Genomic DNA, 57,671 nt, shown 5'->3' on the forward strand with positions numbered 1-57,671 from the left:
CTGGTTTAGGTGGTGCAACTGTAACTTTAGATCCAGGAACTCCTGGTGATGCTAGTGATGATGTAACTACAATTACAGATGCAAATGGTAATTATTTATTCGATAATTTACCAGCTGGAACTTACACTGTTTCTGTTGATGTTAGTACTGTAACTTCTGGTATCCCTGCAGGTAAAACTCCAGCTGATTTAGTACAAACTTATGATGATGATAGTGTTGGTACTCCAAACAATAGTACCATTAACTTAGCACAAGGTGAAGATAACTTAGATCAAGATTTTGCATATATCGTGCCAACAGGTGGAACTTCTGGAGGAAACTCTGGTGGTGTTGAATCTGAATCTTTAGGTGATGCAATCTCTAAAATCTACGTAGGTAGAAAAAAGAATTCTGTACCAACTCAATTTGTAAAATCAAGTGAAAACTTATTTAACAAAGCAAAATTAAAATCAAAACAACCTTACCAAGGTAAAGGACAAACAATGTTAGATATGTTCCCAGCGCAATTATATGCTGGTAATGTAGCAAACGTTACTTCGCCTACAGATATCTTAGATTACACAATTGCTGATGAAGTATTGTCTGTAGATTTCTCTTTAAATGGTGAAACAAAAGGTGTTGTTTTAGGAATTAAAACTTCTGATAAAATTTATAATCACACTAAAGCGTCTTGTGATCGTTTAAGAGGTGCTGAGATTTTAAACATTCAGAAAGTACAAATTCAAGGGTATAATTTCTTAATGCAAGGTATCAAACAAAGAAGTGGTGAGATAGAATATGCAATCTCTTTTGCAACTGCTAAGAATAATAACGATGCAAATTATACCATTCAAACGAACTGGTATGTTAACAATTATACTAAGTTTAATGATGTGTATAACTTCCAAGTATGGTCTACAAGACCAGCTGATACTCAGAAGTTAGTTGCTGATATTTTAAACAACTTAAAAACTTATATTCCTGTTGCACAAACAGAAGTACAGAAGTTTCCAGAAACGTATGCTTCTAAAATTTACAGAGATAAAGGAGAATTAGTTGTAGCATTAAGAAGTACAGAAGAAGGTAATACTGCAGATATTTCTATGGTTGAATTGTATTCTGAAACTGCAAATAACATCAAACACAGATATAATACTGTAAGTACAGAAATTCAACAGAGTTTAAGAGTTGATATTGCAGATGGTTATGAGTATGATGCTTTAATTAAAGTTGAAGATGAAGTTGAAGATGCATTCTATCACGCAGATGGTAACTGGGGATTAGATTATGATTCTAGATACACAGAAATCAAGAACTACTTTGTTTGGAATGATTTTGATAGAGAATATCAAGATGATGAATATACAATCAACAGAAGTGTAGAGTTACAAGCAACAAGTGATTATGATTACTTAACAGTATACAAATCATTATTACCTGGTACTTTATCAGCAGATTATTCTGAGTACAATTATGTAGCCTTTACAGCTAAAGGATCTGGATTAATGGAATTAGGTTTACTAAAATCATCAATCGAAGATTGGACAGCTCAATATAAAGTAATGGTAGATTTATCTGAAGAAGAGCAAACATACTATGTTCCTTTTGATGTATTTACATCAAGCGCAACTCAAGAAAAATTAACTGCAGAAGATTTAACAATGTTAACCTTTACTTTTTTACCTGTTGAAGCAAACACAACTGAATTAGATTTAGAAATCTCTGATGTGAAGTTTACGAAGATTGCAAACGAAGATCAAATCATCGAAAAAATCGAAACTTTTGAAAATGAGTTTATGGCTTACCCTAACCCATCAAAAGGAAATGTAAACTTATTGTTATTCAGTGAAACTGATACAGAAGCTACAGTAACTTTATCTGATGTAACAGGTAAAGTAATTTACAAAGGTAAAACTCAGTTAAACGCTGGTAAAAACGAATTAGAGTATAACTTTAAAGTAAAAACAGGCGTTATGTTATTACAAGTAACATCACCAGAAACTGATTATGGAACATCTAAAATTATTTTTAGATAGATATAAATAAGTGTAAATAAGTTGGGGGATTTATTTATTAAAAGACACCTTAAGACTTTAACCTTTTAAGGTGTCTACAAAAAATCAATAGTTTGAATAATTTTTAGGGGTATTAATTTGAAACTATTGACTCCAAGAGAGCTGATTTATCAGCTCTCTTTTTTGTTTACCACAACTCCCTCTCCTTTAAAAAAAGAAAATCAATATTTGACATTTCACTTTTTCATTTTATAAATAAGTTTTTGATTCAATTAACATTCGTATTTTTGTATCAACAACAAACGGAAGATGTCACAAGATTTAAGCAACTATAGAAAATCATACGAAAAACAAGAACTCTTAGAAAATAATTGTCCAGAAAATCCTATAGAACTATTTCAAACCTGGTTTAGAAATGCAGACGAATCAGAAAGTGTAGAAGAAACAAATGCAATGCATATTTCTACAATTGGTTTAGATGGTTTTCCTAAAAATAGAGTTGTATTATTAAAAAAAATAACTTGGGAAGGGTTTATATTTTACAGTAATTATACTTCAGAAAAAGGAAAAGCAATAGAAAAGAATAGCAATATCTGTTTATCTTTTTTTTGGCCAAGTTTAGAACAACAAATCATAATTAAAGGACAGGCAGAAAAATTAGCAGAAAATCTATCTGATGGTTATTTTGAATCTAGACCAGATGGTAGCAAACTAGGTGCTTGGGCATCTAACCAAAGTACGGTAGTTTCGTCGAGAGAAGAATTAGACAAGAACCTAAAAATGTTCGAAAGAAACTTTGAAGGTAAAGAAATTTTAAGACCAGATCATTGGGGAGGATATTTAGTAAAACCTATTTCTATAGAATTTTGGCAAGGCAGGCCAAATAGAATGCATGATAGATTAAGATATTCTTTACAAAAAGATTTCTCTTGGAAATTAGAGCGATTAGCACCTTAATTTTTATATTTACAATTCATTAACCAAATTAAATGAAAACACTTTATATAGTTCGTCATGCAAAATCTTCTTGGGAATATTCAGGAATTGATGATATAGATAGACCTCTAAAAAAAAGAGGAATTAAGGATGCCCATTTAATGTCTAAGTATTTGGCAAAAAATATTGAAAGACCAGATGTTTTTGTATCTAGTAGTGCAAATAGAGCCTTACATACATCTATTATATTTTGCGAAAACATGGGATACCCTTTAGCTAACCTTCAAATAAATAGACAGTTGTATAGCTTTAGTGATGGTTATTTGGTAAAAACAGTATGCGCTTTAGATGATGCTTTTAACTCCGCAATTATTTTTAGTCATGATCATGGTATCAATACTTTTGTAAATAAATTTGGTAATAAACCTATTGCACATGTAACTACTTGTGGAATTATTGGTATTCAATTCGAAGAAAAACATTGGAAAAACATCAAAAAAGGTAAAACTTTTATGGTAGAATTCCCTAAAAATCTAAAATAATTTCGGCTTGTTAGAAATAAAAAAATATGGTGCCATAGATATTGGTTCAAATGCAATAAGACTTCTAGTTTCTAATATTGTTATTAAAAAAGGGAATGATATTCAGTTTAAAAAATCATCTTTAGTTCGTGTTCCAATAAGATTGGGTGCAGATTCTTTTGTAAAAGGCATTATCAGTGATGAAAATATTACTCGAATGATCGATGCTATGGAGGCTTTTAAACTTTTAATGAAAGTACATAACGTAGAAAAGTACAAAGCCTGTGCTACTTCTGCAATGAGAGAAGCAAAAAACGGAGCAGAAGTAGTAGCACAAATTTTAAATAAAACTGGTGTACAAATAGATATTATTGGTGGTAAAGAAGAAGCTGCAATTATATCTTCTACAGATTTAAGCAAACTTATTAGCGGAGACAATTCTTATTTATATGTTGATGTTGGTGGTGGAAGTACAGAATTTACTATTTTTTCGGCAGGGAAGATTACAACATCAAAATCCTTTAAAATGGGTACAGTTCGTTTATTAAACAACAAAAAATCGGTTAACAAAGCGATTTTTGCTGATGTTGAAAAATGGATTAAAAAAAATACTAAAGATTTAAAAAATTTAGCTTTAATTGGTTCAGGAGGTAACATCAATAAGCTCTTTAAAATGTCTGGTAGAACAGAAGGAAAACCAATTTCTTACATCTACTTAAATGCACAATATCAGTTCTTAAAAAAGATGAGTTATCAAGAGCGAGTTTCTGAATTAAGTTTAAACCCAGATAGAGCCGATGTTATAATTCCTGCTACTAAAATTTATCTTTCTGCCATGAAATGGAGTGGAGCTAGTAAAATATACGTTCCAAAAATTGGTCTTTCAGACGGAATTATAAAAAGTTTATTCTACAATAAGATATAAATTCTCATTTTTACACTCGGTTTTTAAATGTTTTTAGTACATTTGGCTTAATGTTAATCACTGAATTCAAAGTATTTGTTAATGTTAAAAATCATGAAAAAAAAATTACTTAGTATTGTTTTGTTACTGGTAGCTGCTTTTGTTTATGGGCAAGATTTACCAGAAAACCCTGAGCCGGGAAAGTGTTATGTTCGTTGTAAAACTCCAGATATATGGAAAAATGAAACAGTTCAAGTAGCTGTAGCTCCAGAATATAAAAAAATCATCACTTATCCTGCTGAGTATAAAACAATTCAAGAAAAAGTTCTTATTAAAGAAGCAGGTCAAGAAATTTTAATTGTGCCAGCTGTTTGGGGTTCTCAAGAAGTTACTTACTTTGAAAAAGAAGATGCTTCTAAATTAGAAGCACAAAAAGCTGTTTTTGTACAAGGTTTTGAAACTGTAGAAATTAAAGCTGCATCTGCTAGCTGGCAAATGAGCGAAAAATTACCAAACTGTAATTCAGATAATCCAGATGATTGTAGATATTGGTGTTATAAACCATTACCTGCAGAATTTAAAACAATGCCAGTAGAAAAACTTCAAAGTGATGCAAGTGTTGTAGAAATTCCTATTCCAGGAATTAGAAAAACTTACCAAAGAAAAGTAATGGTAAAACCACCAACAACTTCTATCGTAAAAACTGAACCAGTTTATAAAACAATTGAAAAAACAGTTTTAGTTAGTGATGCTAGAAAAGAAGAAATTATAGTACCAGCTGTATACAGATCAATTACAAAAGAAATCTTAGTTAAAAAAGGAGGTTTAACTTCTTGGAAAGCTGTAGACTGTGAGTTAGTCGATAATACTCCATTACCAATTAATTGGGATTTTTCTAGTGCTGTGTTAAACGAGGGCGCTAAAAGAATTATCGATGCAAGGTTATTACCTATTTTAAAACAAGGTATGGCAGTATTTATTGAATCTCACACAGATATGAGAGGTACTAAAAGTGATAATCAAGCTTTATCTGATAGAAGAGCAAAAGCAGTAACTGATTATTTAATCTCTAAAGGAATTAACTTAAGCCAATTATATGCTAAAGGTTTTGGAGAATCTAGATTACTAAACAAATGTTCTGATGGTGTTGTTTGTTCAGAAAATGAGCATGCTGTTAATAGAAGAACAACTTTTAGAGTTGTGAATCAAAACTAATCAAATAAAAAACTTATTAATAAAAAACGAAGCACATTTGCTTCGTTTTTTTTATATAACTATATGTTAAATATTTCTTAAAATTAATTTTCATTTTTTTTTGTGACTTCCTGAAAATTTTGTGTCAAAACTATAACAATTAAAGTTTTACTAACAAAAAAAACAAAAACCAGTTTAAATCATGAAAAAATTTTTATTAAGCAGCGCATTTTTGCTTTTAACAGCAAGTGCATTTTCACAAGTGTTAACATTACCTCAAAATCCAGAACCAGGTAAATGTTACGTAATGTGTAAAACTCCAGAAGTATGGAAAAACGAGCAAGTAACAATAGAAATATCTCCTGCATACAAGAAAATCGTTACTCATCCAGCAGAATACAAAACTGTAACCGAAAAAGTATTAATTAAAGAAGCTACCGAAAAATTAGAGATTGTACCTGCAGTTTGGGAAACTAAAGCAATTAGCTATATTGCAAAAGAAGATGCTAACAAATTAAATGTTATAAAAGCAGTTTTTTCACAAGATTCTAAAACTATAGAAACAAAAGCTACATCTGCTAGTTGGCAAATGAGTGGTAGAAAACCAGGTTGTGAATCTAGCGACCCAAATGATTGTAGATATTGGTGTTATAAACCAGTACCGGCAACTTATGTTACTATACCATTAACAAAATTAGCTTCAGATGCTAAAACAGAAACTACAAAAGTAGCAGGTTTCGAAAAATCTTATAACAGAAAAGTTATTGTACAAAAAGAAACTACAAAAACGGTTACAATTCCGGCTGTTTATGGTACTGTTCAAAAAACAGTTTTAGTTAAAGATGCTTGGCAAGAAGAAGTTACTGTACCTGCAGAATTTAAAAGCGTTCAAAAAGAAGTTTTAGTAAACAAAGGTGGATTAACATCATGGAAAGAAGTTGAATGTGAATTAGTAGATAATACTCCATTACCAATAAACTGGAACTTAAACAGCGCTACATTAACGCCTGCTGCAAAAAGAATTATCGATTCTAGATTATTACCAATCTTAGAAGAAGGTGTTGCAATTGCGCTAGAATCTCATACAGACTCAAGAGGAACAAAAGCTAACAACCAAAATTTATCTGATAGAAGAGCAAAAGCTGTACGAGCTTACTTAATTTCTAAAGGAATTAACTCAAGTCAATTATCAGGTACTGGTTTTGGTGAGTCTAAATTATTAAACAGATGTGCTGATGGAGTTGTTTGTTCAGAATCTGAACACGCAGAGAATAGAAGAACTACATTTAGAGTAGTTAATCAACAATAAAAGTTCTTATACCCTATATAAAACGAAAAACGAAGCAATAATTTGCTTCGTTTTTTTTGTTTTTAATACTTTTTTATTACAGATTCAAAATAAGGATAATAATACTCTGTCATTACATATCCCTTTTTCTCTGCTAATTTTTTCCCTCTAGAATTAACCATCATTAAATTAGGAAAAGATTTTACTTTATATTTTTTCTGTAAATATAAATTTTCTTTCATTTTAGCTGGTGCAACCAAATCTCTTCTTCTTGGTATATCAACTTCTAAAAGCACCAATTCTTTGTCAGATAAATTTTTAAACTTTTCTGTACTAAATAAATCTTTATCTAGAATTTTACAAGGACCACACCAATCTGACCCCGTAAAATAAATTAAAACAACTTTTCTTTCCTTTTTAGCTTTCTTTAAAGCTTCCTTATAAGTAGGAATCCAATTTAAGTTATCTTTACTAAACTCATTAACCTCTAGCGTATTTACAGCTATTTCTTGAGAGAATGAGCTTTGTATGGTTAACAAACCAATAATAAAAATTCCTATTAATTTATTCATAATACATTTAGTTTCTTCAAAAATATCAAAAATAATACCATTATTAAAATTTAAACCGTGACATGCTAAATAATATTGTGTCATATAATTGTTAAGTAATCATTTTAAGAAAACTTTTAACAAAAATTCAAAAAGCAAAAACCGGTGTTTATAACATCGGTTTTATTGTATATGGTTGATAATTTTTTGATTAAAATCTTCTTTTTGATTGTCTAAAAAACGAGTTTCTATTTCTATGTAAAAAAGTTTTTCTAGTACATCTGATAATCGAGTGTAATCTTTTTCGGTGGTTAAAATTATTTTTTTATCTGATGTAAAAACATTAAACTTTTCTTTTATTTCTTTTATTTCTTCGAATGAAAAATGATGATGATCTGCATATTTTAAATGATTATAATTAATTTTATTATCATCTAAATAATTTAAAAGCGGATTTGGATTTGCAATACCAGTAATCAACAGAACTTGATAATTCTTTAGATCATCAACCGAAATTAAATTTTGTTTCGACTTAATTTCACCATAAGAAATTGTTGTAAAAAAAACTTCTTTTTGATATTTCTTTAACTTCCTTTTTATAGATTCTTGTTGATTAAAATCTAAATTATTTGGACATTTCGTAACAATAATTACATCTGCTCTTTTTGCTCCACTCCTACTTTCTCGTAAATTCCCTGTTGGTAGCAAAAAATCTTTCGTAAATAAATCATTGTATTTAGTTAGTAAAATATAAAAACTCCCTTTTATTTTTCTATGCTGATATGCATCATCTAACAAAATAACATCTGGTGATTTTTGTTGAATTAAATTTTGAACTCCTTCTACCCTATTTGCATCAACAGCAACAGTAATATTTGTAAACTTTTTAAAGTATTGTAAAGGTTCATCACCAACATCTAAAGCATTATGAAAGTTATTTAACAACACAAAACCTTTAGTTTTACGCTTATAACCTCTACTTAAAACCGATACTTTAAAAACGTCTTTTAATAGTCTTATTAAATATTCTATTTGAGGCGTTTTACCTGTACCCCCAACACTTAAATTACCAACAACAATAACTGGAGTTTTAAAGGAAGTTTGTTTAAAAACACCAACATCAAAAAATAAATTTCTGATGGTTGTTACAGCATCATAAATAATTGCAAACGGAAATAATAAAAATCTAAGAAATTTCATTCATACGAAAATAAGTCATTTTTATGGATTGATGAATTGAAAATAGTAACTTTGAAGTTAGAATCAATTTTGTTTTATGATAATAAAAGACATCGCAAATTACATAGAAAAACTTGCACCTTTAAACTACGCCGAAAGCTTTGATAATGTTGGTTTATTAATTGGTAGTTACAACACAAAAGTTACTGGAGTGCTTGTAACCTTAGATACTTTAGAAGAAACAGTTGATGAGGCTATTGCAAAAAATTGTAATTTAATTGTTAGCTTTCATCCTATAATTTTTAGTGGATTAAAAAAACTGAATGGTAATTCTTATGTAGAACGTGTTGTTTTAAAAGCGATTCAAAACAACATTGCAATTTATGCCACTCACACTGCTTTAGACAATTCTAAAAACGGAGTTTCTGCAAAAATGTGCGAAGTTTTAGGCTTAACAAACACTAAGGTTTTAATTCCTAAAAAAGGGATTATCAAAAAGCTGACGACTTATGTACCAAACAAAAGTGCTAACGATTTAAGAACTGCTCTTTTTGATGCTGGTGCAGGAAATATTGGTAATTATGATAATTGCTCTTTTAATGTTTCTGGTGATGGAACTTTTAAAGGAAATGAAAACTCTAATCCTGTTTTAGGAGAAAAAGGAAAATTACATACAGAACCTGAAACCAAAATATCTGTAATTTTTGAAAGCAAAAATGAAAAATCCATTTTAAAAGCGCTACAAGAAAATCATCCTTATGAAGAAGTTGCTTACGAAATTATAACCACAGAAAATGTACATCAAGATATTGGAATGGGAATGATTGGTGAATTACAAAAAGAAATGGATGAACAAGATTTTTTACAATATCTTAAAAAAACTATGAAAACAGATTGTGTAAGGCACTCTGCTTTTATCAACAAAAAAATAAAGAAAGTAGCTGTTTTAGGTGGTTCTGGAAGTTTTGCGATTTCTGATGCAAAAAAAGCTGGAGCTGATGCTTACGTAAGTGCAGATTTTAAATATCACGAGTTTTTTAAAGCAGAAAATAGTATTCTTTTGGCAGATATTGGGCATTATGAAAGCGAACAGTTTACAAAAAACCTTTTGGTTGACTATCTTACGAAAAAATTTAGTAATTTTGCAATCATTTTATCAGAAAAAAGTACAAATCCTATATATTATATATAAACATGGCAAAGAAGAAAGAAATTTCGGTTGAAGCAAAATTAAGAGCTTTATATGACTTACAATTAATAGACTCTAGAATTGACGAAATTAGAAATGTTAGAGGTGAATTACCTTTAGAAGTTGAAGATTTAGAAGATGAAGTTGCTGGGTTAAATACTCGTATTGCGAACTTAAACAAAGACGTTACAAGTTTAGAAACAGATATAAATAACAAAAAGTTAGCTATTGATGAATCTAAATCGTTAATGAAAAAGTACGACGAACAACAGAAAAAAGTAAGAAATAATAGAGAGTTTGATTCTTTATCTAAAGAAATTGAATATCAAGATTTAGAGATTCAATTAGCAGAAAAAAGAATTAACGAGTACAAAGCAAAAATTGCTCAGAAAAATGAAGTAATTGATGCTACTAAAGAAAAATTAGCAAGACAAGAAAAACATTTAGGTCATAAAAAATCTGAATTAGATGCTATTTTACAAGAAACTCAAAAAGAAGAAGAGCTTTTAATTAAAAAATCGCAAGAATTTGGTGAATCTTTAGACAGCCATTTATTTGCAGCTTATAACAGAATTAGAACCAAAGTAAAAAATGGTTTAGCTGTTGTTGCCATAGAACGTGGAGCTTCTGGAGGTTCTTATTTTACAATTCCACCACAAGTACAACTAGAAATTGCTAATAGAAAAAAAATTACTATAGACGAGCACAGTGGTCGTATTTTAGTTGATGCAGCTTTGGCAGAAGAAGAAAAAGAAAAAATGGATAAGTTATTCGCTTAATTCTTTTTTAAAATATAAAGTATAAAAAAACTCGAAGCATTTGCTTCGAGTTTTTTGTTTATAAGAATAATATTGTATTAATAATCTAACTTTTTTAGATAGCTTAGTTTCTGTTTCCAGATAGCTTGTTGTTCTTTAAAACCGTCAATTTGGTTTCTAACATTAATTACTAAAGGATTATCTGCTTTTGCATTCGAGAAAAAGCCTAAATTGTTTTCTAATTGCTGAATTTCTCTTACTGATTCATCAATCTTTTTTCTAACAAATAACTGCTCAGAATCTAGCTTTCTATAATCTTCTTCAGCTAAATAACCATCAACTAAAGTAGTAAACTTAAGCATTTCTACTTCTGATTTATCCATAGATAAACTAGCTAATAACTTATCTATTTGTTTATTAAATTTACCTTCTAAATGACGTGCATTTCTAGGTAATCTTCCTAAACTTCTCCAAGTTGTAATTGCGTCTAAAACAGATTCTTTAGTAACTTTTTCGGTTTCTTTTAAAGTATCTAAAAATTCTTTTTTAGCTACTACAGTTGCTTGATCTTCTTTGCTTGCTGCATTTTTTTCTTCATGATATCTATCAAAATAATGATTACATGCGGCTTTAAAGCGTTTCCAGATATCATCAGAAAATTTACGAGGTACATGTCCAATTTTTTTCCAATCAGATTGTACTTTTTTCATAGCATTTGTAGCCATTTCCCAATCTGTGCTTTCTTTTAAAGATTCTGCTAATTCTATTAAAGCAATCTTTTTCTGCAAATTCTCTTGCTGGCCACTCTTTTCTTGTTTGTAAAATACATTTTTAGCACTATTAAATTTTTTAGTTGCTGCTTTAAATTTTTGCCAAACTTCTTCGCTTTTATTGTAAGGTAGTTTTCCTACATTAAAATATTGTTGTCTAATTTTCTCGAATTCAACAATACTTTTTTGCCAATCGTTATGCGTTTTATTATTAGAGGTATCGTAAGCATTAATTAACTCAATAACCGCTAATTTTTTATCTATTATTTCTTGATGTTTAGAGCGCATTTCTTTGAAATAATTATGCCTCTTATCGTGAATTTTCTTGGTAGCTTCACTAAATTTATGCCAAACTTCTTCACGCATTTCTTTAGCTACCGGGCCAATATCTTCTTTCCACTTTTTGTGTAAATCTTGCAATTCTTTAGAAGCATAATTTATATCATTTTCATTAGCTAATGCTTCTGCTTGCTGAATAATTTTAAGTTTTTCTTCTAAATTATGTCTAAAATCTAAATCTCTTAAATCGTTATTTATGTGCAATAAATCATAAAAACGTTCTACGTGATGATGATAAATTTTCCAAGTATCATTGTAGTAAGACTTTGGTACTGGACCTATGGTTTGCCATTTTTCCTGAATCTGTTTAAAGCTTTTATACATTGTAGAAGCATCTGCATCTTCAATTAAGTCTTTTAAACTTTCAATAACAGATACTCGCTTTTCTAAATTCTCTTTTAGCTCTTTTTCTAAATTTTTATAATAAGCATCTCTTTGCTTTTTATATTCTGATAGTAAGCTATTGTATTCTGATTTTATAGGGCTAGAAAACTGAAAATCTATAGAATTACCACCTTCTGCTAAGAAAGCAGCTTTTTTTTCTGCAAGTAAAGCGCCAAATTTTTGGTTAAAAGCACTTTTAATTGCTTCTACTTGAGATTTAATTTTCTGAACAGAATTGTTGTTTAAAGCACTTTTTAAACTCGCTGCTAACTCTTCTAAAGAAAGGGAAGTATAATCAACTTCAGGTATTTCAGCTTCTTTAGAATCGTCTTTTTCTGCACTTTCTGCTACAGAATTCTCAACTTCTTCTACAGCTTTCGTAGTTTCTTCATTTACTTCATGAACTACTTCTTCCCTAGTTTCTTGAGCACTAGCTTCAGTGTTATTTACTTCTTCTGGTTTTGAATCGTTTTTATTAACGTCTTCATCTTTATTTTCTAACATATCTACAATGTTTAAACGTCTGTATATAACACCAATGTTATAATCTCTTCAAAAATACTGACAACTTACATTAATTCCAAGTTTAATTGACAATGATATTCATAAATCTTACTCATTCCAAATTCGCCAAGATTCTTCTGCTTGTAGTTTTAGCATTTCTAGGCCGTTTTTTATGGTTGCTCCTTTTTCTTTTCCTTTAGATAAAAAAGTAGTTTCTGCAGGGTTATAGATTAAATCGTAAAGAATATGATTTGATGTAATAAATTGATAAGGAATATTTGGGTATTTTTCTATTTCTGGTGATGTACCAACTGGAGTAGAATTTACAATTATTGTATATTTTTCCATAATTTCTTGGGTTAAATCATCATAAGAAATTTCTTTTTTACCTTTTGGTTTTCTAGATACAAATTTAAATTTGATATCATTTCTTTTAAAAGCGTAAGCAATCGCTTTAGATGCGCCTCCAGTTCCTAAAATTAAAGCTCTTTTATGATGCTTTTTTAACAACGGAAATATCGAGTTTTCAAAACCAACAACATCAGAATTATAACCTTTTAAATCACCTCTTTTTGTAAATTTTATGGTATTTACAGCTCCAATTTCTTCGGCAGTTTTATCTAATTTATTCAAAAACGGAATTACATCTTCTTTGTATGGAATTGTTACATTAATTCCTTTTAAGTGCTCGTTTTCATCAATAATAGATGGAAAATTTTGGATTTCTTGTAAATCGAAATTTACATACTTGTGTTTGTTTAAATTTAATTCTTTAAACTTTTCTGTAAAATATCCTCTAGAAAATGAGTAGGATATATTTTTACCTAATAACCCAAATAATTTATCTTTTTCTTCTTCTCTCATAATAATCTATAGCTAAAATTAATCCTATACCTAAAAAAATAAAAAAGACAGCTAAAACTGTTTCTAAATTAAAAACTTCTGGTAAAAAACGTTCGTAATTTTCTATTACCTTATGTCCTTCTTTATCATATAAAAAGGTACCATTTTCTTGTGTATAAATTGCTTTTTTCCAAGGCCATACTATACCTAAAGAACCTGTTATAAAACCAAGAATTATGGCATTTACCATTTTATTCCATCGTTTTAAAACATAACCTAGAATATGAGATATAGAAACTAAACCAAAAACAGAACCACCTGTAAAAACAGCAATAATTTTTAAATACTTTATCTTTATTGGATCTGATAATACTTGAAAATTACCCGTTAATAAATTAGTTATTACATTTAATAAAACATTTACAGAATCTACCAAAAGTAATACATAATTACCCAATAATAATAAGATAAAAGAGCCTGAAAGCCCTGGCAACGTCATACCAGAAACGCCAATTATACCACAAACAAAAACAAACCAAAGGTTGTCGTTTTCTTTTGCCGGAGTTAAAAAACTTATAGCCAAACCAAATATTACACCAAGAAATATGTAGACTAAGTTCTTTCTATACCAATCTTCAAATCCTTTGCTTATGTATATTATAGATCCAATAATCATCCCAAAAAACCAACTCCAAACAAACAATTCGTAGAGTTGTAAGAAGAAATCTAAAATTAAAGAAACACTAAAATAACTGAATATGCTACCTCCCATAATCAGTAATAAAAATTGAGCGTTTATATATTGATAAAAACTCTTGTATTTACGTCTAATTAATAAATTAAGTGCCTTTAAATTAAATCTTTGAAAAGAAAAAATTAACTCCTCATAATACCCCAAAACAAAAGAAACAGTTCCTCCAGAAACACCTGGAACTTTGTTCGCAGCTCCCATTGCTAAACCTTTTAAAAACAAGGTTAACTTTTGTGAAAATGTTCTTTGTTGATGCATTTAGTGTTTTTTTACTGCCAATTTTTCCATTATTAAAATTAGAGCAAAACCAATTATTGCTAAAATAATAGCAAAAGTAAGTTGTGGGTTTCCTTCAAAAGAAAATGGAGAAACACTTTGTTGATTAAAAGGAACTTTAATTCCGTGAGAATTTGTACGCCAAGTTAAAGTTTCTTTCCAAGGCCAAATTTTATTTAAAGAACCAATAATAAAACCGGTTAAAGCTGCTAACGTGTAATTTTTATAATTGGCAAACAACCATTTTAATACCTTCGAAAAAGACAATAAACCGATAACTGCACCAACCATAAAAATTAAAATTGTTTTAAAATCTCTATCATTTACAGCATCTAAAACAGGTTTATAAGCCCCTAACAAAACTAAAATAAAAGAACCAGAAATACCTGGTAAAATCATTGCACAAATGGCTATTGCACCTGCAAATAAAATATATAAAGAGGATGAACTCTCAGAAACTAAAGGATTTAAAGTAGTAATATAATAAGCTAAAAAAGCACCCAAAACCAAAGCTACTATTGAAACAACATTCCATTTAGAAATTTGTTTAGCAATGTAAATAATACTCGCTAAAACCAACCCAAAAAAGAAAGACCATAGTAATATTGGCTCATTCTCTAAAAGGTATTTAATAGCTTTTGCTAAAGAAATAATACTTATGAAAATTCCGATAAAAAGAGCCAACAAGAAATTACCATTCAATTGTTTCCAAGCTTCTTTAAAACCTTCTTTTTTTAAAGTTTTAAACAAACCTAAATTCACATTACTAATAGAACCTAATAATTCTTCGTAAATTCCAGAAATAAAAGCAATTGTACCTCCAGAAACTCCAGGGACAACATCTGCAGCTCCCATAGCCATTCCTTTTAAACTAATTACAACATAATCTTTAACCTTTCTACTCATTTTTCAGTATTATTTTTAAAAAACGAAGATAAAGGAATTTAAAGAAATGTTTACAACAACTTTTTTGATTATTCTTATATTTGAAAGAACCAATATTTTTTATGATGAAAAGACACTTTTTAACATTATCAATTCTATTTTTAACGCTGTTATCTTGCAAAAATGAGCAGAAGAAAGAAGTTGCTGTATCTAAAAAAGCGACAACAGAAACAAAAAATGCAATATCTGAAACAAAAATAATACCTGTAAGTCATGCAACAGCGGTTATCGAATTTGATAACTCTACTATTTATTTAGATCCTACAGGTACTGCTGATGATTTCGCTAGTTTTAAAAAAGCCGATTATGTTTTAATTACAGATATTCATGGAGACCACATGAATCTGAATACTTTAAAAGCTTTAGAATTAAGCAATTCAACTGTTATTGCTCCAGAAGCTGTAGCCAAAAATTTATCAGAATTAAAAGTAAAAGAAATTATTACAATAAATAATGATGAAACCAAAAGCTTCTCAAATTTTAAAATTGAAGCAATACCAATGTACAATTTAAGAAAAGAGGCATTAAAATTTCATAGTAAAGGAAGAGGAAATGGATATGTTTTAACAATTGCTAATGAACGTATTTACTTTTCTGGAGATACCGAAGACATACCAGAAATGAGAAATTTAAAAAATATAGATAAAGCTTTTGTTTGTATGAACTTGCCTTATACTATGAACGTTGAAAGTGCTGCTGATGGAGTTTTGGCTTTTAAACCAAAAAAAGTGTATCCTTATCATTATAGAGGTACAAATGGTTTAAGTGATGTTACCAAGTTTAAAGAAATAATTAAAGAAAAGGATAAAGAAATCGAGGTTATTCAATGGAATTGGTATCCGAATAGAAAAAAAGAATAGTTACTTTTTAGCTTTTGTTCTTTTTATTTTACTTAAAAACTCGTGAGTAATTCCTAAGTAACTAGATACTTGTCTATCCGTGAGTTTAGAAACCATTTTTGGATATTTTTCTATAAAGTGATAATAACGTTCTTTAGCGGTTAACGTATGATTTTGAATAAGCCTTTTTTGCCAAGCAATTAAGGCTTTTTGACTCATAACTCTAAAAAGTTTTTCTACAATAGGTTTTGTTTTGTAAAGTTGTTCTTTATCAATTTTAGTAATACTAAGTATTTCACTATCTTCTAATGCTTGAATATTTAAAGCAGAAGGAGTTTGATTCATAAAACTATCTACATCCATAAGCCACCAACCTTTTACTGCAAAATACAAAGTATTTTCATTTCCTTTTTGATCGATCGTAAAAATTCTAAAACAACCTTCATTAACAAAACCTTCGAACTTGCAAACTTTACCTTGAGTAACTAAAAAATCGCCTTTTTTAACAATAGAATGTTTAAAATTTTGGCAAATAGATTCTAAATCTGATTTAGAAATTTCTACAGATTTTTGAATATTTTGTTTTAGTTGATCGTGAAGCATTTAAAAGAAACTATTCTAAAGCCTTTTTATAATTGGTTAAAAGTTTTTGTACTTTTTTATCATCATAAACTGTAGGAAATAATTCGTTTAAAATGGTATGATATTCGTAATCTATTTTCATTGCAACAATTAAATGATTAAATCCGTGTTTTTCTTTATCTAAAACAAAAAACAAACCAGCCAATCTATATTCTACTTCTGCAAAATCTTTATACGTTTTTTGAGATCTAAACAGCAAATCGATAGCTTCATTAAATTCACCAACAAAAGATAAAAGATCTGTTAATGCAATATAAATTTCTAAAGCATCATAATTTAATGCTAAACATTGTTTATAGCCAATTATTGCCTCTTTATTAAAACCTAACTTTAATTTAATTTCTGCATATCGTCTCCAATAAACAGCGTTACTTTCATCAATTTTTATAGCTTTAGAAATGTAATAAGAAGCTTTTTCATAATTCTCTGAATTATAATAAAGATTGGTTAACAAAATCCAACCTCTATCTAACAATGGGTCTTCATGAACTGCTTTTTTATAAAAAGAAATAGCATCATCGAATTTATTCAATTTTTCGTAACACTCGCCTATTCTTACATAAGCAAACGCAGTTGGGTCATCTAATTCTAAAGTAATTAAATAATTTTCAATTGCTTTTTCATAGTCTTCTAATTCTTCTAAAGTTTTGGCTTTTTCTAAATATCCACCAATAAAATGTTCATCAATTAAAACAGCATAATCAAAAGCAGTTAAAGCTTTATCAAACTTATCTAACATAAAATATTGCCTCCCTAATTGATGCCAAGCAACTTCGCAATACGGATTTATATCAATATAATTATTTAAATAATTTATAGCTTGTTCATGCTCTTTTTCCATATCAAAACAATACACAATATTATAAAGTGCAGAATAATCTTCAAAATCCACATCAATACATTTGGCAAAATTTAAACGTGCATTTTCAAAATCGTCTAAATACAGATACTCCATCCCCATCAAAGACCAAACGTCTAATTTATCTTCTGTAAAAGTAAGCGCTTTTTGTAGGTTGATGATAGCTTCTTGATGATTGCCTAACTTCGATTTTATGGTTGCCTTTTGTATAAAAAGCTCATCGTTGTTTGGGTCTATTAATTCAATTCTTTTTAATAAAGTAGAAGCTTTATCTAATTCATTTTCAAAAATATACAATTCGACTCTTAAAAATTTTAAATCTATAGATTCTGGGTGTTGTTCTAAACCTAATTGAACAGCTTTTTTAGCTAAAGAGTGCTTACCAACATCTAAATAATGGATTATAATTTCCTCAAACTCAACCAAATCAAAAAAATATATTGCATTGGTTTTAAGCATGGATTCAAATTTTGTCAAAGACATAGCTATAGTATTTGAATTATACACATTAAAAATAATACAAGTCTTTAAGTACTTTAGGCAAATTTGTTTTTGTTTTCAACAATTTAATTAACAAAGCATAATTTGCAATTAGTATCTATAAATTTTTGCATATACATTTATTTACATTAATTTTGATTTTCAATAACTATCAACTTAAATTTGATAGGTTTCTTATGAGCAAAAAAACTTTACTTAACTCAAAAGATATTGAAATCATTCTTCATAGATTGGCTTGCCAATTAATTGAAAATCATAACGATTTTTCTAATACAGTCTTAATTGGTTTACAACCAAGAGGCTCTTATTTGGCCAATAGATTAGCGAATTTATTAAAAACTGAATATCAAATCAAAGACTTACAATTAGGGCTTTTAGACATTACCTTTTATAGAGACGATTTTAGAAGAAGAGATGAACCTTTAGCTGCAACATCGACCAAAATTAATTTTTTAGTAGAAGATAAAAAAGTAGTTATTATAGATGATGTGTTGTTTTCTGGAAGAAGTATTAGAGCAGCATTAACAGCAATTCAATCTTATGGAAGACCAAAAAATATAGAATTGTTGGTTTTAATTGATAGACGATTTAGTAGACATTTACCAATTCAGCCCAACTATAGGGGCAGACAAGTAGATGCTATAAATGAAGAAAAGGTGTTGGTTTCTTGGAAAGAAAACAATAAAAAAGACGCAGTTTATATTGAGCAAACATAGTATGGATAAATTAAGTGTAGAACATTTATTAGGTATAAAATACCTAAACCCAAATGATATTGATTTAATATTTAAAACTGCAGATCATTTTAAAGAAGTAATTAACAGACCTATTAAAAAAGTACCTTCTTTAAGAGATATAACCATTGCCAATTTATTTTTCGAAAATAGCACAAGAACTAAACTTTCTTTTGAATTGGCAGAAAAAAGACTTTCTGCGGATGTCATTAATTTCTCTGCAGGACAATCTTCTGTTAAAAAAGGAGAAACATTAATAGACACAGTTAACAATATTTTATCTATGAAAGTAGATATTGTTGTTATGCGTCATGGAAATGTTGGTGCAGGTGTCTTTTTATCGAAACACGTAGATGCAAAAATTATAAATGCTGGAGATGGAACTCATGAACACCCAACACAGGCATTATTAGATTCTTACTCAATAAGAGAAAAATTAGGAACTGTAAAAGGTAAAAAAATTGTTATTGTTGGCGATATTTTACACTCTAGAGTTGCTTTATCTAACATATTTGCATTGCAATTACAAGGTGCTCAAGTAAAAGTTTGCGGTCCCACAACTTTAATACCTAAATATATTTCTAGTTTAGGTGTAGAAGTAGAAACTAACCTTAAAAAAGCTTTAGAATGGTGTGATGTTGCCAACGTTTTACGTGTACAACACGAAAGAATGGATATTAAATATTTTCCATCAACCAGAGAATATACACAGCTTTTTGGTATAAATAATGAGATTTTAGATAATCTTGGCAAGAAAATTGTAATAATGCATCCAGGACCAATAAACAGAGGAGTAGAAATAACAAGTAGTGTTGCAGATTCTGACCAATCTATTATTTTAAACCAAGTAGAAAATGGTGTTGCTGTAAGAATGGCAGTTATTTATTTGTTAGCGCAACAGATTAAGAGGTAGAAGTTGGAAGTTAAATCTTTAAAAATTTAGTAATGAAAATAGAAAAAAAAGAAAAATACACGCTTGTTTCTTCGGATGACAATTCGTTTTCTAGTTTCTATGAATCGTTTTTAGAAAACCTAACCAGTTTAAAAAAAGAGCATTTAGTTTTACAAATTTCTGAAAATCTTAACGTTAAAACAGAAGAAATTTTACTATTTTTGAGTATAACCGAAGAAAAAAAGGAAAATGGCACTTCTTTTGTTATTGTAAAAAGCAATATTAATATGGACGATTTTCCAGAGAATTTTAACATTGCTCCTACTCTAATTGAAGCAGAAGACATTCTAGAAATGGAAGCTATGGAAAGAGAACTAGGATTTTAACTCCCCCAACTATGAAGAAAAAATTACTTTTTACATTTTTTTTATTGATTTCTTGCCTTGCGTTTTCGCAAGAAAAATCGATATATAAAGTTTCTGCTGTACCAAATCCATTTACAAATTCTACAAAAATTATTTTTAATGCTGTAAATAGTTCTCCAACAACTTTTACAGTTAAAAATGTTTTAGGGAAAACTGTATATTCTAAAAAAATAAATACCGTAAAAGGTAAAAATTCGGTTCCTTTTTACAAAGGAGATTTATCAAAAGGAATTTACATTTATTCTCTACAAAACAAAAAACAGATTACATCTAAACGTTTTGTTATTCAATGAGCATAAACCTTACTATTTTAGGCTGTCACTCTGCAACACCCAGAGCAAATGCTTTTCCTACTGCCCAATATTTAGAAATTAACAATAGGCATTTTTTAATAGATTGTGGTGAGGGCACACAGCGTCAAATGCGAAAATACAAAGTTGGTTTTACTAAAATAAATCACATCTTTATCTCTCATTTACATGGAGATCATTTTTACGGCTTAATAGGTTTATTATCTACTTATGGTATTTTAAGTAGAGAAAAAGAACTGCATATTTTTGGCCCAAAAGGCATTAAAGAAGTTACACTTTTGCAACTAAAAATATCTCAATCTCACGCAAAATATCCTTTAATTTTTCACGAATTAACATCCAAAGAAAGTGAACTTATTTTTGAAGATGATAAAGTTACTGTAAGAACAATACCTTTAAAACATCGTGTTTACACAAATGGTTATTTATTTACAGAAAAAGAAAAACCTAAGAAACTACACATAGACAATATCAATCATTATGAAGAGATTGATAGAGCAGATTATAATAATATAAAAGCAGGTAAAGATATTGTTTTATCTACAGGAGAAATTGTACCAAATTCAGAATTAACATTACCGCCTAAAAAACCTTTAAGTTATGCTTTTTGTAGTGATACTTGCTACAAGCCAGACATAATACCAATTATAAAAAACGCAGATTTACTGTATCACGAAGCAACTTTTTTAGCAGATAAAACAGATTTAGCAAAAAAAACAAAACACGCTACAACTAAAGAAGCTGCACTAATTGCAAAAGAAGCTACTGTAAATAAGCTTATTATAGGCCATTATTCTGGCAGATATAAAGACATCACTTTATTTAAAGATGAAGCCCAAGAAATTTTTAAAAACACTAAATTAGCTGAGCCTGGAAAAGTTTTTAAAATAATCTAAAAAATGAAGTCTATCAAAATCAATTCAATATATAATGAAATCTTCGATACCTACCCAAAAGTAGAAATTGAGGAACATATTAAAAAATTAATAGAATTAGATTATTTCTATCCATACAACTCTACTTTTTATTGCATTACAAATACAGTTCATCAAAATTTTGAATACGTCAGTAAAAACTTTACCTCATGCACAGGTTTATCTAAAGAAAAAATGATGGCTGGTGGTATGGATTATTTTTGGTCGCTTTTTCATCCAGAAGATATTAATCTTTGGTTAAAAAGTTTAACCAATTTAATGACTTTTACAATGACTGAGTTAAATGATAAGCAACGTAAAAGAATGAGTTATACCTGGAATTACAGAATAAAAAATGCGAAAGGTAATTACATAAATATAATTCAGAATACTACTCCACTTCAGTTTGATGAAGCCAACAAACCTATAATTGGTATGGCGCATTACACCGTTTTAGATTGTGATACTCAGATGGATATTTGCGCTACTGCAAAATATTTAAATCATAAAAACGAGTATGAAACACTATACTATCAAAATATTTCTAGCTCTAAATTATTAAATTTAATAAGCAACAGAGAAAGAGATATTATACGTTTAATTATTACTAAAAATACTAGCGAAGCTATTGCTAATAAATTAAATATTAGCATTCATACAGTAAATACGCACAGAAGAAATATTTTAAAGAAAATAAATATCGATTCTACTTTTGAGTTGATTAGTTATTTTAAAAATAATCCGAAATTGATATAAATACTCATTATGAGTATTGTATTTTTTACCTACTAAATATATTTTTGTTGTTGAAAATATAACAACAAAATGGATTGGTATCATTTATTAAATATTCAAAATTTAATAAATAGCACAATATTTTGAAAAAGAATGTAGAAGTTACCACACAAAACCAATCCGTTTTGTTTTTTTAATATTGATTTGTAGACAATAAAACTAAAGTGCATGAAATTTCAGATTCAATATTATTTTCTTTTAGCAACTTTATAAATTCCATATTTTCTGTTCCCGGATTAAAAATTACTCTTCTTGGTTTTAAGCTAATAATGTAATTATAATATTCTTCTTGCCTTTTTGGGTTTAAATACAAAGTAACTGTATCAATAGTAGTGTAAGGGACTTTTTCATCATCAATATCTACATCTAAAACCTTTCCTTTTCTTAAACCTATAGCGCTTGTAGACAACCCTTTACCTCTTAATCTCTTAATTGCAATATTAGAGTATCTATTTGGGTTTGTAGATGCGCCGATTACTAAAGTTACGTTTTTCATATTGTTAATTATAAGTTAAAGAAAGTTAATCCCAGTAACAAAGATAAACTTTTGTTCGTCTAAAAAACATCAACCAAAATATATAAATCAATCAAAATGAAAAAAATAATACTAATGTTTTTGCTGATTAGTGCTGCAAATTCTTCTGCCCAAATGGCAAAAAATGAACTACCCAAACCCGGTAAGATATCAGGAAAGGTAATTGAAAACAACACAAAACAAGCTTTACCTTATGTAAATATTGTAGTTAGAGATATAGCTAAAAAAATTATTACTGGTGGTATTACTGATGAAAACGGACTTTTTAAAATAAAAGATATACCAAAAGGAAAAAGCATTGTTGAAGTACAATTTATAGGATATAAAACATTTTCTAAAAATATTGAAATCACTAATAAAAATAAAGAAATAAACTTAGGCACAATTGCTCTAAATGAAGATAGTGCATCTTTAGATGAAGTTGTAGTAAGAGCAGAAACATCTACAGTAGTACAAAAAGTAGATCGTAAAGTAATAAATGTTGGTAAAGATTTAACTTCTGCAGGTGCAACAGCTTCTGAACTTTTAAACAATGTACAATCTGTAAGTGTAGATAGCCAAACAGGTAATATAAGTTTACGTGGTAATGAAAATGTTAGAGTTTTAGTAGACGGTAAACCAACCAACATTTCTGCTGCTCAATTGTTAAAACAAATACCTTCTACTTCTATAAAAAGCGTTGAGTTAATTACAAATCCATCAGCAAAATACAACCCAGAAGGTATGAGTGGTATTATTAATATCATCTTAAATAAAAATGCAAATATGGGTTTTAATGGTTCTATAAATTCTGGTATAGAAGCTGGTCATTATGTTCGTTATAATGCATCTACAAATATGAATTATAAAACTGGTAAAGTTAATTTCTTTGGTAATTATGGTTTTAATGGTGGCGATCAATTAAACCAAGGTTATGTAAACAGACCTGGAGTTAATAATCAAGATTTTATTTTTGTAAATGAAAATGAATCTCACTTACTTAAACTTGGTGCAGATATTTATTTAAATGATAAAAACACATTATCATTTTACACCACTCAAAACTGGTTTGACAGAAACGCCGTTGGTGGTGCAAAAATAAATTTAAGTGATGGTACTCTTTATGAAAACTCACCAAACTCATCATTTTCTGATAGCAAAAACGCAACCTATAATGTAAATTATAAGCACGATTTCGATAAAAAAGGACATAATATAGAGTTTGAAGCTACATATTCTGAAAATGACAATCCGAACTTTTTAGAAAATACATTCGATTTAAATACGCAACCAGATTATATAAATGATATTAATAACCTTGGTAAAAACACGTTAATTAATTTAGACTACACAAAACCAGTTGCAAAAGATGGTAAATTAGAATTAGGGTTAGAATATAGATTAAATAAAACTGACAACACCAATTTAACTACTCAGCAAGATTTTGATAATTCTTCTTTTAGTTATGATAGAGATATTATGTCTGGATATGTAAACTATGCTCAAAAAATTGGTAAAGTGAGTATGCAATTGGGTGCAAGATTAGAAAATTACGAAATAGAAGGTGTTTTTAATCAAGAAAACCAAGCTACAGAAACGGTTACAGATAAAATATTTACAGTTTATCCATCAGCATTTTTTACGTATAATCCTTCTGATAAAAACCAATTTCAATTTAGTTATAGTAGAAGAGTTGATAGACCAAGCATACAGCAAGTAAACCCAATTAGAGAGTGGAGTACTCCTTTAATTACCTCTTTAGGTAATGCTGAACTTGTGCCACAGTTCACAAATTCTTTCGAGGTAAATTATACAAGACAAATAAAAGGAGGCTCTATAACTTTAGGTACTTTTTACAGAAGTATAAACGATGTAATTAATAGAGTTACGTACAAAGACCCTTCTGATGCGAATGAAGTAAGACAAATTTTAACTTTTGCTAATTTTGATGACACAAACGCATTTGGTTTTGAGTTTTCTACAAACTATAAAATTACAAAGTGGTGGAGAGCAAATGCTAGTTTAGACTTTTATTCTCAAAAACAATTTGGTGTTACAGATTTAAGCAATGCAAATGCTACAACTTTAGAAGTACAAAACGAAGTTTTTAATGCAAGATTAAGCAATAGTTTTACTGTTACTAAAAAATTACGCTTACAATTATTCTCTATGTACAGAGGTGCAAACCAAGACATTCAATGGAAAGTTAAACCAATGTGGATGATAAACTTAGGTGCAAATTATTCTGTATTTAAAGGCAAAGGAAACATAACTTTTAGAGTAAATGATATTTTTAGAGGAATGAAATTCGCATTCGATTCTACAAATCCATACGTTCAAAACGGTCGTTTTCAGTGGGAAAGCAGAAATACCTATTTAGGTTTTAACTACAGATTTGGTAATGGAAAAAACAAAGCAAAAAGCAGAAGACAAAGAGATAATAATATAAAACAAAGTGGAGCAGGTTTTTAAAAAATAGAGCTCTAAAATTATAATTATTTGAAGCTAAAACCTCAAATTTTGCAACGCAAATTTGGGGTTTTTTATTGTGAAAAATTTAACTACTTTTATAAAACTTTTTAACAACACATATTGCTATGTTATTAAAAAGTTAAAAAAAGTATATGAAAAAGATTTTGCCTTTACTGGTATTCATTATTTATTATCCATTACATTCTCAAAACAATAGAGAATCTTTCAACGAAAATGGAATTATTACAGGAAATGTTATCGATTTTAAATCCAAAAAAAGTTTATCTTACGTAAACATTATTTGTAAAGATAAAACTTCAAAAATTATTTCTGGCGGAATTACAGATCAAAAAGGGATTTTTAAAATACAGAAATTACCCTTAGATTCAATTTATATAGACATACAATTTATGGGCTATAAAACCATAAAAAAAATAATTGTACTTTCTAAAAACCTGCCGAATTTTAATCTTAAAAATATCTATTTAGAAGAAGATATCAATCTAATAAATAATGTTATTGTTGATACTGAAGTTTCAACTTATGTAAAAAAAATTGATAGACTAGTTGTAAATATTGGTAAAGACTTAGCTTCTACTGGCACAAATTCTTTACAGATGCTAGAAAACATCCCTTCTGTTTATGTAGATTATCAATCTGGAAATATCAGTTTAAAAGGGAACAATAATGTTCGGGTTTTAGTTGATGGTAAACCTTCTAATTTATCACCCTCTAATTTACTAAAGCAGATTCCATCATCATCAGTAAAAAGTGTAGAGCTAATTACAAACCCATCTGCCAAATACAACCCAGAAGGTATGAGTGGAATTATAAACATAATTCTTAAAAAAAATACTACAATTGGCTTTAATGGTTCTGTAAACTTTGGTGCAGAACACAGTATAAATACAAGACCTTCTGGATCATTTGATTTTAACTACAGAGTTGGTAAAATTAATATTTACGGTAACTATGGCTTAGATTTAGGTAAATTCGAAACTTTTACGTTCTTTAACAGAAATGATAAAAACTTGAATCAAGACCTCAATTTTTTAGACAATTCTACCAATCATTTTGCTAAGTTGGGTGTTGATTATTATATAAATGATAAAAATACATTCTCCTTTTTTACAATTCAAAATATAGCGAATACTGATTTTTATGTAGATTCTAGAACAACTTTAAACAATAACTTAATTTTTGATGCAGAAAACATTTTCTATTTCAATACAAAAGAAATCACTTACAATTTAGATTATAAATTAGATTTATCTAAAGAAGGTGAATACTTAGAGTTCGAATTAAATTACTCAAAAAGCACTGATCCAGAAGAAGATATAATTACTGAAAACTTAGACACAAACAATCAAGAATATAATTACAATAATAGTATTTCTGATAATAGTTCTATTCTAATGGCCAATTTAGATTATTCTAAACCGCTAAAAAATGGTCTTCTAGACATAGGTTTGGAGTCTAGAATTCTAAAGACTGATAACTCAATAATTACAAATCAAGAATTAAATTTTAATTCAACAACAATACCTGTAGGCAATTCTGAATTAAATTATAATAGAGACATTTATTCAGCTTATATTAATGTTTCTAAAGAGTATAAAAAAATTAGTTTTCAAACAGGTTTACGTTTTGAACAATTCAATTTAAATGGAGTATTCTCTAACACAGAACAATTAGATTTAGAACCTATTTCTGATAAAATTTTCAGCGTTTATCCTTCTGCATTTATTACCTATGATACATCAGAAAAAAATCAATTTCAATGGAGTTATAGTAAAAGAGTTGATAGACCAAGTATTGATCAAGTTACACCAATACAAGAATGGAATTCACCTCTTTCAATTTCTGTTGGTAACAGAAAATTAGTACCCCAATTCACCAACTCTTTCGAGTTTAATTATAGAAAAAAAATTAAAAACGGATATCTAAGTTTAAGTACATTTTACAGAAAAACAGATAATAAAATTGGTAAAATTATATCTATTGATGCTACAAATACAGACAGACAAATACTTTCTTACACCAATTACGATGCTGCAGAAAGTTATGGTGTAGAATTTTCATCTCGCTTTAAACCTTTTAACTGGTGGATTTTAAGACCAAGTGCAAATGTTTATTTTCAAGACAATCAAGGCTTTATAAATAATAATTTAGAAGTCGCCAACAATACTTTTGTTACAGCCAGAATTAGCAATAGTTTTAGAGCATCTAAAAAACTACGTTTTAGTTTGTCTGCTTCTTACAGAGGTAATAATGAAAATGTAATCTCTAAAATTGATGATTATTTTTTGGTAAATGTTGCTGCAAGATATTCTTTGTTTGATGGTAATGGAGCAATTTCAATAAGAGGTAGAGATATTTTTGATGGTTATAAACTAAATTTTACAACTACAAATCCTTTTCCGCAAACTGGTCAATTCTCATTAGAGTATAGTGCTATTTATATTGGTTTTTCTTACAATTTTGGTAAAGGTAAAAACAGAGAAAGAGACAGAAAATATAGAGAAGAAAATGAAACTGAAGGAAGTATGGGCGTTTTTTAATACTCCTTTATAATTGAATAAATAAAAAAGGTTTTACATTTTGTAAAACCTTTTTTATTTTATAATTAAGAATGTAAATTACCAACGAATTATAACAGAACCCCAAGTAAAACCACTACCAAAAGCAGCTAAAACAACTAAATCATTATCCTTTATTTTACCTTTTTCCCAAGCCTCTGTTAAGGCAATAATTACAGATGCAGCTGTAGTATTACCATAATTCATAATGTTGTTATAAACATTATCATCTGATAACCTGAACTTTTTTTGTATAAATTGTGCAATTCTTAAATTAGCTTGATGAGGAATTAACATATCTATATCTTCTTTCTGTAAATTGTTAGCTTGTAAACCTTCTACAATTGCTTCAGAGAAACGAGTTACAGCATGTTTAAATACAAACTGCCCATTCATATAAGGAAAATAAGAAACATCATCAGGATCATTGGCTTCCATAATTTCTGGCACCCATCTTCCTGTACTTGGTCCTTCTAACATTAATTCTCTAGCGTGTTTACCTTCTGAGTGTAAATGAGATGATAGAATTCCTTTTCCTTCTTCTTCAGATCTTGATAAAATTGCAGCTCCTGCTCCATCACCAAAAATTACAGAAACATTTCTTCCTCTTGTAGATTTTTCTAATCCTCCAGAATGATTTTCAGAACCTATTACCAAAATGTTTTTATACATTCCTGTTTTTATAAATTGATCTGCCACAGACATAGCATAAATAAAACCAGAACATTGGTTACGAACATCTAAAGCACCAATAGTTGGCATATCTAACATATCTTGTACACGAACTCCACCTCCTGGAAAATACATATCTGGACTCAATGTAGCAAACACAATAAAATCGATATCATCTTTTGTTAAACCTGCTCTTTCAATGGCAATCTTAGCAGCTTTAACCCCCATTGTTGATGTATTTTCACCAGTTTTTGGGCCTATCCATCTTCGTTCTTTGATACCTGTTCTTTCTTGTATCCATTCATCAGAAGTATCCATAAATTCTTTCAAATCGTTGTTCGTAACAACATTTTCTGGAACAAAATACCCTAAGCCAGTGATTTTTGAATTATACATATTTTATTGGTCTGTTTTTTTGTTATTTGTTTTTTTGTAATAAGCTAAAATAGTAAAAATTCAATATAAAAGTCTTTTATGCCAATTTTTAATTATTATGTCATCTTGTCAGAAATAAATCTTTGGTATTTTTTTTGACTATTGTATCCACAGAAATAAAAACGTTCTGTCAGTTCGAGTGAATTTTGAGATTATCGAAATCAAAATATATTTTGATTGAAGATAACTAGCGAAGCTAAAAAATTTGTATCGAGAACATTTAAACTTCTCGATACGATTTTCAAAAAAGAAAATCACTCGAAGTGACAGTCTTAAACTAAAATAAACATAAATTATGAGCAAAGGAAACATTAATGTATCAGTAGAAAATATTTTTCCGCTGATTAAAAAATTCTTGTATTCTGATCACGAAATCTTTTTACGAGAATTAATTTCAAACGGAACTGATGCAACTACAAAACTAAAACACTTAATTTCTATTGGTGAAGCAAAAACAGAATTAGGTGATGCTAAAATAGAAATTAGTATTAATGAAGAAGCTAAAACCCTAACTATTAAAGATCAAGGTTTAGGTATGACAATGGATGAAGTTGAAAAATACATCAACCAAATTGCATTTTCTGGTGCTGAAGAATTTTTAGATAAATATAAAGATGATAAAAACGAAACTGGTGTTATTGGGCACTTTGGTTTAGGTTTTTATTCTGCTTTTATGGTAGCCGATAAAGTTGAAATCTTTACAAAATCATTTAAAGATGCACCTGCTGCTCACTGGACTTGTGATGGTTCTCCTGAATATACTTTAGTAGAAAATGATAAAGCTGATAGAGGTACAGAAATCGTTTTACACATTGCAGAAGATTCTACAGAGTTTTTAGAAGAAGGTAAAATTAGAGAATTACTAACTAAGTACAATCGTTTTAACCAAGTGCCAATTAAATTTGGAACTAAGAAAGTAAACGACCCAACTCACGAACCACAAACTACAAAAGATGCTGAAGGTAAAGAAACTACTGAACCTCACAGACAAATTGAAGTTGATGATATTATCAATAATACAGACCCAGCTTGGACAAAAAAACCAGCTGATTTAGAAAAAGAAGATTATGATAATTTCTATAGAGAATTGTATCCAATGCAATTTGAAGAGTCATTATTCCACATCCATTTAAATGTAGATTATCCTTTTAATTTAACAGGTATTTTATTCTTCCCTAAGTTATCACAGAACTTAGATATGCAAAAGGATAAAATTCAATTGTATCAAAATCAAGTATTTGTAACTGATAATGTAGAAGGAATTGTACCAGACTTTTTACAAATGCTAAAAGGTGTTATTGATTCTCCAGACATTCCTTTAAACGTTTCTCGTTCTTATTTACAAGCTGATGGTGCTGTAAAAAAGATTTCTGGTTACATCACTAAAAAAGTTGCTGATAAATTATCATCTCTATTCAAAAAAGATAGAGCAGATTTTGAGCAAAAATGGAATGACATTAAAGTAATTATTGAGTATGGAATGTTATCCGAAGATAAATTCTTCGATAAAGCTAAGAAATTTGCATTATACCCAACAGTTGCTGATTCTTATTTTACGTTTGATGAATTAATTGAAAAAACAAAAGATTCGCAGACTGATAAAGAAGGTAACCACGTAATTTTATATGCTTCTAACAAAGACGCACAACACAGTTACATTCAAGAAGCTACTGCAAAAGGTTATGAAGTTTTAATTTTAGATTCACCAATTATTTCGCATTTAATGCAAAAATTAGAAGGTGGAGATGCTAAAGTTAAGTTTACAAGAGTAGATGCTGACTTTATTGATAATTTAATTAAGAAAGATGATGCTGTAATTTCTAAATTATCTGATGAAGAAAAAGACAAATTAAAGCCAATTATTGAAGCTGCTGTACCAAAACAAACGTACACTGTTCAATTAGAAGCTATGGATTCAAATTCATCTCCTTTTTTAATTACGGTTCCAGAATTTATGCGTAGAATGAAAGAAATGCAAGCTTCTGGCGGTGGAGGAATGATGGGAATGGGTAATTTCCCTGATATGTATAACTTAGTTGTAAATACAAACAATCCATTAGTTTCAGAAATTTTATCTGCGGATGAAGACAAGCAAAAACACTTAATTTCTCAAGCTTTTGATTTAGCAAAATTATCTCAAAACCTTTTACATGGTGAAGAGTTAACCAACTTTATTAAACGTTCTTACGAGTTGATTAAGTAGTGGCAAAGCCACAAACAAATTATAAACCTCTTTGTTTAAGCAAAGAGTTTTTTTTGTGATAAAAAAATAGAAAACTAAAATTCTATTATTGTTTTTGTAAATTAGAATATTAAAATCAACTTTAATGAAACTAGTCCATACAAACCAATTACCAGAAATTGGTACAAGTCATAATGATGATATCAAGAAAAAAGTTTTTATCAAAAAAAATGAAGTGCCACAATTAATGATGTTTGGTTCTGCGACTTTTACTCCAGGGCAAGCAGTAGAAACACATAAACACGATTCTATGTACGAAGTTTTCTACATTCAAACAGGTAAAGCAGAATTTATAATAAACAATAAAAAACTAATTGTAACTCCAGGTGATTGCATTACGATTGAGCAGGGCGAATACCATTCTATGAGTAATCCTTTTACAGAAAATGTAACTTGGGTTTATTTTGGGATTGCCACAGACTAACAATTCTATTTAAACTAACTTTGCACAAAAATAATACATGCAGTTTTCTGAATTACCATTAAATAAATCCATATTAAAAGCAGTTGCAGAACAACGCTTTCATACACCAACTTTAGTTCAAAAAAAAACGATTCCTTTGGTTTTGGCTAAAAAAAATGTAATTGTTTCTGCGCAAACTGGTACAGGAAAAACTGCTGCTTTTGCTTTACCAATTATCGAATTATTGTTTGATAAACAAGATGCAGAAAAAGGCGAAAAAAAGATAAAAGCTTTGGTGGTTACTCCTACTCGTGAGTTGGCAATTCAGATTTTAGAAAACTTTAAATCGTATAGTAAATATTCTAACTTAAAAACTACAGCTGTTTTTGGCGGAGTTTCTTTAGAACCGCAAAAAGAAATTTTAGCCAAAGGTGTAGATATTTTAGTAGCAACACCTGGTAGATTAATCGATTTACAAATGCAAGGAAATATCGATTTAAGTCAGCTAGAAATTTTGGTTTTAGACGAAGCTGATTTAATGCTAGATATGGGGTTTATCAATGATGTAAAAAAGATTGAAAAATTTTGTCCTAGAAAAAAACAAACGCTTTTATTTTCTGCAACTATTCCTGATAAAATTGATGAATTAGCCAATAATATCGTAAAAAATGCGACTAAAGTTGAAATAAATCCAGAGGAAACTACAGCAAAAAATATTGGGCAGTTATTGTATTATCTACCTAAAAAGAACAAAACAGATCTATGTTTGCATTTGCTTAGAAATACAATTAATGGTAAAATTATCATTTTTAGACGTACCAAATTTGGTGTAGATAAATTAGAACAAACTTTAATAAAAAACGGCTATAATGTTGCCAGTATTCACGGTGATAAAACACAAGGAGTTAGAAACAAAGCCATAGAAGATTTTAAAACCAAAAAAGCTTCAATTTTAATAGCTACTGATGTTGCTGCACGTGGAATTGACATTACAAATGTAGATGCTATTATTAATTTTGATATTCCGAATGTACCAGAAACTTACGTACATAGAATTGGTAGAACTGGTAGAGCTGGTAAATCTGGAATTGCATTTTCGTTTTGTTCGCCAGATGAAAATAGTTATATCAAATCAATAGAAAACTTAATTGAAAAATCAATAAAGGTTATTGACGATCATCCTTATACTATCAACAAACCAAAGCACACTAAAAAACAGCCAAATACTGTAAGTAAAAATAAAAAAAGCAGAAAATCGGCAGCATCAAAAAAGAAGAAAAAACGCTGGTATTAAGGTTATATAATTAACTAGGTTCAATATCTTTTTAACAATTCAAATTTTCCTTTTCCCTAAATAAAAAGTAACTTTAACCTTTAAAAAAGAATCAGTTACTAAATCTCATTTTTAAATCTTGGTATGCTCTACTAAGTTTACAATGAATTTAAAATATATTATTATGAAAACTATTGAAACATTTACTTCAAAAAAAACAACAGTTATTTTATTCGGTTTATTTTTATCTCTTTTCTTATTTTCTAACCAATTACAAGCACAAAGCATTCAAGTTAAAGGAATTGTAAAAGGAAAAACTTATGAAGAAACAGAAGTTTTAAACGGAGCAAACATCTTTTTAAAAGGTACAAAAACAGGAACAAGTTCAAACAAAAAGGGCGAATTCACTTTTCCACAAAGTTTAAAAGCTGGCGACGTTTTAGAAATTTCTTACTTAGGTTTTATTACCAAAAGAGTAAAAGTTTCTGCTAATTCTACCTACTTAATTGTTACTTTACAAGAAGATGACAACCAAATGTTAGGCGCTTTAAATAGCAACAAACGTTTTAAATCTAAAAGAAATAAAGAATAGGTTTTATGCCAAAAACTACATTCTATTTACTTTTATTTTATGTTAGTATTGGTTTTTCTCAACAATCTGATTTTAAGCACATCAATTTTACGAAAGCTGATAAAATTGCCAATGCTACCAAAACCAAAAGGTTGTATGAGTTAAATAAACTTACTTACGATTTAACCAGTAATTTAGAAACAGATGTAGAAAAACTAAGAGCAATTTACGTTTGGATTTGCAATAATATTGCCAATGATTTTAGATTGTATACATTAAACGAAAGAAAAAGAAATCGTTTTGAAAAAGACTCCTTAAAGCTAGAAAACTGGAATTCTAAATTTAAAAAAATTCTCTTTAAAAAATTATTAAAGAAGAAAAAAACCATTTGCACAGGTTATGCCTATCTACTTAAAGAAATGTGTAAAATAGTAGGCATAGAATCTTATATGGTTAATGGTTTTGCAAGAACAGCAACTGTAGATTTCTCTACACTTACAATGCCAAATCATACTTGGAATGTTGTAAAATTAAATAACAAATGGTATTTATGCGACCCAACTTGGTCTACAGGAATTTCTTTTCCAGAAGAAGGTAGATTTCAATTCATTTATAATAATGGTTATTTTTTAGCAGATCCAGAATTGTTTTTTATGAATCATTTTCCTGCTGATAATCAATTTTCACTTTTAGGAGAAACAACTCCAAACTTTACAGAATACACAGAACTTCCTTTAGTTTATGGTGATGCTTTTACAATAGTTAAAGAACACATTGTACCAAAGAAAATGCATCATATATTAAAAAAGAATGCTGTTTTTACTTTTAAATATTTATTAAAAGAAGAACATAATATCAATAAAGTAAAATTTGTTATTGATAGTGGAGCATCAGAAAAAACAATAAAACCAGAATTTAATATAGAGAATAGCATTTTAACCCTAAAACATACTTTTAAAAGCAAAGGTTTTTTTGATGTTCATTTGTATATAGAAAACAAATTAATTGCCACATACACTTTTAAGGTAACTAAGTAAATTCTATCAAAGTTTAGATGTATAAGCTGTAACAAAATAAATGAAAATAAGCTCAAACTATTTGTAAATAATGTAATTTACTATTTCAAAATTAAAATCTAATATTAAAATACATTTAAATGCTCATATATTTTAGAGTACAGATAAAAACGGTGTAGCTTAGAATGGTTAAGGAATTTACACTTTTAAGAGTGATATTATTACTAAAAAATTGACATTAACCTTAAAATCAATGTAAAGTGTTGTTAATACCTACGTAATTATTATTGATTTTAACAGCATCTCTTACAAGTAAATAAATACATATTTTAGAAATGATAGCATTTTTAAAAATATAGAAATATTTACTAGAATTAATTAGTCAAGTTATTGATTACCTTATGATAGCTTTAGAATAACGTTTTAATTTTCTATAAATTCACTACTTTTATCCCAGAAATAAAAAAATAGAGAATTTATGAAGTGGAGAAGTAATAAAAAAAGTTCTAATGTAGAGGATAGAAGAGGACAAAGTTCTAGCAGAGGATTTAGTGGTGGTAGTGGTTTAGGTGGTATGTTAATTCCTTTAATTCTAAAATTAATTACCACAAAAAAAGGATTAATTATAGTTGCTGTAGTTGGTGTATTAATGTACTTTTCTGGAGTAAACCCTTTACAATTATTATCTGGTGGATCTACCAATCAAATTCAAAATACCAATTATAAAGGTACAGCTAAAGAAAATGAATTAGCAGAATTTAGCAATCGAGTTTTACGAAGTACAGAAGATGTCTGGAATGATATTATACGTAATTACAGAGAACCAACTTTGGTGCTTTTCTCAAATTCTGTAACCTCTGCTTGTGGTTCTGCATCAAGTGCAACTGGTCCTTTTTATTGTCCTGGAGATGAAAAATTATATATCGATTTAAGTTTTTTTCAAGAAATGGAAACCAGATTAAATGCTCCTGGAGATTTTGCTCAAGCTTATGTAATTGCTCATGAAGTTGGGCATCACATTCAAAATTTAATGGGCACAACAGACAAAATGCAGCAATTAAAAAGTAAAGTTAGCCAAAAAGATTACAATCAATTTTCTGTAAAATTAGAACTACAAGCAGATTTTTTAGCCGGAGTTTGGGCACATCATGCTAAAAATATGAATTTAATTTTAGATGATGGTGATTTACAAGAAGCGCTAGATGCAGCTTTTGCTATTGGTGATGATCGACTTCAAAAACAATCTTCTGGTAGAGTAGTACCAGATTCTTTTACACACGGAACATCTGCACAAAGAATGCGTTGGTTTAAAAAAGGTTTTGTAACTGGCGATGTTAATCAAGGTGACACTTTTAATGCAACTTCTTTATAATTTTTTTGGTTGATAAATGGACAAAATTGTAAAAGCAACTTTTAAAGATGCAAAACTTTTATCAAAATTAGGTATAGACAGTTTTTTAACGGCTCACGGCCATTCTGCACCTAAAAAAGATATAGAAAATTATCTTGCTAATAACTTAACAGAAAATAATTTTACATCAGAATTAAAAGATATTAGAAACGAATTTTATCTTTTATATGTTGATAATAAACTTGCGGGTTACTCTAAAATAGTCTTTAATAAAACCAACATAAATATACCTGCTCATAATGTGACAAATTTGAGTAGACTATATTTATTAAAAGAATATTATGGTTTGGGTTTAGGTAAAATTTTATTCGATTTTAACATACAACTTTGTAAAGAAAATAAACAATCTGGAATTTGGTTAGCGGTTTGGGTAGAAAACCAAAATGCGATAAAATTCTACCATAAAACAGGTTTAAAAAAAGTAGGGAATTTCGATTTTAAAATATCTGAAACCCATAGCAATCCAAATCATATAATGTATTTAGAATTTTAAATTTATCTTTTGTTATCTTTGAGAAAAAGATGTTTAAGATGAAAAAAATTACTTTCCTATTTTTATTTGTTTCTAAAATAATTATTGCACAAACTAATACAGAAATTCATCTTTTTGATATTGAAGTTTCTGATGATAATTACAAACTTACAAACGGAAAAAACATTTCTAATAACAAGGGTTATGACAGTCAGCCTTATTTTTATAATGATAATCTTGTTTTGTTTGCATCAGCAAGAAATGGACAAACAGATATTGCAAAATATAACATAAGAGATCAGGAAATAACTTATATCAATAACACAGAAAATGGTGGTGAATATTCGCCTCAAAAAATTCCGAATTCTATGAATGTTTCTGCTGTAAGATTAGATAATGATGGCTTACAACGTTTTTATGCTTATAATTTTAAAACAGGAAAAGACAAGGAATTAATACCAAATTTAAAAGTTGCTTATCCTCTTTGGTTAAATAAAAACACATTAATTGCTTCTGTAATTGTAAATGATAGTTTGCACCTTATTTCATCTAACTTAAAAAAGAAAACCAACACTACTATTGCAAAAATGGTAGGTAGATCTATTCATAAAATACCAAATTCTAACTTGGTAAGTTTTATCAGCAAAGAAAATAAAGAGTATTGGTTATTAAAATCTCTGAACCCTCAAACACTAGAGATTAAAACTATTTGCTCTGTAGGTAAATCTGAAGATGTAACTTGGTTAATTAATGGTACTTTATTAATTTCTAAAGGGAATTCTATTTACAAATTCAATCCGAAGAAAGATAAAAATCTAAGTTTATTTTTTAATTTTACTGATGAAAACATCAATAATATATCAAGAATTACTGTAAATACCACAAGTACTAAACTTGCAATTGTTGCAGAAGTTTCTCCTGAATATTTAGCTGAAGAACAATTACAAGGTTATAATAAAAGAGATATTGATGCTTTTTTAAAACCTTATGCTAAAAATGTAAAAGTATATAACTTTCCTAATCAATTAAATTATGAAGGTGTAGAAAAAATGAGAGAAAATTATGCTTCGTTTTTTAAAAATACGCCAGATTTACATTGTAAAATTTTAAAAAGAATTGTTTTTAAAGATAAAGTAATAGACCATGAATTGGTTACAGTAAATGGCAAAACGTTTAAAGCTGTTGCCATTTATACAATAAAAAATGGTAAGATTACAAGTGTAACTTTTATGTAAGCTCTAATAAAACCTTTGATTAAAAAAGGTTTAGATTCTGAAAACTTCATAAAAAACACAATTTAAAATACTAATGAAATTTTTTATTAAAGTGATTTTTTAAAAATACAACTTGGGCTACAATCATTAATCCTAAGAAAAATATAGCATATAAAACTGTTTTTGAAAGACTTACTGTTGATAACAATTCTGGAACTTGAATTTTATCTAAAAATGAAAAATTAAGTTCTGGTGTCTTAAATAAACTCTTTTCAGTTGATTTAAAAGAAATTAAAACAATTGCTAAAACCAAAACAGAAATAATTGCCCATCCTTTTTTAGAAATTAAAGCTTTAGTTTTAAAAACTTTAGACCTACTTCCTTCTAAAATATTTTTCATTAAAGAAGCTGTAAAATCTGCTGATGGCTTTTCTTGCTCAATTTCTTTTACATACTTTTTTGCGAAAGCATCTAGCTCGTTTATATGTTTATTTTCTCCCATAATTTTCAATCATTTCTGGTTCAACATTTTCTTTAACAATCGTCAATAATTTTTTTCTAGCTCTGTGCAATTTTACCTTTAAATTGGCTTCAGATAAAGAAGTTACTTCCATAATTTCTTTTAAAGATAATTCATCATAATAAAACATCCAAATTATTGCACGTTGTTCATCTGGTAATTTCTGCAAACAAATATCCATAACTTTAGAGCGTTCATTTCTTTCAATTCCTTGTAAAATAGTTTCAACAGCTTGTATTTGATTAAAAGTAACTTCATTAATTTCAAACGTTGCATTATTATTTCTATTCTTTTTTATGGCATCTAAACTTGTATGATACGCAATTCGATACAACCAAGTAGAAAATTTAGAATCGCCTTTAAAATTCTTTAAATTTTTAAACGCTTTTATAAATGTATCTTGACTTATTTCTTCTGCCTCTTCTCTACTCTTTGTCATTTTAAAAGCCAAACTAAACACCATATTCTTATAATTATCAACAAGATGTGCAAATGCATTTACATCTCCTTTAATAATTTTTGTAATATAAAGTTGGTCGTTTTTGTTGGTCATTTATATTATGACTGACTATTGCTTAATTAGGTTACAGTTTTTTGTGATTTTTTTATCAGATTTAAATAAAAAAAGCTTTTCATCTATTGAATAACTTCTTAAGTCGAAATAACCTGATCTTTTTATCCTTTAAATTAAATTTTAAAAAAAAATAAATCTTTTCTGTAACCTTAATTAAAATTCTGTCGTCAAAGCTACAAACACAATAAAATTAATCATTTAAACTTTAAAATTATAAATTATGGAAATCGCAGTTTTGGCAATAATATTTGGTAGCATCTTTGGAGTATTTTATTTATTCTTTTCTACAAGAAATAAAGAAAGATTGGCGTTAATAGAAAAAGGAGTTGAAGCTTCAATTTTTATGAAAGGGCATCAAAAAACCTCATCATCTACAGGTAAAGTTATCATTTTAAATTTAGCTGTTTTATTAATGGGAATTGGGCTTGGTGTATTTTTAGCACTTTTATTAGATACTTATTCAACTATGGATAGTGATGGAATTTATCCTGCTTGCATTTTCTTTATGGCTGGTGTTGGTTTGTTTACAGGCTTTACCTTAACTAAAAAATTAGATAAGGAATAAAATTTTATCAAAATATACTTAAAACCACTTTATTTAACATAAAGTGGTTTTTCTATTTTTAAAAAGCGAAGTATCTTTAGCTATATTTTTTCTTGATGGAACACAATTATCAAAATTCTAAATTCAGAGAATTATTAGACAAACTGCAACAAGAAAGTTGGCAACTAGAACTACTAATCTCTGGTTTTGCCATTTTCGGACTTTTTTCTGCCATAGAACCTATAGGTATTAAATACGATATTGCAGAAAACGAACAAGATTTAGTTAGTACAATATTGTGGTATGCTGCCTTAGTTTCTAGCTGGATTTTGGTCTCAAATCTACTAATTCACGTAATTTTAAGAGGTTTATGGATTGGTGCTTTAGGTTTACGTTATATTTCTGGAGATATAGATTATGACGAACTCAATTACTCAGAAAAATTCACCAATTTTCTTCAAAAAAGAATTGGTTCTTTTGATAAATATATTGCCAATTTAGAAAATTATTGTAGTGTACTTTTTGCAGTTTCTTTCCTATTTATTTTCTATTTCTTAGCTTGTTTACTATGTATAATTGCTATACTATTAACGGTTTTTATTTTTTTAGATACTGGCTTACAAGACACTTGGGGTTTTATATTATTAATGATAGGTATATTATTAATTTTATTTATTTGCTTTGGTGCATTACTAACATTTATAGATTTTATTAGCCAAGGTTTTTTAAAAAGAAAAAAATGGACTTCTAAATTCTATTTTCCAATTTATAAAATATTTAGTTTTATAACTTTATCCTTTTTATATAGACCTTTAGTTTACAACTTTTTAGATAACAAATTCGGTAAAAAACTCAGCTGGATTTTAATACCTATTTATGTAGGTATCATTTTCTTAACTACATTTAGCAACCATAAATCGAATTATTTAAACAAAGAAAACAGATCCTCTAAATATTATTCTAATGCCAATAATTACGATGATCAAATACTGCATGAAAACGATTTTATTAAAACTGCCACAATTCCATCAAAAGTAATAACAGATAATTATTTAAAAGTATTTCTGGTTCATAATGAAAATTTAGAAGATAGATTATATGAACTTAACAAAGGTCTAAAACCAAAAGAAGATAGAAGAGGCTTTAGATCTAGCGCAGTTTCTTTTGGCAGTTTTCTTCAAAAAAGAGATAGTTTAACTAAAGAATATTACCAAACTCTTAATAGTACTTATAAAATTTATATTGATAAAAACAAACACCAAACAGATTTTATAGCAACTACAAACAAATATAAACGACTGGGTTTTGAAACTTTTTTAGATATTGATACTTTATCTTATGGTAAACATTTTTTAGAAATTACAAAGAAAAGAATTCGAAAAAAAGATACTTTAAACCCAATAATTGTAACCATTCCTTTTTGGAAATTTAAAAAGTAATACATGAAAAAAATTACATTCTTATTTATTTTATTTACTGCAATAATTACTGCACAAACCGATCAAAAAATTTATGATATTATAGATGCAGTTTCTGCGGATAGAATTAAAGCTGATGTAAAAAAATTGGCCGATTTTGGTACAAGAAATACTTTTTCTGATACCATTTCTGAAACTCGAGGAATTGGAGCAGCAAGAAGATGGATAAAATCTGAATTCGAAAGCATTTCTACAAATTGCGATAATTGCTTAAATGTATTTTATCAAAAAGATTTTGTAACCAAAGAAGGTAACAGAAGAGTGCCTCATGATGCCTATGTAGTTAATGTTGTAGCGATACAAAAAGGCACAAAATATCCAAACAGATATGTAATTATGAGTGGAGATATAGACTCACGTGCAAGTAACACAATGGATTTTACTACAGATGCTCCAGGTGCTAATGATAATGCCTCAGGAATGGCAGGAACTATAGAAGCAGCAAGAGTTTTAAGCAAATACAAATTTGAAAGTAGCATTATTTATGTTGGTCTTTCTGGTGAAGAACAAGGGCTTTTTGGTGGTGCTGGTTTGGCAAAATATGCCAAAGAAAAAGAATGGGAAATTATCGGAATTTTAAATAACGATATGATTGGTAATATTACTGGTGTAGATGGTGTTACAGATAATAGAGCTTTTAGAATTTTTTCTGAACCTGTACCAGCTAATGAAACTGAAAGAGCAAGAAAAATGCGTAGATTTTATGGTGGTGAAGTTGATGGAATTTCGCGTCAATTGGCAAGATATATTCATAAAAATGTAAAGACTTATATGCCAGAAATGAATCCGATGATGATTTATAGATTAGACAGATTTGGTAGAGGAGGCCATCACAGACCTTTTAATGATTTAGGTTTTGCAGGCATTAGAATTATGGAAGCTCATGAAAACTATACGCAACAACATCAAGACATTAGAACCGAAAACGGAATTAATTATGGCGATACTTTTGAACACGTAAATTTTCCTTATGCTAAAAAATTAACTGCTGTAAATGCAATTAATTTAGCTTCTTTAGCTTGGGCTCCAGAAGCACCAAAAGAAGTAGCAATTGGTGGAATTGTACAACCATCAGTAAAGCTAAAATGGACAAAAGTTGATGGAGCAAAAGGCTATAAAATTTATTGGAGAGATACTACTTCTCCTACTTGGGACCATTCTAGATATGTAGAAACTACAGAATTTACTTTAGAAGGAATTGTTATTGATAATTTCTTTTTTGGTGTAGCTGCTGTTGGTGAAAATGGACACGAAAGTGTCGTTGTTTTTCCAAATAAAATTTGGAGATAAAAACCTATTATTAATATAATAATTGCCTTTAAGCACCTAAAATAAAAAGGTTTTAAAGGCAATTATTTTATAAACAAAAGAAAAAATAGAACAAAATATATAATCACTTTTGCTAAATATCTTACTTGCTTTTTTCGTTTGTGTTTTAATAAATATTAGTTTCTGATGTTCTTTGATTTATAGAACTTGCAAAAATTGCCAACATTCGTTTTGCAATCCCTGTCCAACCAAAATTTCTACGTGCAAAACGTGCGCCTTCTACAGACATTTCGTTTCTTAAATCTGGATATAAAAGAGGCATTGCCATCATTGCTCCAAACTCTAAAGGTCTATGAGGGTCTGCAAACAAAGCCTGATTTCCGAAATCTATCAAATCGCATAAGCCCCCATGAACAGTAACTACACTTGGTGTACCACAAGCCATTGCTTCTATAGCAACCATACCAAAAGGCTCATATCTAGAAGGCATAGCAAAAATACTTGCAGATCTGTAGACATTAGCTAAATCATCATCTTCTATATAACTTTTCCATTTTATTTTATCCATAACACCAATTTCTGATGCTACCTTTTTTAGCTCATTGATACCTTCTATATCTTGTTTAGAATCTCCACCAATGGCAGCCACTAATCTTGCTTCTGGGCACAATTCAAAAACCGTTGGTAAAGCATTTATCAATAAATCATACCCTTTGTTATGTGCCATTCTTCCTAGTGCTAAAATATCAGTAGGATTAATATCATACTTTAATCTTATCTTATCATTTTCTTTTGATGGAACAGGAAAAAATCGATTTTCATCAATTCCTGGAGGAATCATACTGCAATTTCTTGCTAATACATCATATTGCTGAATTAACAAATCTACTTGAGGTAAAGTTGTAGCAATTACAAAATTACACATCTGATAAACAAAATATTCTTTTCGAATACGTTCTTTAAAGCGATAGGTTTTTTCCATTTCTACTTCGTCCATATCACTACCCATAGTATGTTGTTTCCACCAACCTAAAGAATGAGGTGTATGCACATGACAAATACCTAATTCTTCTGCTATTTTTTGACCTGCCCAACCAGCATCCCAATAATGAGAATAAACAACGTCGTATTTTTTATTTTCTTTTTTTATTGCAGCTAAAGTATTAGTAACAAACTTTTTTAAATGATCATGCATGTCTTCTTTTCGGATGAATTTTTTACCACCAAAAGGAATTCTCCATACTTTAAAGTTTTCATTTACATCATCATATTCTGGCTGATCTTCAAATTGTCTTGTAACTAAATCTACAGTTTTACCAAGTCTACTAAAACGTTCTGCTAATTCTAAAACATATACTACTTGTCCTCCTGTATCTGGTTTTCCTAATTCTGCATGCGCCCCTACATATCCATGTAAAGAAATCATTAATATCGATTTCATCTTTCTATTTTTAAGTTCTACTATTTAGTTTTTAGTGTTATTTTTATTTAATTTTAAATCATGATAAGCAGAAATATATTGAGCTGCAGACCAAGCTTGGTAGGCTTTACCCATTGGTTTACCTGTTACACCATGTGCCCATTCTGTAAATTCCCATTCATGATTAATACCTTCTTTATTAATTAAAGCTAGTTTGTGTAACTCTGCAATTGCAACATCTCTAAAGCCTAATTTGTTTACGAATTTTACCCAAAACCCACCAACAAAAGGCCAAATACCTCCATTGTGATAATGATTAGGTAAGTTAAGTAGGTTTACAGTGTAATAAGGTCTCCAATCTGGGTCTCCAGGACTTACAACAGGATACACGTTTGCTACAGGAAATGGATCATTTACACCAACACCTAACATAAATTTAAAAGTTTGATGCGCTTTTTCTGCATCTATTGTACCGTGTAAAAAAGCTAGAATGTTTCCAAGAGTATCACATCTCCAAGAAAAATCGAAAGGCGTGGTTTGTGCAATTAAATAAGAAGTGTCTCCTAAAGTAAATTGCTTTTCTGCAAAAGAAACTGAGGTAAATAGTTGCTGTTGTGTAGATGGCCAAAAATTAGTAACAATCTCTTTTTTAATTACTTGAGACCATCTAATATATTCACCTGCTTCTTCATGGTTACCTAACATTTCTAACATTCTACCAAAACAAACATTAGATCTGTACCATAAAATTTCATCGTATAAAATATTATAGCTTCTACCAAATAAATCTGTCCAATCTCCAGCTTCAGGAATTTCTAAAAGTGCATCATTATTACTATCATGGGCACCCAACCAACGCATTGTTTCTTTAATATCACCTATATATTTTCTTAAAAAGTCGATATCTTTAGTAACATTTACATATTCATAAAAAGCGATAACTACCCAAATTCCGCTATCAATAGAACAAATACCTCCTACACCTGAATAATCTGGAGTATTGTCTTTTATTCTTACGTTTGATGGAATTTGACCATTTCTAGAAATGTGTTCTAAAAGTGTTAGTAATGTTTGTCTTTGGCAATCATGAATTTCTTTATCATGAATTAAAGATAATGAGCCAATTACAGTAATTGCACCATCTCTTGCCCAAACACTGTAATAATTTTCATCTGTACCATGTGCTACATTATCTTTTATAGAACAAGCAGAAAATCCAAGTGGCGTTATATTTTTCTTTAAAGCCTCGACCGCTTTTACATAACCTTCTTGAATTAATGCCAATTGCTCATCACCATCCTCAGAGGCTATATTATCTAATTCTTTTTGAATGTAGAAATCATCTGAATGATCTATATAAGTTTCTTTAATAGCCTCTTCTGGTAAAATCTTATAATAAATTAAACCTTCTATAATTCCGTTACCTTTTTCTTTTTCTGTGTGATAAACTTTTTTGTGTTTTGTGTAGTTATACAACTCTTCGTGCGCATTAGAAACTACAATACCATATACATTTTTTAAATCGAACATTGCAGAATCATTACCACTATCTCCAGCTACTAAAACTTGATTGGTTTTTATTTTTAATCTTCTTAATAACCATTCTAGTGCATTTCCTTTATTTGCCCATTTAGGTAATATATCTAAAAATTTATTGCCAGAATAAACTACATTTACATCCATATCTGCATCCCAAAATCTTTGAGAAACACTTTCAATTAATTCATCGCCTGCATTATGAAAAAAGTAGCTTCTTTTATAGCTATGTTGAAATTTACTAGGCTGCTCACTAATAGGATGATCTAGACTGTACATAATACTTTCTACAGATTCTAGATTCCAGCCATCATCTAAAATATCGTTAAATTCTTTTACTAATGCCCCTTTTTTGTAATCGTAAATATGTGTACCAACACCCGAAATTATATAATCTGGTTTAGGCAAAACACCTTTATCAATTAAACCTAAAACATCATCTATTAACCTACCTGTGTTATACGTTAGAATTACGTCTAAATCACTCGCATACTTTATCCAAGTTTTTGTAAAATTACTTTTAAATGTATGGAAATCGATAAGGGTATTATCGATATCAAAAGATAATAATTTAATATTGTTTTTTAAATTTGAGCTGTTCTCTATCATAAAAATATTTTATAAAGTTTAAGTTCCAATATTCGTTAAATTAAAAAAAACAGAGACCAATTCCAAGTAGATGCCAGATTTTAGCTTTTTAGAATTCGATTTTTATGATTATGATAATTATAAGTATTAATTAATTTGATTGCTGTATTTTAAAAAAACATCATTTTAAAATAGTACATAAAAATTTTACTCTAATTATTAAAGAAATTGCTGTTTTTGAATTGTTAAATAGCTGATTTAACTGGTTACTATTATAACCATTTTTTCTGTTTTATTGTATCTTTATAAGATGGTAGAAAAACCTGAACTTTATTTTAAAAATGACATAGAATGGAGAAACTGGCTTTCTAAAAATTATTCGACTTCTACAGGAGTGTATTTAATTTTTTACAAAGTAGAAAATTTAGAAGAATCCATGAGATGGGAAGAAGCTGTAAAAGTAGCTCTGTGCTTTGGTTGGATAGATTCTACAGTAAAAAGTTTAGGTAATGGAAAACGAAAGCAATATTTTTGTCCAAGAAATACTAAAAGTATTTGGAGTGCTTTAAACAAGAAATACATTAAAGAACTTGCTGAAAATAATTTAATGCACAAAAGCGGTTTAGAAATTATTAAAATTGGTAAAAAAAATGGCTCTTGGTCTGCTTTAGATAAAGTTGAAAAAGGTATAATTCCTGATGATTTACAAGCTGAATTCAATAAAAATAAAACTGCTTTTATCAATTTTAAAAACTTTGCACCTAGTTATAGAAAGAACTATTTATATTGGATTCATCAAGCAAAAAGACCAGCTACAAGACAAAAAAGAATATCGGAAATTATTGCTTTTTGCGAGCAAAACATTAAATCTAGAGATGCTCGTTAAACTAGAAAGCTATCTAGAACAAATTCTAAATAGCTTTCAGATAAAAAAAATAAACAAAAAGAAAAATTATTGAAGTAAGCTGTATACAAATTCTGGATGACCACGTTCTCCATCAGCATTTGTTAATGCTAAAAACTTTAACTTGTAAAGATTACCATCTGTATCATTAACAACATAAAAAACATTGTCTTTTAAAGAAGGTAAACTTCCTGGTCCACCACCATTTCTCCAACTACTTCCTATACTTCTTTGGTCTGTTGTAAAATTTGCTGTTGCAAGATCTGCCAAAGTAAAATCATCATAAGTAAAAGCATCTACATCTGTATCTATCATATATACTTGTGCGTCTGCTTTTGTGTTATTCGTAATAAAATCAGAATATCCGTAAGAACCATAGCCTTCTATTTCGTTTGTAAAAACAGTAAAGTTTAAATCCCAGTTTTGTTTTACTGGCTCTACACTTGCTTCTGCATCAGAATTAAAACTAAAAAAAGTAAAATTATAAGCCGAGTTTTTAGCAATAGTTACTTCGTTATAAGTTGTTGCATCTAAATCTGCATATTGTAAAACATAATCAGATCCACTTTTTAGAATTCTAATTTTTTTCCATCCTCTAGAATCACCTGAAATAGCTACACTTCCTGTTTCTGGAATATCTGTACCAACTTCATATCCTAAGTTTAGTAAATACACATTATTATTTGCATCATTATCAGAAATTTCTGCAATTGCTGTTTCTGTTATTGTACCATTTGGTGCATCTACATAAGCTGTGTTTGCTGCATCAAAAGTACCAACTGCAACTTTTGGTTGTAATTCTCGTACTTCTGCTGTTGTAGAATTTACTGCATTTATATCCGTAGAAGATAATTGAGCAACTGCCATATAAAGTGATCCATTTAATACTACTCTAAACTCTGAACCAGAGTAAAAACCAAGATCCCAAGAATCTCGTTTTATAGCTGTTGTTGTACTTGTACTTAAGTCTACATAAACTTGGTTTGGTTGGTTTGGTCCACCAACTTCTGGTGCTATTGATGCTCCATCAATTACTACAACTATGGGTTCTGTTGGTGCATCATCATCATTACAGCTTGTAAAAGAAAATACTGCAATACATAAAATAAAAGTTAAGAATTTGTTTGTCATGATTATTTAAATTAAAAATTAAGATTATATAATAGTTTTAAGTAATAAGATTTGCCATAGCCAAGTAATAGTGCACTATTATCTGTAGAATGAATACCTTCTGAATTCGTGCCACTAACATTTACGTTAACAACATCGAAAAGATTTCTACCTCCTAGAGTTACTTGGATTTTGTTTTTTAAAAATGATTTTTTTACTGAAGCATCTAACCAGTTATAAGCAGCTGTAGTAGATTTTGTAAAAATTGAATTACCATCTGTATCTACACTAGAAGACACATAATTTTGTTGTTTACCATTATGTTTTAGTAAAACTGTTAAGGCTGTTTGCCATTTTTTGATGTTGTAAGTTGCACTTGTATTTAATTGAAAAGAATACAAAAAATCATCTTCTACATTGGCTTCATTTTCAGATACTCTAGATATTCCTTGTAAAGTAGCTCCTAAATTAAATGTCCACACATCTTTTTTAAAGCTGTTAGTAGTGGTAATACCCCAAAGTTTATAACTATCAATATTTATGTATTGATATTGTAGAGGAATTGTATTAACAATAGCCAAATCAATTTTATCAGAAACATCTAAATAGCTAATTTTTAAACTATTTAGCACAGAAACATCATTTATATAACTGTATTTTTTTAGGTTGATAAATGCTGTAAATCCGTTTTCTGGATTCAAATTTTCATTACCTCTAACATCATGGTTAGAGTCTACAAAATAATAATAGAGTTCTTCAAAATTAGGTGTTCTGTAAGAAGTACCAATATTACCACGTAGTTCAAATCCATTTTTCATTAAGTAACGTGCACTTAAAGAACCTAAAACTTTCGATTTAAATAAGGAATTATATTCGTATCTAATTCCTGGTCTTAACGTAAATTTATCTGAAAATTTATATTCAGCAGAACCAAAAACAGCAAAATTATTTTGTGACTGTTCCTTATCTTCTCCAGTAATTTCGCCAGAAGATTCTGTATCAAAACCAGTTATAAAACGAGTTTCATAACCCAATTGAAAATTAAATTTATCACTTTTTACAAGGTTGTTAATATTACCTCTAGAAAAGAATACTTTACTAGATTGATAAGTTTCATCGGTTTCATTACTTCTTTCTTTACTTAAAATAAAGTAGTTAAACTCATTTAAATTTCTTTTTTGTTCTTGATAAGAAAGAGCAAAATTATAATTAGCTCCAGAATTTAATTGACCAATAAAATTTAAGTTATTTACAAATCTATTGGTTGTAAAAATTTTGTCTGTCGAGGAAGGATTACTCGTTTGTGAAGCAACATCTATATTAGCTCTTACAGCAGCATCGTAATAATTAATTAACTCATTAAAATATTCGAACTTATAAAAAAACTGAAATTTTTCTTTACGATATTGTACAAAAGCGTTTGTGTTTACTTGTTCTTTTGGCAACCAATCATAACCTCTTAAACCATCATTTTCGTAATAATTAGCACCTTGTCTGCCATTATAAAAACCAGCAAAATCATTTCTATTTATACCTAATCTTACTAACCAATTATCAGCAACTTGATTCGCTATATTTAAAGATTGTATATGCCTACCTTCATCAAACAATGCATATTCTTTACTAACAGTTTCTTCTTGTATAGCAGCTCTAATTTGCCAATCATTATCTATATTTTTTTTAGTGATAATGTTTATAACTCCAGAAACTGAATTAGCTCCATATTCTACACCCATTGCACCTTCAACAATTTCAATACGCTCTATATCATCTAAATTAATCTGGGTTAAATCGATGTTATTTCCTAAACCTGTATCACTTACTAAAGGAATGTTATCTACTAAAATATTAAAGTATTGAGCATCTAAGCCAAAAAATGAAATGGTAGATTTCCCTGTTTGAGAACTTGGTATTATTGTTAAGTTTAAATTAAAATTTAATAAATCTGCTAAACTATTTGCTGCCTGATTTTCTATTTGCTCTCTTTTTATAACAATTACATTATGTACAGATTTTTTAATAGACCTTGGATTATATTGGCCAGTAACCACAACCTCCTCTAGTTCAGTAATATTAGTAGAGTCTTTTTTTTGCTCTTGGCTAAATACAACCAAGTTTATCAATAAGAAAAAAAGTATATATTTGTTATTTAGAAACATTCTTAATAATTTTCGACAAATATATATCTTATTTTTAATCAATCTAAATAAATTTTATATTTTTGTCGAAAATAAATATTATTTAAATAAATCATAAATGAAAAAACTAGTACTAACATGTTTAATATGCATTGTTACAATTGCAGTAAATGCACAAAGCAAAAAAACAAAAGACAAAAACGCTATTAAAGAAATGTGTGGTTGTTTTGAGGTAACTTTTAATTTTACAGAAACTTTTAATTATAGCAAAGATGAAAACTATAAGCCTTCTAAAACAAAGATTGATAAAGGTCTAGAATGGGCTGGTTTGGTTGTAGATGATAACAACAAAATTTCTATTCAACACTTATTACAAGTGGGTAACCCAGCTAAACCTATGATTATAAAACATTGGAGACAAGATTGGTTGTATCAAAACACAGATTTTTATATGTATAATGGCGATAATAATTGGACATTTAAACAAAAAGACAAAAAAGATGTAAAGAAACAATGGACGCAGAAAGTATATCAAGTAGATGATAGCCCAAGATACGAAGGTTCTGGAACTTGGGTACATGTAGATGGAAAAAGTTATTGGGAAAACACAACTACAGCACCTTTACCAAGAAGAGAATACACAAAAAGAAGCGATTACAACATAACATTAAGAGGTAACAGACACCAAATTACAGATTATGGATGGGTACATGATCAAGATAATAGTAAAATAATTCGCAAAGCTGGTAAAGATGATATAATTCTTGCCAAAGAAAAAGGATACAATACTTATAAAAGGGTTGCAGAAAGCAAATGTAAAGCTGCTGCAAATTGGTGGATTGCTCATAATGATAAATGGCAATTGGTTAGAAATAAATGGGCAGAAGTTTATGGTAGAAATAAAGATTTAACTTTAGAAACAAAAGTAGATAACAAACCACTTTACAAACATTTATTTGCTGATGAAGTAACTAAAGAACAAGAAATGAATACAATAATTGAATCATTTGTAAAAAAATAAATAATGAAAAGTTCTCAAAAAATATCAATCTTATTATTTCTGATTAGTTTCAGCGCTTTTGCACAACAAAAAAATATTTTTCACGATAGAAGTTTTTGGCAATCTAAACCAAGTATAGCAACTATAGATCAAAAAATAGCAGAAGGTAATGATATCGAAAAATCGAATATAAATGCTTTTGATGCAACTGTTTACGCTATTAACGCTAAAGCTGATGATGACGTAATTAAATATATTATAGCAAAAAACAACAACAAAGTAAATAAACTTACTCATGATGGTAGAACTTATTTACATTGGGCTGCTTACAGTGGTAAATTAGAAATTATGAAATATTTAATTTCTAAAGGCGCAAAAACCGATGTTGTAGATACACATGGTAATACATTTTTAAATTTTGCTGCTTCTTCTGGGCAAAACAATCTAGAAATTTACAAATATGGTATAAAAGCTGGTGCAGACATTACCAAAGAAAAAAATCATGATGGTGCTAATGCATTACTTTTAGTTGCTTCTCAATTAAAAGATTTTAAAATTGTAGATCTTTTTGTTGCAAATGGTGCTTCTTTAAATGATAAAGATGACTATGGAAATGGCTTTTTTGAATATGCTGCAAAAGGTGGAAACACTCAATTTTTATCAACTTTAATTGATAAAGGAATTGATACTGGTAATAACGCAATGATTTTTGCAAGTCAAGGTTCTAGAAGAAAAAGCAACACTTTAGCTACGTATCAATTTTTAGCAGATAAAGGAATTAAGGTTAATGTTATAGATCATGAAAACAGAAATCCTTTACATTTAATTGCTAGAAATAATAAAGACATTAATATCTATAAATTCTTTTTAGATAAAGGTGTAGACGTAAATTTACAAGATAATGAAGGTAATACTCCTTTTATGATTGCTGCAAATGGTGGTAACTTAAAAGTTGTAGAATTTTTAGCTAAAGATGTAAAAAATATCAACCTAAAAAATAAAAAAGGTAATACTGCATTAACCAATGCTGTTGGTAGAAATTCTGCTGAAGTTGTTACTTTTTTAATTGAAAAAGGTGCTGATATTAATACTTTAGACAAAGATGGTAATACACTTTCTTACTACTTAATTAATAGTTTTGGTGGCAGAAACAAAGATGCTTTCGAAACAAAATTAAAGGTTTTAGAAAAAAACGGATTGGTTATAAACAAACCACAAAACTCTGGTAACACTTTATTACATATTGCTGCAACCGAAAATAATTTAGCTTTATTAAAAAGATTGGCTAGCTTTAATATTGATGTAAATGCAAAAAATAAAGAAGGTATAACAGCTTTACAAATTTCAGCAATGAAAGCCAAAGATGATAAAATCATAAAATACTTATTAAGCATTGGAGCAGACAAAAACATTAAAACAGATTTTGATGAAACTGTATATGATTTAGCATCAGAAAACGAATTATTAAAAAAACAAAACGTAAATATTAGCTTTTTAAAATAAGAAGATGAAAACGAAAAGAACCCTATTAATATTGCCAGTTGTATTGTTAATGATAACTGCTTTATTTAGTTTTAAAAAATACTCAGGAAGTTCGCCATATAAATGTATGATTCAAATGAAAAATTATACAGGTGAAGGTGCATATATTGTAATTTCATTATTAAATCCAGAAGGTAAATATGAAGAAACTTTATATGTACAAGGTGATGATGATGAATGGTATTTTGATATTACAGAATGGTGGAATTTTCAAGGAAAAAAACGTGCTGATATAGACGCAATTACAGGCGCAACTATTAGTGGTGGAGAGCGCTCTATAAGCGTAATTCAAATTCCTGATGATAAATTAAACCAAGGCTATAAACTTCGATTTGAAACAGCTGTAGAAGATAAAGACTATTATAAAGATGATGTTGAGTTTGAGCTAACTTCAGATAACATAAAATCTAAAATAGAAGGTAAAGGCTTTATTCGTTACATAAGAATGATACCTCAATAACTTACCTAATTAACAGCAATTCCACTGATTAACCAGAATTGATTTAATTAACAAATTGGTGGAATTGTTTTATAAAACACAGTCAGAACTAACACTTTTATGACAATTTCTATTTGGAGATATAGCCATTTAACTTTGGCAATATCTACTGCCCTATTTATTATAATCGCTTCAATTACAGGAATAATTTTAGCTTTTGAACCTATTTCTAATAAGCTACAACCTTATTCACCTGCAAATATTGAGCAAATTACTGTTGCAGAAACTGTAGGTGTTTTATCAAATAAATATGATGAAATAATTACCTTAGAAATTGATGAAAATAATTTTGTTAGTACATCTGTAGTTACAAAAGAAGGTAAAAGTGAAACCTTTTACATTAACCCAAAAACAGGAGAAAAAGTTGGTGATATTATAGAAAAAGCACCAATTTTTGAATTTGCAACCAATTTACATAGATCTTTATTTTTAAAATCTACAGGCCGTTTTCTTATTGGTTTTGTATCTTTTTTACTTTTATTAATTGCCATTTCTGGTGTAGTTTTAATAGCAAAAAGACAAGGTGGCTTTTTAAAGATTTTCTCTAAAATAGTTAAAGAAGATTTTAATCAATATTATCATATAATTTTAGGTCGATATTTTTTAATTCCGATTATAATTATCACAATAACTGGTGTTTATTTATCCTTAGAAAAATTTTCTTTGTTACCAAAGGATAAAAATATACATCAACAAAACTTAGCTTTTAACAATGAAGCTTCAAAACTAAAAACTACTGATTTTGATTTTTTCCAAAAAACAAAATTGGCAGATGTAACTAGTTTAGAGTTCCCTTTCTCTTCAGATGAGGAAGATTACTTTTATGTAAAAACTGTAGATAATGAATTAGCTATTCATCAATTTAATGGACAAATTGTAAGCAACAAAAAACAATCTTTAACTAGTTTAGGGTCTTATTATAGTTTGATTTTACACACAGGGCAAGGTTCAATTTTATGGTCTATTGTTTTACTTTTAGCCTGTTTTACTATTCTTTTCTTTATCTTTTCTGGTTTTTCTTTAACTCTTAAAAGAAGAAAAAATACATCAGTAATAAAAAATAAGTTTTATAAAGATGAAGCAGAATTTATAATTTTAGTAGGTTCAGAAACAGGGAGCACGTATAATTTTGCAACTGTATTTTATAAAGCCTTATTAACATCAAATAAAACTGCTTTTATATCAGATTTAAATAGCTATACAACTTACAAAAAAGCCAAAAATATCATAGTTTTTACTGCTACTTATGGAGATGGAGAAGCGCCTGTAAATGCCACTAAATTTATTAATAAGTTTAATCAAATTATACAAAAAAACACCATCCAATTTTCTGTAATTGGTTTTGGTTCTACTGATTATCAAGCTTACTGTAAGTTTGCAATTTTAGTGCATTCTACAATGCAATTACACAAGAAATTTGTACCTGTTTTACCAATTTTCAAAATTGATAATCAGTCTTTTTCTGCTTTTGAAAATTGGTTAAAAGAGTGGAACTCTTATTACAGATTAAATTTACATATTAACAAAGAAGATTTAGATAAAAATAAACCAAAAGAGCAAATATTTAGAGTTATTAATAAAACTGAATTAAACTGCGATAATACTTTTTTAATTGAACTAAAACCCTCTAAAAAACTAAAATTTACTTCTGGAGATTTACTATCTATCACCCCAAAAAACGAAAATAAAAATCGTTTGTATTCTATAGCTAAAGTAAATGGGAATATATTATTGAGCATTAAAAAACACGAATTTGGTGTTTGTTCTAATTATTTGAAATTTGTAAATAAAAATGATAAAATTGTAGCTTCTATTGTTAAAAATGATAGTTTTCATTTTCCTGATAAAGCTAAAGAAATTATCTTAATTGCAAATGGAACAGGAATTGCTCCATTTTTAGGAATGATTAGTAAAAATAGTAAAAAGAAGATTCATTTGTTTTGGGGAGGAAGAACTAAAGAATCTTTAAAAATTTATCAAAATAAGATTGAGCATGCTATAGAAAATAAAAGTTTAACTTCTTTCCATTCTGCTTTTTCACAAGAACAAAAAGAGAAATTTTATGTTCAAGATCTTTTAACAAATCATTCAGAATTAATTGCAAAGACTTTAAGAAATGGAGATGAAATTTTAATTTGTGGTTCTTTGGCTATGCAAAGAGGAGTTATATCTGCATTGAATACTATTACTGAAAAATCGTTAAAAACATCAATTAAAAAGTATCAAGAGAATCATCAAATTAAAACAGATTGTTATTAAAATGTAAGAATATGTGTCAGAATTCTAGAATAATATCAAGTGTAAAAAATGGAGAACTAGCTGTTTGTAATGGTTGTAAAAATTATGCATTAACGTTTAATAATGTCTATTTTCAATTTGATAAAAATCAACTTTTAGAATTCAGAAAATATATTGCAAATATAGATGTTGATTATTGGCAAGAATATTATGCTTACACTTCTAAAAAGAGAAAAATACCAGTAACCACTTTACATCAAAATTTAATTTTGATTTTTAGTTTAGAAGAAATTGAAGATTTAAAGACATTGTTATTATTGAAAGAAAATTCTAAAAATGAATTTATATCTCTAGAACAAATTAACTATCCTTTTATTCTAAATTAAAAAATCCTCACAAAATTTACATTGTGAGGCTTTTTTAGATTAAATCTTCTTATGGATATTTATCAAAATAATGAGCTAGATTACAAATCACTAAAAAACAAATTCTGCCCATTAACTCATATTTAGCTAAATATTTAATGATTATTATAAACTATAATACTATTTAATGTATTACCGTTTATTAGTTTTAAGTAGAAAAACTAATCATAATTAGTAGGATAAAAAATCTTAACTTTTTACAAATCTTTTGATAGTTTTACCCTTATTAGTTTCTACTAGTGTAAAATATTGTCCTTTTGATAAATTATGAACATTTACTCTATTAGAAGTTTCATCTAAAATTAATTGACCTTTGATATCATATACTTTAACACTTTTCAAAACTATATTTTGTGGTATATTAATTAGAAGTTCATAAACTACAGGGTTAGGATAAACTTTAATAATAGATTCGATATCAAAATCATTAATATATAATACCCCAATATTAAAACCTTGCCAGTTTATTGAACTCGAGTATGTTGCAACACTTTCATTTGGAACAGATAAATTAATATTAGCAAGTACTAAACCTTCAAATGAATTTGCATTTAATGTTGGTGGTGTAGTTGCTAAACTACTTACGTTAAGCAATGAGTTACAATAAGCAAAAGCTTCACTTCCTACAGAAGTTAATCCACTTCCAAAATTAATCTCTGCTAAATCTGTATTGGCAAAAAAAGCTACATTATCTATTGTAGTTACAGAGTTTGGAATAGTTACACTGGTTAATCCTGTTTTATAAAACGCACCTATTCCTATATAAGTTAAGCCTTCTCCAAGACTAACAGAAGTTAACAAAATATTATTTGCAAAAGCATCATTAGAAATACTTGTTACAGTATTGGGTAAAGAAATACTAGATATAGATGATACTGCTGCATCACCTTGAGCAAAAGCCCATCCTTTTAAAGAAATTACAGTATATGTATTTGTTCCATCTGTTACTGTTTCTGGAATAACAATATCTCCTGTTAGTTCGTTATTACTACCTACTTGGGCTGTCATTGTAATATTGCTTACTACTTCGTAATTAATTCCACCATCTTTAAATTGGGCGAAAGCTGTATTACAAATTAGTGCGAATAACACATAAATAAAATAAATTTTTCTCATGATAAATTAGTTTTAGTTAATAAAAATTAAACACATTTAGAGGCTAAATTTTAGCATAAATATCCTATTCAGTTTATTTATAAAATTAAACTGTTGATTTTAAGCGAAATAAATTATTTGTTATTTTAGTTTTTCTTGAACTTGTTTATAGTTTTTTTTACAAAATAATTCAATAGTTTCTTTTAGTAATTCTGAAATAGTATCATTATTATTTTGAATGGCATCATGAATTTCTTTAGCCAACTCAAATTTTAATGAATTCTCTTTGATATTTGTTCCTTTTAATTTGTTAACATGTTTTGCTGTTTTTGTTAAATACTGATAACCGTGTTCTAAGCTTGGTTCAATCTCAGTACCTTCATTCCAATCATTCCATGTTTCTAACACCACATAATCCATAGGTATTTTTCCTTGGTAATTATGTATATAGTTCCAAGTATCATCAAACACTTTTCCATTTTGTCTACTAATTAACCTGTTTCCTCCCCAAGAAGTATTTTTTCTATCATCAAAGCCTGCCCATACACCACCAACTACAAAACTGGATTTTGTTTCAAAGGTGTTTACCTCATCATAGAAATAGTTTAAATAGTCTTTACCCCAATTAAGCCCTTTCTCGTCCCATTCACCTCCTGGTTGCACCCAAGGATAAAAAGCATTTACATAAGGTTGAACTTCTTCTCCTTCTCCAAAGGTATTCCAGATTAAATACGGTTTATTATTTTTAAATACGGAATCAATAACTGTACTAAAACTCTTTGCTGTCAAAAACTTTTTAGGATAATCAAAAGAGAAAAACAATGGATGTTTTTTATGATACAAATAGTTTTTTCTTTTCATTATATTCTCTTTAAAATCTTTCATTTTTATAAAAGTTGTATCTAAAGGTTCTTCCAAATCAAATCCCTGATCATCATAACTAATTAAATATTTTAGATTAAAGTTCTCTTTAGATATAGATTGCAACTCATCTATGGTATTAAATAATTCTACCATAGTTTCATAATCGTATTTATCTTTTATATTAATGGCAATAGCATCTATACCAGATAACCAAGCCAATAGAGTATGATAGACTAAAGTAGCTTTGCTTTTAGAATTATATGCTCCAATAATTGGTGTATTTGCATAACCATGTTCCCAATGCCTCAGCTTTTTATTTGATGCATTTTTATCAGAATACCATCCCATATAATGAACAATCACCTTTGTTGAATTTTTTGCCAAGTTACTTTTTGTAATTTTTGATTTGGTATTA

The 57,671-nt window shown here is 28.5% G+C and carries 52 protein-coding genes (1 of these 52 only partly in view); 34 read left to right on the plus strand and 18 right to left on the minus strand.

Annotated features, from left to right (window positions below):
• From BW723_RS17335 to BW723_RS17360, 6 genes are all read left to right on the plus strand, one after another.
• Window positions 1-2,015 carry the 3' portion of a choice-of-anchor A family protein gene (locus tag BW723_RS17335; RefSeq protein ID WP_076686445.1) on the plus strand. 7,654 nt of this gene lie to the left of the window's left edge, so the window shows 2,015 of its 9,669 coding nt (coding positions 7,655-9,669); the start codon falls outside the window, past its left edge; its stop codon occupies window positions 2,013-2,015.
• A gap of 288 nt (window positions 2,016-2,303) precedes the next feature.
• On the plus strand, window positions 2,304-2,951 hold the full coding sequence (pdxH, locus tag BW723_RS17340) for a pyridoxamine 5'-phosphate oxidase (RefSeq protein ID WP_068358261.1): 648 nt from the start codon (window positions 2,304-2,306) through the stop codon (window positions 2,949-2,951).
• A 32-nt stretch (window positions 2,952-2,983) separates the two neighbouring features.
• Window positions 2,984-3,472, plus strand: a complete 489-nt coding sequence (locus BW723_RS17345) for a SixA phosphatase family protein (RefSeq protein WP_068358264.1) — start codon at window positions 2,984-2,986, stop codon at window positions 3,470-3,472.
• 7 nt (window positions 3,473-3,479) lie between these two features.
• On the plus strand, window positions 3,480-4,376 hold the full coding sequence (locus BW723_RS17350; protein ID WP_068358268.1) for a Ppx/GppA phosphatase family protein: 897 nt from the start codon (window positions 3,480-3,482) through the stop codon (window positions 4,374-4,376).
• 93 nt (window positions 4,377-4,469) lie between these two features.
• Window positions 4,470-5,570 carry an OmpA family protein gene (locus tag BW723_RS17355; RefSeq protein ID WP_068358271.1) on the plus strand — a complete coding sequence of 367 codons (1,101 nt, stop codon included), beginning with the start codon at window positions 4,470-4,472 and terminating at the stop codon, window positions 5,568-5,570.
• A gap of 181 nt (window positions 5,571-5,751) precedes the next feature.
• Window positions 5,752-6,858 carry an OmpA family protein gene (locus tag BW723_RS17360; RefSeq protein WP_068358274.1) on the plus strand — a complete coding sequence of 369 codons (1,107 nt, stop codon included), beginning with the start codon at window positions 5,752-5,754 and terminating at the stop codon, window positions 6,856-6,858.
• Between the two features lie 62 nt (window positions 6,859-6,920).
• Here BW723_RS17360 and BW723_RS17365 read toward each other — a convergent pair whose 3' ends face one another.
• Window positions 6,921-7,493: a thioredoxin family protein gene (locus tag BW723_RS17365; RefSeq protein WP_139059073.1), complete on the minus strand. Its 573-nt coding sequence runs from the start codon at window positions 7,491-7,493 to the stop codon at window positions 6,921-6,923.
• Between the two features lie 78 nt (window positions 7,494-7,571).
• Entirely contained in the window at window positions 7,572-8,588 is a 1,017-nt protein-coding gene (gene lpxK, locus BW723_RS17370; RefSeq protein ID WP_068358277.1) for a tetraacyldisaccharide 4'-kinase, read from the minus strand.
• 76 nt (window positions 8,589-8,664) lie between these two features.
• On the opposite strand from lpxK, the gene BW723_RS17375 reads away from it, so the two are divergent.
• A complete protein-coding gene (locus tag BW723_RS17375; RefSeq protein WP_068358280.1) occupies window positions 8,665-9,759 on the plus strand; it encodes a Nif3-like dinuclear metal center hexameric protein in 1,095 nt (364 codons plus the stop codon).
• Window positions 9,760-9,761: 2 nt separating this feature from the next.
• Window positions 9,762-10,535 carry a zinc ribbon domain-containing protein gene (locus BW723_RS17380; RefSeq protein ID WP_068358283.1) on the plus strand — a complete coding sequence of 258 codons (774 nt, stop codon included), beginning with the start codon at window positions 9,762-9,764 and terminating at the stop codon, window positions 10,533-10,535.
• 77 nt (window positions 10,536-10,612) lie between these two features.
• Here the strand turns inward: BW723_RS17380 and BW723_RS17385 are convergent, their stop codons facing one another.
• From BW723_RS17385 to BW723_RS17400, 4 genes are all read right to left on the minus strand, one after another.
• Entirely contained in the window at window positions 10,613-12,511 is a 1,899-nt protein-coding gene (locus BW723_RS17385) for a DUF349 domain-containing protein (protein ID WP_068358286.1), read from the minus strand.
• A 108-nt stretch (window positions 12,512-12,619) separates the two neighbouring features.
• Window positions 12,620-13,375 (minus strand): shikimate dehydrogenase family protein, encoded by a 756-nt coding sequence (locus tag BW723_RS17390; protein WP_068358290.1) that lies wholly within the window; start codon window positions 13,373-13,375, stop codon window positions 12,620-12,622.
• Complete coding sequence (locus tag BW723_RS17395; protein ID WP_068358294.1) at window positions 13,353-14,363, minus strand: DUF368 domain-containing protein; 1,011 nt, start codon at window positions 14,361-14,363, stop codon at window positions 13,353-13,355. Before BW723_RS17395 ends, BW723_RS17390 begins: the two co-directional genes overlap by 23 nt.
• Entirely contained in the window at window positions 14,364-15,287 is a 924-nt protein-coding gene (locus BW723_RS17400) for a polyprenyl-phosphate transporter (protein WP_068358297.1), read from the minus strand. It abuts the gene before it with no gap.
• Between the two features lie 101 nt (window positions 15,288-15,388).
• On the opposite strand from BW723_RS17400, the gene BW723_RS17405 reads away from it, so the two are divergent.
• A complete protein-coding gene (locus tag BW723_RS17405; protein WP_317197677.1) occupies window positions 15,389-16,186 on the plus strand; it encodes an MBL fold metallo-hydrolase in 798 nt (265 codons plus the stop codon).
• Here BW723_RS17405 and BW723_RS17410 read toward each other — a convergent pair whose 3' ends face one another.
• Together BW723_RS17410 and BW723_RS17415 are read right to left on the minus strand one after the other, a co-directional pair.
• Window positions 16,187-16,768: a Crp/Fnr family transcriptional regulator gene (locus BW723_RS17410; protein WP_068358303.1), complete on the minus strand. Its 582-nt coding sequence runs from the start codon at window positions 16,766-16,768 to the stop codon at window positions 16,187-16,189.
• A gap of 10 nt (window positions 16,769-16,778) precedes the next feature.
• Window positions 16,779-18,149 (minus strand): tetratricopeptide repeat protein, encoded by a 1,371-nt coding sequence (locus BW723_RS17415; RefSeq protein ID WP_068358306.1) that lies wholly within the window; start codon window positions 18,147-18,149, stop codon window positions 16,779-16,781.
• A gap of 194 nt (window positions 18,150-18,343) precedes the next feature.
• On the opposite strand from BW723_RS17415, the gene pyrR reads away from it, so the two are divergent.
• The 6 genes from pyrR to BW723_RS17445 are packed head-to-tail and all read left to right on the plus strand — an operon-like array spanning window position 18,344 to window position 22,199.
• Complete coding sequence (gene pyrR, locus BW723_RS17420) at window positions 18,344-18,883, plus strand: bifunctional pyr operon transcriptional regulator/uracil phosphoribosyltransferase PyrR (RefSeq protein ID WP_068358310.1); 540 nt, start codon at window positions 18,344-18,346, stop codon at window positions 18,881-18,883.
• A gap of 1 nt (window position 18,884) precedes the next feature.
• Window positions 18,885-19,814 (plus strand): aspartate carbamoyltransferase catalytic subunit, encoded by a 930-nt coding sequence (locus BW723_RS17425; RefSeq protein WP_068358313.1) that lies wholly within the window; start codon window positions 18,885-18,887, stop codon window positions 19,812-19,814.
• 32 nt (window positions 19,815-19,846) lie between these two features.
• Complete coding sequence (locus BW723_RS17430; protein WP_068358316.1) at window positions 19,847-20,179, plus strand: hypothetical protein; 333 nt, start codon at window positions 19,847-19,849, stop codon at window positions 20,177-20,179.
• A gap of 11 nt (window positions 20,180-20,190) precedes the next feature.
• Entirely contained in the window at window positions 20,191-20,511 is a 321-nt protein-coding gene (locus tag BW723_RS17435; protein ID WP_068358318.1) for a T9SS type A sorting domain-containing protein, read from the plus strand.
• The gene (locus BW723_RS17440) at window positions 20,508-21,425 is read left to right on the plus strand and encodes a ribonuclease Z (RefSeq protein ID WP_068358321.1); all 918 of its coding nucleotides are present in this window, start codon (window positions 20,508-20,510) and stop codon (window positions 21,423-21,425) included. The genes BW723_RS17435 and BW723_RS17440 overlap by 4 nt, the downstream gene beginning before the upstream one ends.
• Before the next feature lie 3 nt (window positions 21,426-21,428).
• Window positions 21,429-22,199 carry a response regulator transcription factor gene (locus BW723_RS17445; protein WP_068358324.1) on the plus strand — a complete coding sequence of 257 codons (771 nt, stop codon included), beginning with the start codon at window positions 21,429-21,431 and terminating at the stop codon, window positions 22,197-22,199.
• Between the two features lie 172 nt (window positions 22,200-22,371).
• Here the strand turns inward: BW723_RS17445 and BW723_RS17450 are convergent, their stop codons facing one another.
• Entirely contained in the window at window positions 22,372-22,734 is a 363-nt protein-coding gene (locus BW723_RS17450) for a CoA-binding protein (protein ID WP_068358327.1), read from the minus strand.
• A gap of 96 nt (window positions 22,735-22,830) precedes the next feature.
• On the opposite strand from BW723_RS17450, the gene BW723_RS17455 reads away from it, so the two are divergent.
• On the plus strand, window positions 22,831-25,224 hold the full coding sequence (locus tag BW723_RS17455; RefSeq protein ID WP_068358330.1) for a TonB-dependent receptor: 2,394 nt from the start codon (window positions 22,831-22,833) through the stop codon (window positions 25,222-25,224).
• Window positions 25,225-25,376: 152 nt separating this feature from the next.
• Window positions 25,377-27,785, plus strand: coding sequence for a TonB-dependent receptor (locus tag BW723_RS17460; protein WP_068358333.1), 2,409 nt, complete (start codon window positions 25,377-25,379; stop codon window positions 27,783-27,785).
• A 78-nt stretch (window positions 27,786-27,863) separates the two neighbouring features.
• Here the strand turns inward: BW723_RS17460 and BW723_RS17465 are convergent, their stop codons facing one another.
• On the minus strand, window positions 27,864-28,871 hold the full coding sequence (locus BW723_RS17465; RefSeq protein WP_068358336.1) for a 3-oxoacyl-ACP synthase III family protein: 1,008 nt from the start codon (window positions 28,869-28,871) through the stop codon (window positions 27,864-27,866).
• Window positions 28,872-29,205: 334 nt separating this feature from the next.
• Between BW723_RS17465 and htpG the strand changes: the two genes are divergently transcribed.
• From htpG to BW723_RS18055, 8 genes are all read left to right on the plus strand, one after another.
• Window positions 29,206-31,113: a molecular chaperone HtpG gene (htpG, locus tag BW723_RS17470; RefSeq protein ID WP_068358339.1), complete on the plus strand. Its 1,908-nt coding sequence runs from the start codon at window positions 29,206-29,208 to the stop codon at window positions 31,111-31,113.
• A 124-nt stretch (window positions 31,114-31,237) separates the two neighbouring features.
• Window positions 31,238-31,576, plus strand: coding sequence for a cupin domain-containing protein (locus tag BW723_RS17475; protein WP_068358344.1), 339 nt, complete (start codon window positions 31,238-31,240; stop codon window positions 31,574-31,576).
• Between the two features lie 37 nt (window positions 31,577-31,613).
• Window positions 31,614-32,849: a DEAD/DEAH box helicase gene (locus BW723_RS17480; RefSeq protein ID WP_068358347.1), complete on the plus strand. Its 1,236-nt coding sequence runs from the start codon at window positions 31,614-31,616 to the stop codon at window positions 32,847-32,849.
• A gap of 163 nt (window positions 32,850-33,012) precedes the next feature.
• Window positions 33,013-33,420, plus strand: a complete 408-nt coding sequence (locus BW723_RS17485) for a carboxypeptidase-like regulatory domain-containing protein (RefSeq protein ID WP_162274048.1) — start codon at window positions 33,013-33,015, stop codon at window positions 33,418-33,420.
• Between the two features lie 5 nt (window positions 33,421-33,425).
• Window positions 33,426-34,436: a transglutaminase domain-containing protein gene (locus tag BW723_RS17490; protein ID WP_068358356.1), complete on the plus strand. Its 1,011-nt coding sequence runs from the start codon at window positions 33,426-33,428 to the stop codon at window positions 34,434-34,436.
• A gap of 457 nt (window positions 34,437-34,893) precedes the next feature.
• A complete protein-coding gene (gene ypfJ, locus BW723_RS17495) occupies window positions 34,894-35,787 on the plus strand; it encodes a KPN_02809 family neutral zinc metallopeptidase (protein ID WP_068358360.1) in 894 nt (297 codons plus the stop codon).
• Window positions 35,788-35,803: 16 nt separating this feature from the next.
• The gene (locus tag BW723_RS17500) at window positions 35,804-36,319 is read left to right on the plus strand and encodes a GNAT family N-acetyltransferase (RefSeq protein WP_068358363.1); all 516 of its coding nucleotides are present in this window, start codon (window positions 35,804-35,806) and stop codon (window positions 36,317-36,319) included.
• A gap of 38 nt (window positions 36,320-36,357) precedes the next feature.
• Window positions 36,358-37,533, plus strand: a complete 1,176-nt coding sequence (locus BW723_RS18055; RefSeq protein ID WP_217491451.1) for a nuclear transport factor 2 family protein — start codon at window positions 36,358-36,360, stop codon at window positions 37,531-37,533.
• Window positions 37,534-37,603: 70 nt separating this feature from the next.
• On the opposite strand, the gene BW723_RS17510 is transcribed toward BW723_RS18055, so the two are convergent.
• Together BW723_RS17510 and BW723_RS17515 are read right to left on the minus strand one after the other, a co-directional pair.
• Window positions 37,604-38,014 carry a hypothetical protein gene (locus tag BW723_RS17510; protein WP_068358366.1) on the minus strand — a complete coding sequence of 137 codons (411 nt, stop codon included), beginning with the start codon at window positions 38,012-38,014 and terminating at the stop codon, window positions 37,604-37,606.
• The gene (locus BW723_RS17515; protein WP_068358369.1) at window positions 38,001-38,585 is read right to left on the minus strand and encodes an RNA polymerase sigma factor; all 585 of its coding nucleotides are present in this window, start codon (window positions 38,583-38,585) and stop codon (window positions 38,001-38,003) included. The genes BW723_RS17510 and BW723_RS17515 overlap by 14 nt, the downstream gene beginning before the upstream one ends.
• A 241-nt stretch (window positions 38,586-38,826) precedes the next feature.
• Here BW723_RS17515 and BW723_RS17520 point away from each other — a divergent pair, with 241 nt between their 5' ends.
• From BW723_RS17520 to BW723_RS17530, 3 genes are all read left to right on the plus strand, one after another.
• The gene (locus BW723_RS17520; protein ID WP_068358372.1) at window positions 38,827-39,171 is read left to right on the plus strand and encodes a DUF6249 domain-containing protein; all 345 of its coding nucleotides are present in this window, start codon (window positions 38,827-38,829) and stop codon (window positions 39,169-39,171) included.
• A 95-nt stretch (window positions 39,172-39,266) separates the two neighbouring features.
• Entirely contained in the window at window positions 39,267-40,589 is a 1,323-nt protein-coding gene (locus BW723_RS17525) for a hypothetical protein (RefSeq protein ID WP_068358375.1), read from the plus strand.
• Window positions 40,590-40,592: 3 nt separating this feature from the next.
• Window positions 40,593-41,918 (plus strand): M28 family peptidase, encoded by a 1,326-nt coding sequence (locus BW723_RS17530; protein WP_068358380.1) that lies wholly within the window; start codon window positions 40,593-40,595, stop codon window positions 41,916-41,918.
• 145 nt (window positions 41,919-42,063) lie between these two features.
• Here the strand turns inward: BW723_RS17530 and BW723_RS17535 are convergent, their stop codons facing one another.
• Window positions 42,064-43,338 carry a glycosyltransferase gene (locus BW723_RS17535; protein ID WP_068358383.1) on the minus strand — a complete coding sequence of 425 codons (1,275 nt, stop codon included), beginning with the start codon at window positions 43,336-43,338 and terminating at the stop codon, window positions 42,064-42,066.
• 24 nt (window positions 43,339-43,362) lie between these two features.
• Window positions 43,363-45,462, minus strand: coding sequence for an HAD-IIB family hydrolase (locus BW723_RS17540; protein ID WP_068358386.1), 2,100 nt, complete (start codon window positions 45,460-45,462; stop codon window positions 43,363-43,365).
• 289 nt (window positions 45,463-45,751) lie between these two features.
• Here BW723_RS17540 and BW723_RS17545 point away from each other — a divergent pair, with 289 nt between their 5' ends.
• Window positions 45,752-46,327 carry a YdeI/OmpD-associated family protein gene (locus BW723_RS17545; protein WP_068358389.1) on the plus strand — a complete coding sequence of 192 codons (576 nt, stop codon included), beginning with the start codon at window positions 45,752-45,754 and terminating at the stop codon, window positions 46,325-46,327.
• 66 nt (window positions 46,328-46,393) lie between these two features.
• Here BW723_RS17545 and BW723_RS17550 read toward each other — a convergent pair whose 3' ends face one another.
• Together BW723_RS17550 and BW723_RS17555 are read right to left on the minus strand one after the other, a co-directional pair.
• Window positions 46,394-47,476, minus strand: a complete 1,083-nt coding sequence (locus tag BW723_RS17550; protein WP_068358392.1) for an HmuY family protein — start codon at window positions 47,474-47,476, stop codon at window positions 46,394-46,396.
• Window positions 47,477-47,487: 11 nt separating this feature from the next.
• Entirely contained in the window at window positions 47,488-49,614 is a 2,127-nt protein-coding gene (locus tag BW723_RS17555) for a TonB-dependent receptor plug domain-containing protein (protein WP_068358394.1), read from the minus strand.
• 97 nt (window positions 49,615-49,711) lie between these two features.
• Here BW723_RS17555 and BW723_RS17560 point away from each other — a divergent pair, with 97 nt between their 5' ends.
• The 5 genes from BW723_RS17560 to BW723_RS17905 all read left to right on the plus strand — a co-directional run bounded on the left by BW723_RS17560 (window position 49,712) and on the right by BW723_RS17905 (window position 55,258).
• Window positions 49,712-50,614, plus strand: coding sequence for a DUF6607 family protein (locus tag BW723_RS17560; RefSeq protein ID WP_068358398.1), 903 nt, complete (start codon window positions 49,712-49,714; stop codon window positions 50,612-50,614).
• 3 nt (window positions 50,615-50,617) lie between these two features.
• The gene (locus BW723_RS17565; protein WP_068358399.1) at window positions 50,618-52,096 is read left to right on the plus strand and encodes an ankyrin repeat domain-containing protein; all 1,479 of its coding nucleotides are present in this window, start codon (window positions 50,618-50,620) and stop codon (window positions 52,094-52,096) included.
• Window positions 52,097-52,100: 4 nt separating this feature from the next.
• Window positions 52,101-52,595 (plus strand): DUF2271 domain-containing protein, encoded by a 495-nt coding sequence (locus BW723_RS17570; protein ID WP_068358403.1) that lies wholly within the window; start codon window positions 52,101-52,103, stop codon window positions 52,593-52,595.
• A gap of 99 nt (window positions 52,596-52,694) precedes the next feature.
• Window positions 52,695-54,893, plus strand: a complete 2,199-nt coding sequence (locus BW723_RS17575) for a PepSY domain-containing protein (RefSeq protein WP_175335394.1) — start codon at window positions 52,695-52,697, stop codon at window positions 54,891-54,893.
• A gap of 11 nt (window positions 54,894-54,904) precedes the next feature.
• Window positions 54,905-55,258, plus strand: a complete 354-nt coding sequence (locus BW723_RS17905) for a DUF6686 family protein (protein ID WP_175335395.1) — start codon at window positions 54,905-54,907, stop codon at window positions 55,256-55,258.
• 228 nt (window positions 55,259-55,486) lie between these two features.
• On the opposite strand, the gene BW723_RS17585 is transcribed toward BW723_RS17905, so the two are convergent.
• Together BW723_RS17585 and BW723_RS17590 are read right to left on the minus strand one after the other, a co-directional pair.
• The gene (locus BW723_RS17585; RefSeq protein ID WP_068358406.1) at window positions 55,487-56,413 is read right to left on the minus strand and encodes a leucine-rich repeat domain-containing protein; all 927 of its coding nucleotides are present in this window, start codon (window positions 56,411-56,413) and stop codon (window positions 55,487-55,489) included.
• Window positions 56,414-56,533: 120 nt separating this feature from the next.
• The gene (locus tag BW723_RS17590; RefSeq protein ID WP_139059074.1) at window positions 56,534-57,640 is read right to left on the minus strand and encodes a glycoside hydrolase family 71/99 protein; all 1,107 of its coding nucleotides are present in this window, start codon (window positions 57,638-57,640) and stop codon (window positions 56,534-56,536) included.
• Window positions 57,641-57,671 lie beyond the last annotated feature (31 nt).

Source organism: Polaribacter reichenbachii, from assembly GCF_001975665.1.
Classification (GTDB): Bacteria; Bacteroidota; Bacteroidia; order Flavobacteriales; family Flavobacteriaceae; genus Polaribacter; species Polaribacter reichenbachii.

What these genes read in the sequence shown, in the direction of transcription:
- BW723_RS17415 (WP_068358306.1), bottom strand. Translation starts at nt 18,149, where the DNA reads ATGTCTTTGACAAAATTTGAATCCATGCTTAAAACCAATGCAATATAT.
- BW723_RS17535 (WP_068358383.1), bottom strand. Translation starts at nt 43,338, where the DNA reads ATGAAATCGATATTAATGATTTCTTTACATGGATATGTAGGGGCGCAT.
- BW723_RS17355 (WP_068358271.1), top strand. Translation starts at nt 4,470, where the DNA reads ATGAAAAAAAAATTACTTAGTATTGTTTTGTTACTGGTAGCTGCTTTT.
- BW723_RS17395 (WP_068358294.1), bottom strand. Translation starts at nt 14,363, where the DNA reads ATGCATCAACAAAGAACATTTTCACAAAAGTTAACCTTGTTTTTAAAA.
- pdxH (WP_068358261.1), top strand. Translation starts at nt 2,304, where the DNA reads ATGTCACAAGATTTAAGCAACTATAGAAAATCATACGAAAAACAAGAA.
- BW723_RS17450 (WP_068358327.1), bottom strand. Translation starts at nt 22,734, where the DNA reads ATGAAAAACGTAACTTTAGTAATCGGCGCATCTACAAACCCAAATAGA.
- BW723_RS17380 (WP_068358283.1), top strand. Translation starts at nt 9,762, where the DNA reads ATGGCAAAGAAGAAAGAAATTTCGGTTGAAGCAAAATTAAGAGCTTTA.
- BW723_RS17385 (WP_068358286.1), bottom strand. Translation starts at nt 12,511, where the DNA reads ATGTTAGAAAATAAAGATGAAGACGTTAATAAAAACGATTCAAAACCA.
- BW723_RS17480 (WP_068358347.1), top strand. Translation starts at nt 31,614, where the DNA reads ATGCAGTTTTCTGAATTACCATTAAATAAATCCATATTAAAAGCAGTT.
- BW723_RS17430 (WP_068358316.1), top strand. Translation starts at nt 19,847, where the DNA reads ATGAAAATAGAAAAAAAAGAAAAATACACGCTTGTTTCTTCGGATGAC.
- BW723_RS17530 (WP_068358380.1), top strand. Translation starts at nt 40,593, where the DNA reads ATGAAAAAAATTACATTCTTATTTATTTTATTTACTGCAATAATTACT.
- BW723_RS17365 (WP_139059073.1), bottom strand. Translation starts at nt 7,493, where the DNA reads ATGACACAATATTATTTAGCATGTCACGGTTTAAATTTTAATAATGGT.
- BW723_RS17455 (WP_068358330.1), top strand. Translation starts at nt 22,831, where the DNA reads ATGAAAAAAATAATACTAATGTTTTTGCTGATTAGTGCTGCAAATTCT.
- BW723_RS17445 (WP_068358324.1), top strand. Translation starts at nt 21,429, where the DNA reads ATGAAGTCTATCAAAATCAATTCAATATATAATGAAATCTTCGATACC.
- BW723_RS17490 (WP_068358356.1), top strand. Translation starts at nt 33,426, where the DNA reads ATGCCAAAAACTACATTCTATTTACTTTTATTTTATGTTAGTATTGGT.
- BW723_RS17520 (WP_068358372.1), top strand. Translation starts at nt 38,827, where the DNA reads ATGGAAATCGCAGTTTTGGCAATAATATTTGGTAGCATCTTTGGAGTA.
- BW723_RS17460 (WP_068358333.1), top strand. Translation starts at nt 25,377, where the DNA reads ATGAAAAAGATTTTGCCTTTACTGGTATTCATTATTTATTATCCATTA.
- BW723_RS17570 (WP_068358403.1), top strand. Translation starts at nt 52,101, where the DNA reads ATGAAAACGAAAAGAACCCTATTAATATTGCCAGTTGTATTGTTAATG.
- BW723_RS17585 (WP_068358406.1), bottom strand. Translation starts at nt 56,413, where the DNA reads ATGAGAAAAATTTATTTTATTTATGTGTTATTCGCACTAATTTGTAAT.
- lpxK (WP_068358277.1), bottom strand. Translation starts at nt 8,588, where the DNA reads ATGAAATTTCTTAGATTTTTATTATTTCCGTTTGCAATTATTTATGAT.
- BW723_RS17435 (WP_068358318.1), top strand. Translation starts at nt 20,191, where the DNA reads ATGAAGAAAAAATTACTTTTTACATTTTTTTTATTGATTTCTTGCCTT.
- BW723_RS17485 (WP_162274048.1), top strand. Translation starts at nt 33,013, where the DNA reads ATGAAAACTATTGAAACATTTACTTCAAAAAAAACAACAGTTATTTTA.
- BW723_RS17500 (WP_068358363.1), top strand. Translation starts at nt 35,804, where the DNA reads ATGGACAAAATTGTAAAAGCAACTTTTAAAGATGCAAAACTTTTATCA.
- BW723_RS17400 (WP_068358297.1), bottom strand. Translation starts at nt 15,287, where the DNA reads ATGAGTAGAAAGGTTAAAGATTATGTTGTAATTAGTTTAAAAGGAATG.
- BW723_RS17425 (WP_068358313.1), top strand. Translation starts at nt 18,885, where the DNA reads ATGGATAAATTAAGTGTAGAACATTTATTAGGTATAAAATACCTAAAC.
- BW723_RS17555 (WP_068358394.1), bottom strand. Translation starts at nt 49,614, where the DNA reads ATGTTTCTAAATAACAAATATATACTTTTTTTCTTATTGATAAACTTG.
- BW723_RS17465 (WP_068358336.1), bottom strand. Translation starts at nt 28,871, where the DNA reads ATGTATAATTCAAAAATCACTGGCTTAGGGTATTTTGTTCCAGAAAAT.
- BW723_RS17360 (WP_068358274.1), top strand. Translation starts at nt 5,752, where the DNA reads ATGAAAAAATTTTTATTAAGCAGCGCATTTTTGCTTTTAACAGCAAGT.
- BW723_RS17515 (WP_068358369.1), bottom strand. Translation starts at nt 38,585, where the DNA reads ATGACCAACAAAAACGACCAACTTTATATTACAAAAATTATTAAAGGA.
- ypfJ (WP_068358360.1), top strand. Translation starts at nt 34,894, where the DNA reads ATGAAGTGGAGAAGTAATAAAAAAAGTTCTAATGTAGAGGATAGAAGA.
- BW723_RS17375 (WP_068358280.1), top strand. Translation starts at nt 8,665, where the DNA reads ATGATAATAAAAGACATCGCAAATTACATAGAAAAACTTGCACCTTTA.
- htpG (WP_068358339.1), top strand. Translation starts at nt 29,206, where the DNA reads ATGAGCAAAGGAAACATTAATGTATCAGTAGAAAATATTTTTCCGCTG.
- BW723_RS17475 (WP_068358344.1), top strand. Translation starts at nt 31,238, where the DNA reads ATGAAACTAGTCCATACAAACCAATTACCAGAAATTGGTACAAGTCAT.
- BW723_RS17540 (WP_068358386.1), bottom strand. Translation starts at nt 45,462, where the DNA reads ATGATAGAGAACAGCTCAAATTTAAAAAACAATATTAAATTATTATCT.
- BW723_RS17550 (WP_068358392.1), bottom strand. Translation starts at nt 47,476, where the DNA reads ATGACAAACAAATTCTTAACTTTTATTTTATGTATTGCAGTATTTTCT.
- BW723_RS17440 (WP_068358321.1), top strand. Translation starts at nt 20,508, where the DNA reads ATGAGCATAAACCTTACTATTTTAGGCTGTCACTCTGCAACACCCAGA.
- BW723_RS17390 (WP_068358290.1), bottom strand. Translation starts at nt 13,375, where the DNA reads ATGAGAGAAGAAGAAAAAGATAAATTATTTGGGTTATTAGGTAAAAAT.
- BW723_RS17410 (WP_068358303.1), bottom strand. Translation starts at nt 16,768, where the DNA reads ATGCTTCACGATCAACTAAAACAAAATATTCAAAAATCTGTAGAAATT.
- BW723_RS18055 (WP_217491451.1), top strand. Translation starts at nt 36,358, where the DNA reads ATGAAAAAAATTACTTTCCTATTTTTATTTGTTTCTAAAATAATTATT.
- BW723_RS17575 (WP_175335394.1), top strand. Translation starts at nt 52,695, where the DNA reads ATGACAATTTCTATTTGGAGATATAGCCATTTAACTTTGGCAATATCT.
- BW723_RS17565 (WP_068358399.1), top strand. Translation starts at nt 50,618, where the DNA reads ATGAAAAGTTCTCAAAAAATATCAATCTTATTATTTCTGATTAGTTTC.
- BW723_RS17510 (WP_068358366.1), bottom strand. Translation starts at nt 38,014, where the DNA reads ATGGGAGAAAATAAACATATAAACGAGCTAGATGCTTTCGCAAAAAAG.
- BW723_RS17560 (WP_068358398.1), top strand. Translation starts at nt 49,712, where the DNA reads ATGAAAAAACTAGTACTAACATGTTTAATATGCATTGTTACAATTGCA.
- BW723_RS17905 (WP_175335395.1), top strand. Translation starts at nt 54,905, where the DNA reads ATGTGTCAGAATTCTAGAATAATATCAAGTGTAAAAAATGGAGAACTA.
- BW723_RS17545 (WP_068358389.1), top strand. Translation starts at nt 45,752, where the DNA reads ATGGTAGAAAAACCTGAACTTTATTTTAAAAATGACATAGAATGGAGA.
- BW723_RS17345 (WP_068358264.1), top strand. Translation starts at nt 2,984, where the DNA reads ATGAAAACACTTTATATAGTTCGTCATGCAAAATCTTCTTGGGAATAT.
- pyrR (WP_068358310.1), top strand. Translation starts at nt 18,344, where the DNA reads ATGAGCAAAAAAACTTTACTTAACTCAAAAGATATTGAAATCATTCTT.
- BW723_RS17405 (WP_317197677.1), top strand. Translation starts at nt 15,389, where the DNA reads ATGATGAAAAGACACTTTTTAACATTATCAATTCTATTTTTAACGCTG.
- BW723_RS17525 (WP_068358375.1), top strand. Translation starts at nt 39,267, where the DNA reads ATGGAACACAATTATCAAAATTCTAAATTCAGAGAATTATTAGACAAA.